This is a genomic window from Citrobacter sp. Cb041, assembly GCF_030336655.1.
GTDB lineage: Bacteria > Pseudomonadota > Gammaproteobacteria > Enterobacterales > Enterobacteriaceae > Citrobacter > Citrobacter braakii.
Window position 1 is genome coordinate 217,459 of record NZ_JAOWDD010000042.1, and the last position, 57,671, is coordinate 275,129.

The 57,671-nt window shown below is 50.9% G+C and carries 54 protein-coding genes and 4 pseudogenes (1 of these 58 running past the window's edge); 18 read left to right on the forward strand and 40 right to left on the reverse strand.

What is annotated here, in order from left to right; genetic code table 11:
* Positions 1–248: 248 nt before the first annotated feature.
* The 7 genes from OGV52_RS19835 to OGV52_RS19865 form a co-directional block, all read right to left on the reverse strand.
* Complete coding sequence (locus OGV52_RS19835; RefSeq protein WP_047416683.1) at positions 249–1,313, reverse strand: alpha/beta hydrolase; 1,065 nt, start codon at positions 1,311–1,313, stop codon at positions 249–251.
* Between the two features lie 135 nt (positions 1,314–1,448).
* Positions 1,449–2,210, reverse strand: a complete 762-nt coding sequence (locus OGV52_RS19840) for a carboxymuconolactone decarboxylase family protein (RefSeq protein WP_286454666.1) — start codon at positions 2,208–2,210, stop codon at positions 1,449–1,451.
* On the reverse strand, positions 2,188–2,667 hold the full coding sequence (locus OGV52_RS19845; protein ID WP_047497910.1) for a (R)-mandelonitrile lyase: 480 nt from the start codon (positions 2,665–2,667) through the stop codon (positions 2,188–2,190). Before OGV52_RS19845 ends, OGV52_RS19840 begins: the two co-directional genes overlap by 23 nt.
* A 107-nt stretch (positions 2,668–2,774) precedes the next feature.
* On the reverse strand, positions 2,775–3,422 hold the full coding sequence (locus tag OGV52_RS19850; protein ID WP_286454665.1) for a DUF4405 domain-containing protein: 648 nt from the start codon (positions 3,420–3,422) through the stop codon (positions 2,775–2,777).
* A 51-nt stretch (positions 3,423–3,473) separates the two neighbouring features.
* Positions 3,474–4,124 (reverse strand): flavodoxin, encoded by a 651-nt coding sequence (locus OGV52_RS19855; protein WP_286454664.1) that lies wholly within the window; start codon positions 4,122–4,124, stop codon positions 3,474–3,476.
* A 70-nt stretch (positions 4,125–4,194) separates the two neighbouring features.
* Positions 4,195–5,664: a heavy metal sensor histidine kinase gene (locus OGV52_RS19860; protein ID WP_141875256.1), complete on the reverse strand. Its 1,470-nt coding sequence runs from the start codon at positions 5,662–5,664 to the stop codon at positions 4,195–4,197.
* A 15-nt stretch (positions 5,665–5,679) separates the two neighbouring features.
* Positions 5,680–6,360 carry a heavy metal response regulator transcription factor gene (locus OGV52_RS19865; protein ID WP_287109020.1) on the reverse strand — a complete coding sequence of 227 codons (681 nt, stop codon included), beginning with the start codon at positions 6,358–6,360 and terminating at the stop codon, positions 5,680–5,682.
* A 219-nt stretch (positions 6,361–6,579) separates the two neighbouring features.
* Between OGV52_RS19865 and OGV52_RS19870 the strand changes: the two genes are divergently transcribed.
* The 8 genes and pseudogenes from OGV52_RS19870 to OGV52_RS19905 all read left to right on the forward strand — a co-directional run bounded on the left by OGV52_RS19870 (position 6,580) and on the right by OGV52_RS19905 (position 15,022).
* Positions 6,580–7,629 (forward strand): alpha/beta hydrolase, encoded by a 1,050-nt coding sequence (locus OGV52_RS19870; protein ID WP_016153322.1) that lies wholly within the window; start codon positions 6,580–6,582, stop codon positions 7,627–7,629.
* 669 nt (positions 7,630–8,298) lie between these two features.
* On the forward strand, positions 8,299–8,694 hold the full coding sequence (locus OGV52_RS19875) for a VOC family protein (RefSeq protein WP_046275293.1): 396 nt from the start codon (positions 8,299–8,301) through the stop codon (positions 8,692–8,694).
* A gap of 465 nt (positions 8,695–9,159) precedes the next feature.
* Positions 9,160–9,305, forward strand: a pseudogene (locus OGV52_RS19880) (IS3 family transposase); the annotation flags it as partial.
* A 194-nt stretch (positions 9,306–9,499) separates the two neighbouring features.
* Complete coding sequence (locus tag OGV52_RS19885; RefSeq protein ID WP_047389874.1) at positions 9,500–10,453, forward strand: LysR family transcriptional regulator; 954 nt, start codon at positions 9,500–9,502, stop codon at positions 10,451–10,453.
* A gap of 282 nt (positions 10,454–10,735) precedes the next feature.
* Positions 10,736–11,206 (forward strand): CYTH domain-containing protein, encoded by a 471-nt coding sequence (locus OGV52_RS19890; protein WP_287109023.1) that lies wholly within the window; start codon positions 10,736–10,738, stop codon positions 11,204–11,206.
* A gap of 37 nt (positions 11,207–11,243) precedes the next feature.
* Positions 11,244–11,879, forward strand: coding sequence for a hypothetical protein (locus OGV52_RS19895; protein WP_047389878.1), 636 nt, complete (start codon positions 11,244–11,246; stop codon positions 11,877–11,879).
* A 57-nt stretch (positions 11,880–11,936) separates the two neighbouring features.
* Entirely contained in the window at positions 11,937–13,508 is a 1,572-nt protein-coding gene (locus OGV52_RS19900) for an SLC13 family permease (RefSeq protein WP_016153315.1), read from the forward strand.
* 53 nt (positions 13,509–13,561) lie between these two features.
* Positions 13,562–15,022 carry a hypothetical protein gene (locus OGV52_RS19905; protein WP_016153314.1) on the forward strand — a complete coding sequence of 487 codons (1,461 nt, stop codon included), beginning with the start codon at positions 13,562–13,564 and terminating at the stop codon, positions 15,020–15,022.
* Positions 15,023–15,134: 112 nt separating this feature from the next.
* Here the strand turns inward: OGV52_RS19905 and OGV52_RS19910 are convergent, their stop codons facing one another.
* Positions 15,135–15,644: a hypothetical protein gene (locus tag OGV52_RS19910; RefSeq protein ID WP_287109026.1), complete on the reverse strand. Its 510-nt coding sequence runs from the start codon at positions 15,642–15,644 to the stop codon at positions 15,135–15,137.
* 337 nt (positions 15,645–15,981) lie between these two features.
* On the opposite strand from OGV52_RS19910, the pseudogene OGV52_RS19915 reads away from it, so the two are divergent.
* Positions 15,982–16,092: pseudogene (locus tag OGV52_RS19915) on the forward strand (Arm DNA-binding domain-containing protein); the annotation flags it as partial.
* A 135-nt stretch (positions 16,093–16,227) separates the two neighbouring features.
* On the opposite strand, the gene OGV52_RS19920 reads toward OGV52_RS19915, so the two are convergent.
* The 7 genes from OGV52_RS19920 to OGV52_RS19950 all read right to left on the reverse strand — a co-directional run bounded on the left by OGV52_RS19920 (position 16,228) and on the right by OGV52_RS19950 (position 22,682).
* Entirely contained in the window at positions 16,228–16,992 is a 765-nt protein-coding gene (locus OGV52_RS19920; RefSeq protein WP_047389881.1) for an IclR family transcriptional regulator, read from the reverse strand.
* A 155-nt stretch (positions 16,993–17,147) separates the two neighbouring features.
* Positions 17,148–18,659 (reverse strand): tripartite tricarboxylate transporter permease, encoded by a 1,512-nt coding sequence (locus OGV52_RS19925; protein ID WP_016153311.1) that lies wholly within the window; start codon positions 18,657–18,659, stop codon positions 17,148–17,150.
* Positions 18,660–18,661: 2 nt separating this feature from the next.
* Positions 18,662–19,201: a tripartite tricarboxylate transporter TctB family protein gene (locus OGV52_RS19930; protein WP_049282236.1), complete on the reverse strand. Its 540-nt coding sequence runs from the start codon at positions 19,199–19,201 to the stop codon at positions 18,662–18,664.
* Positions 19,202–19,254: 53 nt separating this feature from the next.
* Positions 19,255–20,229, reverse strand: coding sequence for a Bug family tripartite tricarboxylate transporter substrate binding protein (locus OGV52_RS19935; protein WP_016153309.1), 975 nt, complete (start codon positions 20,227–20,229; stop codon positions 19,255–19,257).
* 22 nt (positions 20,230–20,251) lie between these two features.
* Positions 20,252–20,887: a 2-dehydro-3-deoxy-6-phosphogalactonate aldolase gene (locus OGV52_RS19940; protein WP_047497939.1), complete on the reverse strand. Its 636-nt coding sequence runs from the start codon at positions 20,885–20,887 to the stop codon at positions 20,252–20,254.
* 42 nt (positions 20,888–20,929) lie between these two features.
* Positions 20,930–21,880, reverse strand: coding sequence for a 2-dehydro-3-deoxygalactonokinase (locus OGV52_RS19945; protein WP_131346136.1), 951 nt, complete (start codon positions 21,878–21,880; stop codon positions 20,930–20,932).
* A gap of 1 nt (position 21,881) precedes the next feature.
* Entirely contained in the window at positions 21,882–22,682 is an 801-nt protein-coding gene (locus OGV52_RS19950; RefSeq protein ID WP_016153306.1) for an IclR family transcriptional regulator, read from the reverse strand.
* Between the two features lie 291 nt (positions 22,683–22,973).
* Here OGV52_RS19950 and OGV52_RS19955 point away from each other — a divergent pair, with 291 nt between their 5' ends.
* Both OGV52_RS19955 and OGV52_RS19960 read left to right on the forward strand, forming a co-directional pair.
* Positions 22,974–24,128, forward strand: coding sequence for an iron-containing alcohol dehydrogenase (locus OGV52_RS19955; protein WP_047499097.1), 1,155 nt, complete (start codon positions 22,974–22,976; stop codon positions 24,126–24,128).
* A 29-nt stretch (positions 24,129–24,157) separates the two neighbouring features.
* Positions 24,158–25,153, forward strand: a complete 996-nt coding sequence (locus OGV52_RS19960; RefSeq protein WP_200012611.1) for a 2-dehydro-3-deoxygalactonokinase — start codon at positions 24,158–24,160, stop codon at positions 25,151–25,153.
* Between the two features lie 731 nt (positions 25,154–25,884).
* Here OGV52_RS19960 and OGV52_RS19965 read toward each other — a convergent pair.
* Together OGV52_RS19965 and OGV52_RS19970 are read right to left on the reverse strand one after the other, a co-directional pair.
* Positions 25,885–26,331 carry a hypothetical protein gene (locus tag OGV52_RS19965; RefSeq protein ID WP_047497950.1) on the reverse strand — a complete coding sequence of 149 codons (447 nt, stop codon included), beginning with the start codon at positions 26,329–26,331 and terminating at the stop codon, positions 25,885–25,887.
* A gap of 462 nt (positions 26,332–26,793) precedes the next feature.
* Positions 26,794–27,938: pseudogene (locus OGV52_RS19970) on the reverse strand (IS3 family transposase).
* A 675-nt stretch (positions 27,939–28,613) separates the two neighbouring features.
* Here OGV52_RS19970 and mtnK point away from each other — a divergent pair.
* The 4 genes from mtnK (at position 28,614) to OGV52_RS19990 (ending at position 32,761) form a co-directional block, all read left to right on the forward strand.
* A complete protein-coding gene (gene mtnK, locus OGV52_RS19975) occupies positions 28,614–29,873 on the forward strand; it encodes an S-methyl-5-thioribose kinase (RefSeq protein ID WP_049282230.1) in 1,260 nt (419 codons plus the stop codon).
* A gap of 9 nt (positions 29,874–29,882) precedes the next feature.
* Positions 29,883–30,983 (forward strand): S-methyl-5-thioribose-1-phosphate isomerase, encoded by a 1,101-nt coding sequence (gene mtnA / locus OGV52_RS19980; RefSeq protein WP_141875247.1) that lies wholly within the window; start codon positions 29,883–29,885, stop codon positions 30,981–30,983.
* Positions 30,984–31,011: 28 nt separating this feature from the next.
* Positions 31,012–31,653 carry an L-fuculose-phosphate aldolase gene (locus OGV52_RS19985; protein WP_287109032.1) on the forward strand — a complete coding sequence of 214 codons (642 nt, stop codon included), beginning with the start codon at positions 31,012–31,014 and terminating at the stop codon, positions 31,651–31,653.
* Positions 31,654–31,756: 103 nt separating this feature from the next.
* Positions 31,757–32,761 carry a GRP family sugar transporter gene (locus OGV52_RS19990; protein WP_141875245.1) on the forward strand — a complete coding sequence of 335 codons (1,005 nt, stop codon included), beginning with the start codon at positions 31,757–31,759 and terminating at the stop codon, positions 32,759–32,761.
* Positions 32,762–32,801: 40 nt separating this feature from the next.
* Here the strand turns inward: OGV52_RS19990 and OGV52_RS19995 are convergent, their stop codons facing one another.
* From OGV52_RS19995 to lsrA, 19 genes are all read right to left on the reverse strand, one after another.
* Entirely contained in the window at positions 32,802–33,788 is a 987-nt protein-coding gene (locus tag OGV52_RS19995; RefSeq protein ID WP_047497966.1) for a sugar-binding transcriptional regulator, read from the reverse strand.
* Positions 33,789–34,134: 346 nt separating this feature from the next.
* Complete coding sequence (locus tag OGV52_RS20000) at positions 34,135–35,484, reverse strand: GntP family permease (protein ID WP_001128363.1); 1,350 nt, start codon at positions 35,482–35,484, stop codon at positions 34,135–34,137.
* A 106-nt stretch (positions 35,485–35,590) separates the two neighbouring features.
* Entirely contained in the window at positions 35,591–37,558 is a 1,968-nt protein-coding gene (yjhG, locus tag OGV52_RS20005) for a xylonate dehydratase YjhG (protein ID WP_141875244.1), read from the reverse strand.
* Between the two features lie 10 nt (positions 37,559–37,568).
* A complete protein-coding gene (locus OGV52_RS20010; RefSeq protein ID WP_047499100.1) occupies positions 37,569–38,474 on the reverse strand; it encodes a dihydrodipicolinate synthase family protein in 906 nt (301 codons plus the stop codon).
* A gap of 4 nt (positions 38,475–38,478) precedes the next feature.
* Positions 38,479–39,267 (reverse strand): IclR family transcriptional regulator, encoded by a 789-nt coding sequence (locus tag OGV52_RS20015; RefSeq protein ID WP_047497972.1) that lies wholly within the window; start codon positions 39,265–39,267, stop codon positions 38,479–38,481.
* A gap of 302 nt (positions 39,268–39,569) precedes the next feature.
* Positions 39,570–40,352 carry a DeoR/GlpR family DNA-binding transcription regulator gene (locus OGV52_RS20020; protein ID WP_047497975.1) on the reverse strand — a complete coding sequence of 261 codons (783 nt, stop codon included), beginning with the start codon at positions 40,350–40,352 and terminating at the stop codon, positions 39,570–39,572.
* Between the two features lie 16 nt (positions 40,353–40,368).
* Positions 40,369–41,001: a ribulose-phosphate 3 epimerase family protein gene (locus OGV52_RS20025; protein ID WP_287109040.1), complete on the reverse strand. Its 633-nt coding sequence runs from the start codon at positions 40,999–41,001 to the stop codon at positions 40,369–40,371.
* 11 nt (positions 41,002–41,012) lie between these two features.
* The gene (gene sgcA / locus OGV52_RS20030; RefSeq protein WP_047497980.1) at positions 41,013–41,444 is read right to left on the reverse strand and encodes an SgcA family PTS sugar transporter subunit IIA; all 432 of its coding nucleotides are present in this window, start codon (positions 41,442–41,444) and stop codon (positions 41,013–41,015) included.
* 130 nt (positions 41,445–41,574) lie between these two features.
* Positions 41,575–42,381: a BtpA family protein SgcQ gene (sgcQ, locus tag OGV52_RS20035; RefSeq protein ID WP_287109041.1), complete on the reverse strand. Its 807-nt coding sequence runs from the start codon at positions 42,379–42,381 to the stop codon at positions 41,575–41,577.
* A 12-nt stretch (positions 42,382–42,393) separates the two neighbouring features.
* On the reverse strand, positions 42,394–43,707 hold the full coding sequence (gene sgcC / locus OGV52_RS20040; RefSeq protein WP_141875242.1) for a PTS sugar transporter subunit IIC SgcC: 1,314 nt from the start codon (positions 43,705–43,707) through the stop codon (positions 42,394–42,396).
* Between the two features lie 11 nt (positions 43,708–43,718).
* A complete protein-coding gene (gene sgcB, locus OGV52_RS20045; RefSeq protein ID WP_047497989.1) occupies positions 43,719–43,997 on the reverse strand; it encodes a PTS sugar transporter subunit IIB SgcB in 279 nt (92 codons plus the stop codon).
* Positions 43,994–45,115: a M42 family metallopeptidase gene (locus OGV52_RS20050; RefSeq protein WP_049282219.1), complete on the reverse strand. Its 1,122-nt coding sequence runs from the start codon at positions 45,113–45,115 to the stop codon at positions 43,994–43,996. The genes sgcB and OGV52_RS20050 overlap by 4 nt, the downstream gene beginning before the upstream one ends.
* Before the next feature lie 359 nt (positions 45,116–45,474).
* Positions 45,475–46,218 carry a beta/alpha barrel domain-containing protein gene (locus OGV52_RS20055; protein ID WP_047497992.1) on the reverse strand — a complete coding sequence of 248 codons (744 nt, stop codon included), beginning with the start codon at positions 46,216–46,218 and terminating at the stop codon, positions 45,475–45,477.
* A gap of 10 nt (positions 46,219–46,228) precedes the next feature.
* Positions 46,229–46,519, reverse strand: coding sequence for a (4S)-4-hydroxy-5-phosphonooxypentane-2,3-dione isomerase (gene lsrG / locus OGV52_RS20060; RefSeq protein ID WP_200080005.1), 291 nt, complete (start codon positions 46,517–46,519; stop codon positions 46,229–46,231).
* A 50-nt stretch (positions 46,520–46,569) separates the two neighbouring features.
* A complete protein-coding gene (lsrF, locus tag OGV52_RS20065; protein WP_047497997.1) occupies positions 46,570–47,445 on the reverse strand; it encodes a 3-hydroxy-5-phosphonooxypentane-2,4-dione thiolase in 876 nt (291 codons plus the stop codon).
* 28 nt (positions 47,446–47,473) lie between these two features.
* Positions 47,474–48,496: an autoinducer 2 ABC transporter substrate-binding protein LsrB gene (gene lsrB / locus OGV52_RS20070; protein ID WP_103768551.1), complete on the reverse strand. Its 1,023-nt coding sequence runs from the start codon at positions 48,494–48,496 to the stop codon at positions 47,474–47,476.
* 26 nt (positions 48,497–48,522) lie between these two features.
* The gene (gene lsrD / locus OGV52_RS20075; protein WP_047498004.1) at positions 48,523–49,521 is read right to left on the reverse strand and encodes an autoinducer 2 ABC transporter permease LsrD; all 999 of its coding nucleotides are present in this window, start codon (positions 49,519–49,521) and stop codon (positions 48,523–48,525) included.
* Entirely contained in the window at positions 49,521–50,570 is a 1,050-nt protein-coding gene (lsrC, locus tag OGV52_RS20080; RefSeq protein ID WP_047498007.1) for an autoinducer 2 ABC transporter permease LsrC, read from the reverse strand. The genes lsrD and lsrC overlap by 1 nt, the downstream gene beginning before the upstream one ends.
* Positions 50,564–52,111, reverse strand: coding sequence for an autoinducer 2 ABC transporter ATP-binding protein LsrA (gene lsrA, locus OGV52_RS20085; protein ID WP_153690302.1), 1,548 nt, complete (start codon positions 52,109–52,111; stop codon positions 50,564–50,566). Before lsrA ends, lsrC begins: the two co-directional genes overlap by 7 nt.
* Before the next feature lie 255 nt (positions 52,112–52,366).
* Here lsrA and lsrR point away from each other — a divergent pair, with 255 nt between their 5' ends.
* From lsrR to OGV52_RS20100, 3 genes are all read left to right on the forward strand, one after another.
* Positions 52,367–53,323, forward strand: a complete 957-nt coding sequence (gene lsrR / locus OGV52_RS20090; RefSeq protein ID WP_047499102.1) for a transcriptional regulator LsrR — start codon at positions 52,367–52,369, stop codon at positions 53,321–53,323.
* A 108-nt stretch (positions 53,324–53,431) separates the two neighbouring features.
* Positions 53,432–55,024 carry an autoinducer-2 kinase gene (lsrK, locus tag OGV52_RS20095; protein ID WP_259689291.1) on the forward strand — a complete coding sequence of 531 codons (1,593 nt, stop codon included), beginning with the start codon at positions 53,432–53,434 and terminating at the stop codon, positions 55,022–55,024.
* A gap of 12 nt (positions 55,025–55,036) precedes the next feature.
* Entirely contained in the window at positions 55,037–55,387 is a 351-nt protein-coding gene (locus OGV52_RS20100) for a cupin domain-containing protein (RefSeq protein ID WP_047498015.1), read from the forward strand.
* Between the two features lie 408 nt (positions 55,388–55,795).
* Here the strand turns inward: OGV52_RS20100 and OGV52_RS20105 are convergent, their stop codons facing one another.
* The 4 genes and pseudogenes from OGV52_RS20105 to OGV52_RS20115 all read right to left on the reverse strand — a co-directional run.
* A complete protein-coding gene (locus tag OGV52_RS20105; RefSeq protein ID WP_265183136.1) occupies positions 55,796–55,924 on the reverse strand; it encodes a hypothetical protein in 129 nt (42 codons plus the stop codon).
* Positions 55,925–56,000: 76 nt separating this feature from the next.
* Positions 56,001–56,153 (reverse strand): putative zinc ribbon protein, encoded by a 153-nt coding sequence (locus OGV52_RS23595; RefSeq protein WP_438939350.1) that lies wholly within the window; start codon positions 56,151–56,153, stop codon positions 56,001–56,003.
* Positions 56,143–56,547, reverse strand: a pseudogene (locus tag OGV52_RS20110) (tyrosine-type recombinase/integrase); the annotation flags it as partial. The gene OGV52_RS23595 and the pseudogene OGV52_RS20110, both read right to left, overlap by 11 nt.
* A gap of 425 nt (positions 56,548–56,972) precedes the next feature.
* On the reverse strand, positions 56,973–57,671 hold the 3' portion of the coding sequence (locus OGV52_RS20115; RefSeq protein ID WP_287109048.1) for an AbrB family transcriptional regulator. It continues 357 nt past the right edge of the window; only the last 699 of its 1,056 coding nucleotides appear in the window; its start codon lies off the right edge, out of view; its stop codon occupies positions 56,973–56,975.

A 57,671-nucleotide genomic window follows, 5' to 3' on the forward strand; every position in this document is an offset into this window, starting at 1 on the left:
GTGGTCGCGCTGGGCATCGTTAGAAAATGGACAGACGTGCCGACGAATCTGTATCAGTTGCTTTTCTATAGCGCCCTGGCCGTGGGAATAATGAGCTTGTTTGTAAAATCCTGAATGAACAGCCGCGAGTTCGGAAGTTGTCTTTTCATTTTTGCGCAAAACAGACCGTCACGCCCCCATTTTATTTTTTTGATATAACTGATGATTGTATTGAGCCCTCAATAATGAAGGCTCAATATTATCTCTTTCTATTGCAGGTCTTTCTCCTTCAGGAATTTACTCACCATATCAGCAATCTGCACGTTATTCAGATCCGAGAACGGGAAGTGGGTATTCCCTTTGATTCCTTCCTCAGGCAGATGCGTCACAGTGACATCCCCGCCATGCTTGTTCACCACGTCACGCCACTCGCGAGCCATTGCCAGACGCACGCGCCAGCTGTCCTGCGCGGGCATGGCGACAGGTTTATCCGGGATGTTATCGCCGTAAATAATCAGAATCGGAATTTTAGTCAGTGCCATAAACTGCTCCATCGGCACCGGTTCACCCTTCAGCGTGTCGAACGCGCTTGGCATTGGGGCAGGGAGCTCTTTCTCCGGGAAGACAAAGCTGCTACCAGGCTCGAAGGCGACAATCGCTTTGACCTTGTCGTTTTTCATCGCCGTGTACCAGCCTGGTCCGCCACCCTGAGAGTGGGTGAAAAGGATAGCCGGGCCGGATTTATCCACGACGGCGGACATCGCATCAGAGATAACATTGATATCAAACGGCCCGGTATTCGGGGTCATCTGACGGAAATACTGATTTAGCGCTTCTTTATCGTGAGAAAACTGAACGCCCTGAAAATACTCCGGCCACACGCCAACGCGGAACTGGTTAAACCACATCTGTTCATCCGGTTTAGGCGTAACCGTACCTTCTACCGTCGTGCGCCCGGCGCTGCCCCGGCGGGGCTGATCGACAAGATAAGTTGAGAATCCACGACGCAGGAATATGTTCTGGAACCCTTCGCGACCATCCGGCGTGGTTTCCCAGGTGCGGGAGAACTGACCTGCGCCGTGCAGCATGACGATAGGGTATTTATGCGGATTTTCCGGAATTTGGTAGAACACAGACGCATGATCGCCATGCCAGGTTTGACCCGCAGAGTCCAGCGGCGTTTTCGCGTCAAATTTCCCTGGTGCGGTGATGATAGTGCCACCAGCAGAAAAGCTTCCTTGTTCCTGAATGACCAGCGGCTCGGCGTATACCGACTGAGCCACCATGCCACCCGCCATCGCGCAGATGGCCAGCGTTTTTAAGACAGTTTTCAAGATTACATCCTCTGTTATGTTTGCCGTTCAATCATATCTGAGTTGTCAGCGTGAATTATTTAGCACCTTTGATTGCCCTTATTTGGCAGACTCATGAATGCGGAGGATTAGCACCGTATCGTCTCAAACCAACGCCTAACTGTTTGTTAACGCCCGTTGCAGCGCCTGTTCCGCCCGCGTAGCCGCATCTTCTTCGCCATTTTCACGAAGAACTTGTGCCAGTTGGCGCAGTTGCGCTGCCGTCAGGCCGACTCGCATGCTGGCTCGCGTATGCGATAACAGCTGAGCTTCAACGCCCGGCGTGGCGGCTAATGCGCCAACCGTTGCCAGCTCGCGGCTTTGCCAGTCGAGGTTATCGCGGGCGAAAATGTCGCCGAACAGATGCGTTTGTAGGAATTGATTAATGACCGGGGCAAAATCAAACAGAGGTCCCTGGACGGGGGCGCCGGAGATTTTAGTCTGGTTTGCGGTACCGACACGGCGAAGCTCATCTCCGACAGGGATGGCGGCGACCGGCTCTTTACCTTCAACGTCTTCAACGCCTCGTTGTTTACGTGCTTCGACGACTTTCATCAGTTCATTCAGCGCGTTCAGGCTACGGGGAAATCCCGTATAGGCATAAAGCTGGACGAGAATCTCTTTGGTCTCGTTTATCGTGAGTCCTGCATCAAGCCCCTGATTCAGTGCCGCATTCAGCTTATCCATCTGACTGCTGGCCATTGATGCCGCAATCAACGGGATGGCTTGCTGGCGAGCTGACAGCGTATCTGAAACCGTTTGTTCGTGGTTCATTTCTGAGGCTCCTTTATTGACGGGCGCAGCATGTGCCGTGAGACCTAAACCAAAGGTCAGCAGTACCGCTGCCGTTAATGCCTTAATGGGCGTGGTATTGTTCATCTGTCACTTTCTCCATCCAGTTAACGCTTTTGCCATCCACAATCCCGGTTATCGCCAGGTGCGTCATTGCGCTGCCGGGGGCTGCCCCGTGCCAGTGTTTGACGCCCGCCGGGCAAGAGACAACGTCGCCAGCGCGGATGACCTGCACCGGCTGGCCTTCTTGTTGGGTAAGCCCAACTCCCGAGGTCACAATCAGCCGCTGGCCTGCCGGATGCGTATGCCAGGCGGAACGAGCACCTGGCTCAAAGGTGACATAAGCCCCGGAAACGCTAATTTCGTTATCTGGTTTGAAGAGAGGATCAACCCGGACGCGACCGGTAAAGTTCTCTGCTGGCCCGTACACCGCATTCTGGCTTCCGGCGGTGGCGATATGGACAGCGGGATTTTGCTCCGCCGCCCAGGATGAAAACGTAAAGAGGGGCAGTAACAGCCCGAGGTAACGTAAATGTCTGATCATGCAAAGCGTCCTTATCTACAATGATGGAGAGGGTCTGCAATGATTCTAATCAGGGGGAGATGTCGTCAGACTGACGCCAGCCTGACAATTCTGTCAGTTAACCCTTATTATGGTGACGCTGCTTTGTCTTTTCTAAAAATAAGGCACCAAAGCGAAAACCGTGTCATTAATGAAAATAAAACAATAATGGCCAGGTAGCGTAGATAAAAAAGAAGGGCAGATTCATCGTAATCGAAAAAGGAGAAATCGACCTTTATCAACAAATAATCGAGATAGTCCTGGTTCAGTAATTCGTACAATCCCAGTAGAGCTATTAGCGAAAAAACTCCCGGCATCATGACATTTGCAAAGAATGAATTGCTGGAGATGTTCAGGACCCGGCAGAAAAAGGTCGCCAGCATTTTCCAGTGCAACCCGATATGCAGCGCCAGAATGAGCATTCCCCAGTGGACCGACGTCATGTGTACTTTCCTGACCCAGCTCGCCGGGTTGTGGAACGCCTGGTCCAGAAGGATATGTCGGGACAGCATCATGCCCGAGACAATCGCGGTCAGAATGACAACGAATGTCACTGCATTAATGATTCTGTTAACTACCAGCATGGTTAACGGAATATTGGGCGACAGTGACCACAAGCGATGCCGGTTAAGATATAAATGCAGCATGATGAGCAGCATAAAAATAATACCCGCCCATTCATGCACGATTTCACCGTGAAGGTGAAATCCCATCAATACCAGCAGAAGTAAGGTCATCAGCGCATCCTGCATGACCTGGAAAATATAAATTTTCTTCATGTCGAGGGATTAACGCTGTGGCTGGACTTGTTTTACCCATTGCTCAACCTGCGCGGGTACGTCAGGAGCTGAAATATCGTTGCGCGAGATCGCGAGCGCACGAGTGATTAATTTGGCCTGTGGCTGCATGCGAGCAATTTCTCGCAGGGAGTCGGCTAACCTGCTGCCACCATGGGTGGTAAAGGGAACGACCGTTTTGCCTGCAAAGTCATTTTGCTCAAAGAGGCTGTATATCACCATTGGCATGGTATACCACCAGATGGGGTAGCCGACGTAAATGGTGTCGTAATCGCTCAGGTCAGGGAGCGGCGTTTTTAGCGAGGGTCTGGCTTTCGTTTGCTGTTCCTTTTCGGCAACGCGCAAAAGTGCATCATGCTGGCGAGGGTAGGGAGTGGCGGTTTCAATGCGAAACAGGTCGCCGTGAGTCTGCTTCTGAATCAGTTGCGCAATAAACTGCGTGCTGCCGGTCTCCGGCGTATTTTTTTGTAATACGCTGGCCCCGGAAAAACCATCCACGGCACCAGGTTTCATCTCCTCTGGCTGTGAAAAGTAGATAATCAGCGTGCGGGCGTGTGCGGATAAATCCTCTGATGCGAACGCGGGCTGCCCCAGAAGCCCCATGACCATCATCGCCAGAAACCCGCTAAATACCTTTTTCATTCTCACTGTTTCATTCCTTCAATCAGCCGTGGTGAGTATCAGCAGTGATTCTGGCGCAGATAGCCTGACATCAGACTGACGACTCTCTGACAATTTTGTCAGAAGTCTTTGCGCGCGGAGATCCCGATTTTGTCTCTGAAATCAGTCTCCCGGTTCGGATAGCGTCAGGCTGTTTAGCAAACGTCAGGCCAAAGGTATTGATACCGTTCTCGCTACGGGCAAAGACATCTCCCCGGTGCATAATGGCGACGGCACGGACGATCGACAGGCCCAGCCCATGATGGGTATCACTCCTGGCTCGGGAGGTGTCAACACGATAGAACCGTTCGAAAAGCCGGTGTAAGTGCTCTGGCGCTATCGGATCGCCAGGGTTAGAAACGTCTACACAAGCTTGATTGCCTTTTTCGCTTAAGCGCACCGTAACCGTGCTATTGGAGGGGGAATGCCTGGCGCTATTTTCCAGCAAATTAGCCAGTGAACGGTGAAACAGCCGCCTGTCGATATGCGCCGTGACGTCGCCCTCAACCTCCAGCGAAAGCTGTTTTTCAGCAAAAGAGGGTTCAACATATTCCGCTGTTTTCAGGGTTTCTTCTCGCAGGGAGACTTGCGTAAGCTGGGAAGCATGTTCACCCGCGTGCGCATGAGACAGGAACAGCATGTCGTTAACTATCGACGTCATGCGTTCAAGCTCCTCCAGGTTTGAACCCAATAACTCTTCCAGTTCATCATGTGAACGTCGCCGTGATAGCCCGAGTTGCGTCTGGCCGATCAGGTTAGTCAGCGGGGTACGAAGTTCATGCGCAACATCGGCATTAAAGCTCTCGAGCTGTCGCCAGGCGATTTCCTGACGCTCTAACACACCGTTAAATGATGATGCCAGTTGCTGCAGTTCTTCGGGCAACGCGCGGGTATTCAGGCGCTGGCCATGGTCACCTGGTGCAAGGTGTTGTGCCTGCTGACTGAGCATGCCCACCGGACGCAGGCCAATCCGTGAAACAACGTATCCCAGTAAGGCGACAATCAGTACGCCCAGCGCGGCAATAATCAGCAGCGTCCGTGTGAACGCATCAAGTGTGCCCATATACGGCGTAGAGTCGATGGCAACCACATAGTGCAGCTCAGGCCTTTCACCGTTGGCGGGGATGGTTTTCACTAACAGGAACAGTGAGCATGCACCTTCCGATGCGCCGGGCACTTTATTAAATCCCTCCTGCAAAGAAGACCACTGAACGCCCACCGGTGGTATTCCCCCCATGCTAAAGCGCGGGTTATCGCTCACTATCCAGTAACGAACGCGCTCACCTTCAGAATTGGTTAGCAGAGTAAATTTATTAGCCAACGTCGACCAGCCGTCAGCCGAGGTTCGTGCGGCGATCCACGGACTCATTAATGATTCCCGGAACAACAGTTCGTTGTGCATCTGCTTTTGCAAAGAGTCATGCAAAGAGCTTCTCAGCAGGATACCGATAACGGACACAATCAGCAGCGCGGATAAGGCAAACATCAGCGCCAGGTGAACGGAGATGGAACGTTTAGGCATGCTGAGCCTCTTCATTTATTCCGACCGGACTTCGAGGACATACCCCATGCCACGAACGGTATGTAACAGTTTGACGTCGAACGGGGTATCCACTTTGGCTCGCAGACGTTTAATGGCGACTTCAACCACATTGGCATCGCTGTCAAAATTCATGTCCCATATCTGCTCAGCAATCATCATTTTTGACAGGATCTCCCCCTGATGCCGGGCCAGAAGACTCAACAGGGAAAACTCTTTCGCGGTCAACTCCAGTCGCGTTCCGGCGCGAAATACGCGGCGCGCCAGCAGGTCGAGATGCAGATCGTGAATTTGCAGCTGGGTGATGTCTGCGCCATCCGTGGAGCGGCGACGCACCAGAGCCTGAATTCGCGCCACCAGTTCAATCAGCGAAAAGGGCTTGGGGAGATAATCATCCGCGCCAAGCCGAAGCCCTTTGACGCGCTCGTCGACCGAACCGCGGGCCGAGAGCATTAGTACCGGCGTCTGTTTGACGGCTCGCACCCCCTCAAGTACCCGGTAGCCATCCATCCCCGGCAGCATCACATCAAGGATTATCGCGTCGTAGTCAAGCTCCAGCGCGTAATGAAGACCTTCAGCGCCATCTGCAGAGACATCTACCGTAAATCCGGATTCACTCAACGCACGGGTGAGATAGGTTGACGTTTTTTCTTCATCTTCGACTAGCAACAGGCGCATAACGGGATTTCCTCTTAACTGTTCAATCGGGCTTATTCTGCCTCTTGATTGCCAACATAAAGCTGACGCTTACCTGACAGCATTGTCAGAAACATGAAGCCATCTCAGCCTGCTTGCTGACAAAAATGTTATTTACCTGTCACGATGCTGACAGGCCTCTCTCTTTAACCTGAGTCTGCACATTTAAATCCGCAAGCCTGAAACTCATCGGGAGAGACCATGAAATTCAATCTGTTAACTGCAATACTGCTCACGGCAATAACCGGGGCCACCTCAGTCAATGCGGCTGATTACAAAAAAAATCCATTCACCCTGGCCTATGACGGTGCCATCACTGAGAACGTCAAAGGCAAGGTCAACATTCATCCGGTGAAGTACGATCTGCATGGCATTCAGATAGCTGCGAATGTCTATACCCCTGCTAACTACGATCCCGCCAAAAAATACCCTGCCGTGGTGGTTGCACATCCGAATGGCGGCGTAAAAGAGCAGGTCGCAGGATTGTATGCCCAGCGTCTCGCCGAACAGGGCTACATCACGATTACTGCCGACGCGGCTTATCAGGGCGCGAGCGGTGGGATGCCTCGCAGCGTGGATAAACCCGCTAATCGCATCGAGGATATCCACGGCATGGCTGACTACATCAGCCAGTATCCGGGAGTGGATACTTCCCGCCTCGGACTGCTGGGTATTTGCGGAGGCGGCGGTTATTCACTTGTTGCGGCCGAAACGGATCAACGGTTTAAATCGATCGCAACCATCAGCATGTTTAATTCAGGCCTGGTGCGCCGCAACGGTTTTCAGGACTCACAGCTGGATACTATTCAGCAGCGTCTTCAGCAGGCTTCTGACGCACGTGCTCAGGAAGCTTCCGGAGGCGAAGTCCTGTACTCCGGTGATGCCAATCTGACTGATGAACAGATCGCTAAGTTACCTTTTGCCTTATATCGACAGGGCTATGAGTACTACTGGAAAACTCACGCGCACCCGAACTCTACGTTTAAATACACGACAAGTAGCCTGTTAGATTTGATGAGTTTTGACGTTACGGACCATATCAATCTCATCAATAAACCGCTGCTGATGATTGCTGGTACAAAAGCCGACACGCTCTATATGACGGAAGATGCGTTTGCGAAAGCCACCGGTACAAAAGACAAAGAACTCTTCTTGATCGATGGCGCTACCCATATCGAGACGTATTGGGTTCCTGAGTACGTCGACAAGGCTTTGCAAAAGCTGGACGTCTTCTTCGATAAGAGTATTTAACCCCCTATCAGACGATACCTTTGGCCAGCCACTCAGGCTGGTCATATCAGGACATAATGAGTGTGTCCGCATGTGACCAAGACTAACGAAGTCGGGAGGAAAGATAATTACGCACATTAAATAGCCGCTATGAATGAAATTCATAAAACGGCAGGGACATCTGAGGATTATTATTTGCCTGTAAGGTTTTACTTCGTGGTCCAGGCCAACTTTAGGTTTAGCATTACGGCATTGAGTGCATCCTTATCCAGCATGGCTTCGGCATGCAGCTTCTTGAGGCGGGCGTTCTCCTCTTCAGGCGACTTGTTCGTCGGAAAAAACTTTAAAATAATACTTAAGGCGTTAAGTGCTAATACCCGACGCCTTTCAGGTTACTTGCAGGACGGTCACTGCGGGAAAATGCAAACACGGTTGTGCTATTAGTCAGATACACACCTTTTAACTTGCTAAGAAAAGCTATAATCTGATGTCGTCAACGCAAACAATAAGCTCAATGAGAGAATATACAGGAACAGAACTGGAATAATCACACTTTCAGGAATACAAAGGAGCACCAGGATGATATATCTGAATTTTGACAGAGCTTATCTCTGATAAGCCAAATTAATAGTCACGCTCAGATGCTCAAACTTGCGTTTTGTGGTTTATGTAATATATAAGGGAAAATATATGAAATTCAACAATGTAAGACTGTTAGTCAAAGATTACCGCAAATGTTTCAATTTCTACACCCAGAAGCTTGGTTTGGAAGCTGTCTGGGATATTGAAGATTGCTATGCCAGCTTCAAAGTCGCCGAAGGTATAGAAGGTCTTGCTATCTTTACTTCTGATCTGATGGCCCCAATTATTGGAAATGCTGACAGAGAAAAATCGATAATATATCGCGAAAAATCAATGGTTTGTTTCGAGGTTGATAATGTAGATGAAAGCTTTGAGGCCTATTCGTTAAAAGGGATTAAATTCATTAACGAGCCAATGGATATGCCAGAATGGGGTGTGAGAGTGGTTCATCTGTACGATCCGGAGGAAAACTTGATTGAGTTATTTACGCCGCTTGGAGGCTAACAGGTGTGTCATTACTTGAGGCATAACACCCGACTGTTGATACACGGTTATCCGGACTAACACTAAGCTCGTTGGGGACTGCAGACGTTTTGGCTATCGCCATATATGACACCTCTGTATAGCTGAGGTCAGCATGTCTGCAACTGTTCCGTCATGCGCCCCCTAATTTCTCGTTCGTGCTTCCTATTTCAAGCAGATTCCCCCTGGATCGGAAATATAAAAATTTCGAATGCCAAAAGAAAGCGTCATTGGTCTACCTGCAGAAAATTGCAATTTCGACTTTAACTCTTTACTTGCAAATAATGGTTATTATCACCTGATAATATAACTGAGCTAATTCACTTATTACTTAACCACCTTTAGCTAAATTCGCAAAATCCCTTTTATTTCTACTGTAGTGGTTTATTGAATTTGGCCACCTGAGCAGAGGTGATATGCTCATCTCAGAACAATACAGGTGTCCCAATGAAAAAAAGGTATTTCAGCGCAGAGTTTAAACGCGAATCCGCTCAAACTGGTCCTTGGCCAGAACTACACCGTTGCAGCTGCGGGATGAACGACAGTGTAAAATGCCAAAAGCCTCCCCTATAACCCCGGAACAGGTACGTATAACAATGGTAACGCCCTGTTTGCGTGGATGCGCTTCGGCTTTTAGAGACAGCGAGGCATTATCACCTTTTCTCATGCGGTTTCCGGAATACGTCATCCAGTAAAACGAACGGATGCTCCCCTGCTTTTTCTGTGTTAATTCGGTATATTCATATTCAGAATCGTTAAACGCACCTCTAACCGCTGGTACCTAAATATGGATATTGACCATTTTAAGACGTTCAACCAGGTTGTTATCAGCGGCAGTTTTACTAAGGCCGCACAGGCACTCTTTTTATCTCAGCCCGCCATCAGCATGCAGATCCAGGCACTGGAAAGCTATCTGAAGGTGTCATTATTCGATCGTTCCCGTCGGCAAATTAGTTTAACCAAAGAAGGCGAAGTCCTGTTTGAATACACACAGCGTATTTTTCATCTTTTTGATGAAGTACAGAGCGTGTTTCAGGACATCAGTAAACTACAGGTAGGCCGTCTGACCATCGGGGCGACGGGCGTGATGGGCACTTACTATCTCACGCGTTTTATTCAGCGTTTCCACGAACGCTTTCCGGGAATTGAACTGGAAATTCTGACCGGTAACTCGCACCACATTGCGGAACTGGTCGCCAGCGGCGAGGTTGAGATCGGTTTTGCCGGACGTTCCGTAATTCGCTCTCCGTTACAACAGGTATTTCTGCATCGGGAAAACTACAAAGTAGTGGTGGGCAAGCACTCCCCCCTGGCGACATGTGCCGGGCGGGATATGAGTCCGGATGAATTACTACAATCACCTTTCATTATGCGTGAGAAAGGAACGCGGATAAGAGCCAAAATAAATTCGTGGTTTAAACGTCACTCAGCGAACACCGCTCCGCAAAACCGTGTGACGCTCTCTAATCTGGAGGCGACTAAACGGCTTATCGGCAGCGGTTATGGCGTAACCGTGATTCCTCATCTGGCGATATCCGATGAGCTGAACAGCGGTGAGCTGGTTGAACTTCATGTCAAAGGTTTTAATCTCGCGGTAGATTACTACCTTGTTTACCAGGGGGAGCACTCACTGTCCCGCGCCGCCCTCGGCTTTATTTCACTGCTTTATGATGATACTCCAGATAATGAGTGGGGGAGTTTTCCTGAGCTGCTGGAAAATATATTCCATAATCATCGCTAAGTGGCATTGTTCATTATCCTTGATAAAACAAGGACTCATACGCTTATGTTTGAAAAAAAACAGCCTATAAGCCGAACACATTGTTTACGCCCCTATCAAATTTAACTCTCTAAAATTAATGAGAAAATAATAAATGTGATCGACATCAATCTATAAACTGAGCTTATAGGTCTGATACTGATTTACAATTTTTAATCCTGCCAGAAGCCTGCCTAATATGGAGTCAATTAAGAGAGATAGTGAATAACTATCGACAGATGTTCCGACAATGAGAGGCTTAAGATGGCTAAAGAAATTGAAAGGAAATTCCTGGTGTGCTCAGAGCAGTGGCGCGCACTTGCAGAGGGAACCGTTTATCGTCAGGGATATCTCAGCAGTATAAAAGAGAGAACTGTTCGTATCCGGACGATAAACGATAAGGCGTTCCTGACCATCAAGGGAGTTACCGTTTCTGCAACGCGAACTGAATATGAATACGAAATTCCGTATGCCGATTGCTGTGCCATGCTGGATGAGCTGGCAGAGCGTCCCATTATCGAAAAGAAACGCTACAAAATCCCGGTGGGTGATGTGGTGTGGGAAATCGACGAATTTATGGGGGTTAACGCCGGACTGATCGTCGCAGAAGTGGAATTGAAAAGTGAAGAGCAGCAGTTCGATAAACCCGAGTGGATTTGTGAAGAGGTGAGCGGCGATCCGCGCTACTTCAACTCCAATCTGGTCGCCCATCCTTTTACCGAATGGGATAAATAGCGGCATTCACCATTCTTAATGGAACAGGAGAATTACAATGGCTACGCATATGGATAAGAATACCGCCACGTCGTCGAGCGACGCTGAAAAAATCATTCCTCGCGCGGAGTTCCGCGTATTCGGCCACGGCATTATCGAACGGGTAAAAGAAAAAATGTGGGATGCCAAAGCCACATTATTTAAGGCTCGTAAGATGCCGGAAGAGACCTACTTTCTGTCGCTACATACCGATACGGTTAACGTTAAAGTCCGCGACGGTCTGCTGGATATCAAAACGAAAACCGGCGAAACCCCTGAAGGCTATGAGATCTTCCAGCCGCGCGGCAAGTTTCAATTCCCGGTGCAGCGCGAGGAGTTAGCCACCATTTTGCAGCACCTCCAGGTCAACATGGCGCTGGATAAAGAGAGCTATACCCTGGAAGAATTTACCAATATGGCGCGGGCCAGTAGCGATTTAGTACCGGTTAAGGTAGAGAAAATGCGCTACGGTTTTTCCGTTAACGGCATCATCAGCGAATACGCGCAGGTATGGTTTAACGGTGCGATGGTCGAAACCGCCTGTTGCGAAAGTGAAGATTATGCCGGAATTAAGGCAGCGGTTGCGGCGCTGGGGCTCGACGAACTGCCTAACACGAATTATCTGAAAGCCGCCAGACAGGTTGTTGGCATGTGAAATTCACGCCTCCATGGGTAGCTTGCTGCCCATGGAGGCGCATAAGGAGACATGGCCATGTCAGACAAAGGCGCTAAGAAAGTTTTCGATCCGCTGGATATGAGCAATTATTCTCTGGAGAAATTCAAGGAGATTAAAGCCGGTATCTGGATGGAGCGGATCAAATTCATCGGTATGCCGCTGGCTATCCTGCTGTTCCTGTTCTTTCATTTACAGTGGGTCGGGCCTATCGAAATGTTCGATACCCAAACCAAAGTTCCTCCGGCCAACTGTTACAGCGCAACGGGAATTTTTCTTGCCTCGCTGGTGCTGTGGTTGACGGAGGCGATTCCGAACTATCTCACCTCGCTTATCGTGGTCGTCACGGTGATCCTGACCGGCACAATGAAGATGCGTCCTGCGTTTGCCATGCTGGGTGAGCCAGTAATGATCCTGAACATTGCCAGCTTCATCATGGCCAGCGCTCTGGTGGTGACAGGGTTGGCGAAACGTATGTCGCTCTGGCTGTTGGTACGCATGGGGAATAATATCTCGTTGCTGTTCTGGTGCTTTATATTACTCAACCTGATTCTCGGGGCGTTCATCAGTGCGACCTCAGCGAAAACGGCGCTGTTGTTACCGCTGTTTATGGTTATCGCCGCCATCTACGGTGCGACCGGCGGGGAAAAACGCAATAACGTCGGGCGCAACATGGTGCTGCTGAACCTGCTGGCGAATAACGTGTCGGCCAGCGCCTTTATTACCGGTTCCGCAGCTAACCTGCTGGCGGTCGCGATGATGGAGCAGGCGGGATTCAAAGTCTATTACGGCGACTGGTTCATTGCCCTGTGTCCACTGGCGCTGATTCAGTGTGCCATTGCCTGGTACACCGGAACTCGCTGGATTTTCCCCATTAAGAAAGAAGATGCTAAGCCGAAAATTGAAGGCGGCATGGATCGCCTGAAAGGGGAACTGGCGCAGCTCGGTAAGATTAGCGCGGGTGAAGTTCGCGCGGCGCTGACCTTTATTATCGTCCTGTTGCTGTGGGCGACCGACCGGGTGCACGGTATGCGTGCCGAGGTTATCGCCGTGGCGGGTGCCTGCGTTGTGCTGATGCCTTCGGTGTGCAAACTTCCGGCGCTGGGCGTAATGAAGTGGAACGACGCGGACATTCCCTGGCATATGCTGATGTTCAGCTTTGGTGCTTACGTCCTTGGCGGAATGGTCGATCAGACGGATATCGTCGGCCTCTATATTCACAGCCTGTTTGATAAATGGCAGATCGACCCTTCAGGTGGCGGCAAACTGTTGGTCTTTGCCGTACTGAGCGGCGTGTTCGCCATCACCACGCTGGTGAGCGAAAGTAAAACGGCACGTACCATCATTATGTTCCCGATCATTATCAGTATCGCTAAAAAGTTCGGCTGGGACGTGGTGGGATTCTGTCTGCCGATGGCATTCCTGATTAACCAGGTTTACGTGCTCTACTTTAACTCTAAACCCGCAAACATCAGTTACCTGCTCGATCACTACTCGACCGGTGAGTCTTTCAAATATGGTATTATCCAGATGGCTATTATTTGGGTGTTACTGATTTTATGGACTCAATATGTCATGCCGCTGATGGGGTTCAATAGCGCCCTCTGGTAGCATTGATGTGAAGGCGGTAATTCAAATTACCGCCTGATTTGCAGGAGGCAAAGATGCCAGGCGATACGATAAAAGCATCAGGAAAACGCTGTATCGAAATTAAGCAGCGGATTTTTTTCCCGCAGAAAGTCGGCACCAAACCTCTACGAAGCGAAAACTACCATATTGAAACCTGGCTATTCTTTCCTTCCAGTTTGCAGATCAATCGTTGGACATTTCCGCCGCAGGCCTTTCAGCAAAACCTGAAGAACTATATTCGCCTGCGTCCTCCCACCCTGTCGCTGCGTAAATTGTCCGTCAGCGTGCCGAAGACGCTAGGGACAATTGAACGGTTAATTACCGAACAGAGCAAAGATACCTCTGCGCAGGGTTTTGAATACCGACTCAAAATGTTTTGCCTGACCTTCAAACGGGCGCTTCACGTAGAGGTACGTTATATCGGCAAGTTGAGTGAAGACAAACAGGAGCAGGCGCTGCTGAGCTTCGCCGCCACCGCAGAGGATATTCTCAATAACTATCGTCGGATGCGGATAAAAATGTCAAAGGTGGCTGAGGTCAATGCGTTACGCATCATTGACTATGGTGACGAATTCCTCTCACTGATGCTGACGCACTATGGGCGTAAATTGCTCAATGATCTTTCGCCTTCACCGGGATACGATACTCTGCGTATTTTCTGGCGCGAGCAGATGCTGTATCGCAAAGCCAATCATCCGGGGACTTTCCCGTCACCTAATTCGGATAACGAACTGGTGATTTATCACGTTAATACCCTGAAAAAATATATCAGCAGTCCAATGTATCTGGATATCCGGCGTAAAAAAGGCGAGACCTTTCTGGCGCATACCATTGCCGGAATCGCCGCGGCAATTGCGATGATTTTCGCGACGGCGGTGGCGTTTATTTGGCAGGGGAAATACGGAGCGCTGAGCTTTCAACTATTTCTCGCAATGGTGATTGGCTATATCTTTAAAGACAGAATGAAAGAGGGATTTCGGGCGCGATTGTTTTCGACATTTCGCCGTTGGTTACCTGACCGACAGCAGATAATTTATAAAAACCTGCGCTCTCCGGTCGGTAAGTGCAACGAATCTTTCGTCTTTGTGGGGGAGCGTCAGCTACCCGATGACGTCAGGACGATGCGCCGTAAGGTGCACATTCTGGATATTCAAAACTATTATCTGAGCGAAGACATTTTGCACTACTCCAAACACGTTCATCTGCGCGGCGGGGACCAGATGTTTTCCGCCGTGAATCGTTCTGTGATGGATATTACGCGCCTGGATATCACCCCTTTTTTGAAATACACCGATGAGTTGCTGAATGAATTACCGACTCTGGATGATGAGCAGGTGCTGTACGGGGAAAAGGTCTATCACATCAACCTTATTCATCGGGTGACGGATGGCAAAGAGAGTTTTCTGGAGCGGGCACGCATCATTATTAACAGCGCGGGTATCAAGCGCATTGAACCAGTTTTTACTGCCGGGGAATCAGAAAGCGAAGAGGGCTGACGACAGAGATAAAATGCCTGATGGCGCAGCGCTATCAGGCCTGCGGGTTCCACATCTGTAGGCCTGATAAGGTGTTTACGCCGACATCCGGCAATAAAAGCTGAGCAACCGTTCAGCCTGTTTTACGCACAGGGCGATAGTGGGTGGATTCGTCAAGAAAACGGCGGATGTGGATTTCTTTTTCCAGCCGCTGTTGAAGCTGACGTTCGAGCGCTTCAGGAGAGTGCAGATCGGCCAGCCGCTCGTTGATTCTGCTCACGGCTTCGCTGCGCAGCTGTATATGTTCCTGGATATTCTTCTGTGCCCGTGCTGTCCGGGTATCGCCGAAGAGCATAAAGGTCATTAATTCACGCTGCTGCTCAGAGTTAAGGGCGTTCAGATATTTGGTGCACAATGTTTGGTAGGTGATGATGCGACGATCGAGTTCGTCAACCCAGGCGGTCAGCTCGTCACGCTGCGCGGGTGAAAGCTCAGCCATTTCCTGCTGACCGAAAAGTGTTGTTCTCAGCGCCTGAAGCCCGGTGAGATACTGCTGCTCCAGAGGAATCACCCGCTGAGCAAAGCATTCATCCAGGGAGGTTTTAGTTTCCTGCGCGATATTCTGATAAACAGGTTGACTCATTTTTTCCTCCCGCACGCGTGGTGCTATTAGATAAGACCAGAATTGCAGCCAGGATGAGTACGATCCCGCGTCTTAATTTAAGCTAACATAATAAATTATAAACAAAAAATCTATTCTGCTTATCTGAATGATAACCTGCTCTGATAGTTCACCTTAGTTTCTTTGCGTCAAAAATAGATTGACCGCCAGGCCTTGTAGGCTGCTACACACACCGTTTTCCACGTTGCCGCTGTGTCTGGTCCTTCTTTTTCGATTAGTTTTCCACGTCCGACGATAAAGCATTTGCTTGTTCATAATCGATTCTGTCGATCGTGCCGATCGGTATTATTCATTATTCCTGTCCGCTATTGGCGTTTACCCCGATGTTTCTCTGGCTGAAGCCAGAAGTCAGCGTCAGGAGGCTAAAAGGACATTCGCGGCTGGCAACGATCCTTCTCTTGCACGAAAAAGAGTGTGTTTTCGAACCTGCATGTTGGAGAACCCGGCAGTGGGGCACTCTACTCGCGGGACAGCAACAGACGACATAGCTGCAATCGATATGTCGCCCGTTAACATTCAAGGATGTTGACATTAAGCGGTGGGATTACGGGGTAAAAGAAGGGGCGCGCCAGCCCAGTTCCAGCGATATTTTTTTAGCGCACTCTTTGACGTGAGGGACGAGTTCTTGCATGCGCGCGTCCGGCATATAGATGACCGTGCTGGCGACGGAGATGGCCGCGACCACATGGTTTCCGGCATCGTAAACCGGAGCCGCCACGCAGCGAATCGTCGGCTCATTTTCTTCAAGATCGAACGCGAAGCCTGCGTCGGCGTAGCCGCGCATCCGGGCGAGGAAGTCCGGGAGATGACATAATTCGCCATGGGCTAAAAAAAGCTGACGCCATTCGGATTCATCCGCGTCGAGTAACAGCGCTTTGCCAATGCCGGTCAGCACCAGCGGCATGCGATGCCCGATACGCGAGCGCATTTCCAGTCCCTGCTGGCCTGGAATTTTATCGATATACAGGACTTCCGCGCCTTCCCGTTGCCCCAGATGAACCGTGTCGCGGGTAAAATCCGCCAGCTGTTGCAGGAAGGGGCGCGCCAGAGGATAAAGCGGTGTATTTTCCAGTGAACGGGTGCCCAGCTCAATTAAGCGTGGGCCAAGCGCATAGCCATCGTGGTGAGTGAAGCGAAGAAAACGCTGTTGTACCAGCGCGCTGAGCAGCCGATGGGTCGTGCTTTTACTGGTTCCGGTAAACTCGCCGACGCTGCGTAAATCCCGACATCCTGACGCGACGGCATCAATAACAGCAAGACCGCGCAGTAGGGTTTGTACTCCCGTAATTTCGGTAGGTTGAGCATCCATAATTCACCCTGATACAGTGGTCATATTCATGTTTAAGATCAGTACGATAACAATAACCGATTCTGTGCGATAAAAATGTAACCGCGCCGTGATTTCGCCACCGTGGGCAGAAATTCCGTGTAACAGTGACGGATTTTCTGCCCGTTTCTGCTCATTCAGGAGAGCAACTGATTTTTACGTGCGCGTCTTGCGGCTATGGCCTTGCGTACCATTGGGCCAAACAGAGTCAGCATCGCCAATAGCAGGAGCGTGGCGGTGATGGGACGGGTATAAATGAAATCAAAACTCCCGTTGGACAGCGACATCGCGCGACGGAAGTTACTTTCCGCCATCGGCCCCATGATGAGTGCCAGCACGACAGGAGATGCCGGGAAACCGCCTTTTTGCATGAAATAGCCGATCACGCCCGCGACCAACATAATGCCGACGTCAAACATGCTGTTGTTCAGAGCATAGGTGCCGACGATACACAGTGCGAGGATCAGCGGAGTCAGGACGCTCTTGGGAATGTTGATCATTTTGGCGATGAAACGAACGGAAACCAGGCCAAGAATAAGCAGCATCAGATAGCAAAACAGCATTCCGACAAACAGCATATACACCGTGTCGCTGTGTTCGGTAAATAGTCGAGGCCCAGGCTGCATTCCCTGTAGCGTCAGCGCGCCCAGCATTACCGCCGTCGTGGCGTCACCAGGAATCCCCAGCGTCAGCATAGGCAACAGCGCGCCGCCCGTGCAGCCATTAGCGCCTGCTTCACAGGCCGAAACCGCTTTGAGTTCACCCTTGCCAAACTGATCTTCCGGCCTGGCAAAGCGCTTCGCTTCATTGTAAGAAACGAAAGCGGCAATATCCGCCCCCGCGCCGGGAATCATGCCAATAAACACCCCCAGACCGGAGGAGCGCAGCAGTGTGACAATAAGACGTTTGAACGTAGACCACGGCGGAATGATTCGACCAATAGCGTACTGCACCGTCTTGCTCACTACCTCGTCTTTTTCCAGCGACTTAAGCACTTCTGCAGTGGCGAACAGGCCAATCATCACCGGGATAAAAGGCACATTCATCAGCTCGACAAAACCGCCGGTGAAACGCGGAAATCCGCCCATCGGATCGAGGCCAATGGTCGCGACCAGCAAACCACCAACGCCAGCGATCAGCCCCTTAATCAGCGATTCACCGGAAATACTGGCAATAATACTTAAGCCGAAAACGGCCAGCGCAAACGTCTCTGCGGCGCTGAATTTTAGCGCCACCTCGGCCAGAATCGGCGAGAGGAACATCAGCACGATTATGCTGAGGGTGCCGCCGAAAAAAGAGGAGAAAGTCGCCGTGCCCAGCGCCACACCGGCCTGACCTTTTTTCGTCAGTTCATAGCCGTCAATCGCCGTTGCCGCGGCGGCTGGCGTGCCGGGGATCCGGAGCAGAATGGCAATAATCGAACCACCATAAACGCCACCAAAAAAGACGCCGGAGATAATCAGTAAGCCAGAAATCGGATCCATGCCGTAGGTAAAAGGCAGCATTACGGCAACGCTCATGGTGACAGTCAGGCCCGGTAACGCGCCCACCAGGATGCCAAGCCAGACGCCAATCATTGAAAATAAAATGGCTTCCGGGTGGGCCAGCAAGCTATTTACGCCGCCGAGAATAAGATCAAATTGGGACATAATTACTCCAGAGTCAGCGATTCCAGGAGGCTGCTTTCCGGCAGCGGAACGTTAAGCGCCAGCGAAAAGAGGATATACAGCGTAATGGAGAGCACGATGGCCAGCAGCCCATTAACCCACCAGCGTTGGATACCGGAGATTTTCATAATCAGCATCATAAAAAGTACCGTTGCGGCCAGGTAGCCAAAAAGCTGCATGGCGTAGAGGTATGCCACGCAGGTGACGACGGTACAAAACGGCCCCGTCCAGCGTCCAAACCCCTGAGTGGGGCGAGTGGGTAGAACCATCAGCTGGCGTAGCGTGGTACCAGAGAACTGACCAGCAATTAAGATCAACGAGAGAATAATCAGCAACCAGCTATAAACCGAAGGAAATGCGCCCGCCCCGATATCCGTAGAAATGGACGTTGCAGGAAAGCTTTTGGCAATCGCCAGCACCACTACGGCGATCAGACACAGCAGCAGAGCGACCAAAATGTAGCATTGTCGTTCTGCCGTAGACGCTGGTGGCGGCGTTGTCGGAGTTAACGGATTTTCAACCATAAACGACTCCCATGAGGACTATCCGGCCAGAAGGGGCTGGCCGGACGTCACCGTTATTTTTGACCGAGGCCCAGTTTTTCGATGGTGACGGAGAAATCGCGCTGCTGCTCTTCAAGCAATGCCTGGAATTCAGCACGATCGAGCCAGACATAGTTGAGGCGCATTTTGGCTAACGCTTCCTTGAAAGAGGGTTCATCGGCAGTGGCGGCGATAGCGGTGGTCAGAAAATCGATCACGTTTTGCGGGGTTTTGCTGGAGATAACCAGCCCACGCCATGCGCCGATCGACAGATCGATGTTTTTTTCCTGAAGCGTGGGGACGTCAGGCATGTTGGCGTCACGTTGAGTGCTCATTACGGCCAGTGTTTTCAGCTTGCCATCCTCAACCTGGTTGAGGACCTCCGCAGTGCTCACCGTAACGGCTTCAATGTGCCCGCCTAAAAGCGCGGTGACGGCGGGCGTCGCGCCATCGAAAGGAACGTGGTTGAAGGTTACGCCGGTTTTATCTTCCAGCGACGCGGCTGCCAGATGCCAGATTGCGCCCGTTCCTGAGTTGCCTACCCTGACCTGGCCCGGATTCTCTTTCGCCCAGGCGAGGAACTCTTCCAGCGTATTCCATGGTGCGTCGATTTTAACGGTCACGGCGCTGGGTTCCATATTAAACAGACCCAGTGGAGTAAAGTCCTCCGTTTTGAACTTCACCATTCCCAGAGAGGGCAGGATAGTCAGTTCGGCGGTGCCCATCGCCAGCTTGTAGCCGTTAGGGCGCGATGCGGCAAGCTCGCTAAAACCAATTGCGCCGCCTCCGCCAGGCTTATTAATGACGCCAACGCCGACCGGAAAGTGCGGTTTAGAGGCTTCAGCAAATGCGCGCGCCACCAGATCGGTGCCGCCGCCAGCGGCGAAGGGGACGATCAGCTCTATCTGGCGCGTAGGATAATCCGCCGCCTGAGTCGGGCTTGCCAGCAGTAATGAACTGGCGGCTAACAGCGAGGTTAATAATCCAGAGGTAAATTTTTGAATTTTCATAGTCAACTCCGTTTGGTTCTTTTTATGTATTAAGGGGCGAGGACGTTCTCCAGGCGGTCACGAAGTCAGCGGCGCGACTGGCCACTTGCTCTGCTGTCATACCTGGTTGGTAAAGCGCGCCGCCAAGGCCGAATCCACTGGCTCCGGCGGCGCGATAGTCGGATATTGCCTGCGGCGTGATTCCACCAACGGGCAGCAGCGGGATCGTCGCGGGGATCACGGCGCGCCACGCTTTCACCACGACGGGAGGGATCGCTTCAGCGGGAAACTGTTTCACCGCATCCGCTCCCTTCGCCAGCGCGCTGAAAGCCTCGCCTGGCGTCGCCGCCCCGGGGAGGCTTATCAATCCCGCGCGCTTTGTCTCTTCAATTAATACCGGATCGGTATGGGGAGAGATAATCAGCTGGCCGCCACTTTGCGCCACGTCATGCAGCTGAGTCACGGTCATCACCGTTCCAGCGCCCACCCAACAGTCCGAAGGTAAAATACGACGCAGACGTGAAATACTCAGCAAGGGTTCAGGCGAATTAAGCGGGACTTCGATGATGCGGAATCCCTGTTCATACAGGGCGGCTCCGACGGCTTCAACCTGTTCGGGCGGTATACCGCGCAGAATGGCAATCAGACCGGTTTGACGTAGCGTGGTGATAAAATCCATAGTCAGTTCCTGGTGTTGGTCGAGAAAAAGGTCAACGGGAAATCAGGCCACAAGACTGGCGTAACGCGCTACCTGCCACATTCCCTGTTCCGCCGCACCGGGAGCGATATACACCGGATTGCGGCATTCAAAAATCGCCATGGCGCGCTGGTAGCGCTGACACAACGGCTGCGAACCAATTAAGGTGATGTCGGTATCGGCGGAGATCCCATCCAGCGCGATGGCAAGCTCATTGCCCAGCAGGAGACCCGAGAGATAGTCCGGCTGTTGTTGCGGCGATAGCTGCTGACAAAGGAGCCGGGTGCGTACCGAAAAGAGAGAGCCGAGCAAATTGCCTGGCTGCTGGCGGGCGACGCGGATGCCTTCAGCAAAAGCCTGCCAGTCAGGAGCTTCAGGGGGCTGCATCGTCAGCCCCAGTATCGAATGGTGGCGCAGCACATCGTAAAGTTCCCCCGACATAAACGTACGCAGGCGGTCAATTTTCTCCTGCGTGACGCTCACCCATTTTGAATGTGTACCGGGCAGGGCAATCAGCGATTCTCTGCCGCTGGCCTGAACATCACGCAGGCGTTCATCACCCGCGATTGCGCCGAACACCTGGGTTTCTTCTCCACGCATCACTTCCGGCAAAAGGTTCGTTTGCTGAACGCCTGGAATGATATAGAAGCAGCGCTGGTCATCGACATCGACGCGGGTTAACTGCTCCGCCAACTGACGAGCATCGCAGGGCGCAGGCAAATAGGGCGCGGGCTGCCAGCCCTGGGCGCTGCCAATCATGCCGCTGGCAATAACCGGACAGGCGGGATCGGCTGCCAGCCAGTCTGCGCAGGCCAGGTCGAAGGCCAGACGAAAGCTCATCAGCCGATTGGGCGCGTCGGGTAATTTCATGATGCCGTGGGGAAGTTCCCGCCGTGCAGTCACGGTACCGTTTGCGGCTAAGCGGTAGGCGCGTAGCGCGCTGGTTCCCCAATCCAGGGCGATCAATGCAGTCATATCAGGATCCTTTTGCATGCGTAGAGACGAAGGGATAAATCAGAGAGGTTCGATGTGCCACCCAGCCCAGCTCTGCGGAAATGTCCTCAGCGTAACGTTTTACGATGCCGCTGAGCTCCTGCATGCGTTCATCCGGCATGTAGGGGGCGATGCTGGCGACGGAAATAGCGGCGACAACATGATTTCCGGCATCCCGAATCGGTGCCGCCACGCAGCGGATGGCGAGCTCGTTCTCTTCCAGATCCAGGGTGTAACCGCGCTCAGCGTAATGGTGCATGCTGCGAATAAAGGAACCGGCGTCCGCGCCGGGATTATGCAGTCGATAAAAGTGCTGCCATTCCGCCATCGTCGCGCCGAGCATCAGCGCTTTGCCAATGCCAGTCGAAAACAGCGGCATACGGTGCCCAACGCGCGAGCGCATCTCCAGCCCGCGGGTACCGGGAATTTTATCGATATACAACACGTCGCCTTGCTCGCGAATACCGAGATGGACGGTGTCCTGAGTGAGCTGAGCCAGCGCTTCGAGCAGTGGGCGGGCAGCGATGCGTAGCGGATAACCAGCAAGCGATGCGCCGCCCAGCTCAATCAGTCTTGGCCCGAGAAAATAGCCCCGGCTGGAAATTTGTCGCAAATATCGTTGAGCGACCAGGGCGCTGATCAGACGATGCGTTGTACTGCGCGGTGCGGAAATGTGCTGACTGATTGCGCGTAAATCATGATGTCCTGCGGCAACCGCTTCGATGGCAGCCAGTCCGCGCAGTAACGTTTGTACACCGTTCACAGTCGAAGGAGAGGAGGTCATGATAATTTCCGCCAGGTCGCTTATTTGATGGCGGTATATTTCCATAGTCAATTAACTGGAAATATGAATTCGCTCACACAATACCACATTATAAACTCGTGTTTCATATATAGGGATTATTAGGCTGAATAAAGCGATAGTAATCACAATTGAGGTTCAGGGTGAAATATATATTTTGGACTGTCGGTGATGCGTATTGAGTAGCTTCTCGTTCAGGCGAATGGCTGATTATTAATGGGCATCGCGCGCCGCATTAACTTCATCGTGAATTCACACCATAAGGGAAAAATTATGTCAGGATTTAATTTCGTTAATCCGGTTAATTTCTATTTTGGCCAGGGGAAACTGGCACAGGCGGGAACAATTACCGCGCAATACGGCAAAAAGGCGCTGATCATTGCTTCAGATAGTGCGAAGCCTACGGGGCAGCTGGCGGCGTTGGTTGATGTATTGACGCAGGCGGGCGTGACGTCCGTCTGTTTTGACCGTTTCATGCAGAACCCGCTTTCAACCCTTGTCGATGAAGGGGCTGCGTTCGCCCGTGAACAGCAATGCGATGTGATTGTCGGCATTGGCGGGGGAAGCGCGATGGATATGGCAAAAGGCATTGCCTTTATGGCCTGTAATAGCGGAGGAATTTGGGACTATGTATTTGGACAAACTCCGGCTGATTCGGCGCTACCGGTAGTGTTAATTCCGACTACCGCAGGCACGGGCAGCGAAGCGAATAAAACGGCGGTATTTACGAATCCACAAACCAATGACAAAAAAGGGCTGGTGAATCCGCTGATTTATCCGAAGGCGGCAATTATTGATCCTTTATTAATGCTGACGTTACCCCGGCGCGTTATTGCCGGTCCGGGAGCAGATGTCCTGTTTCATTCGTTGGAGTCATTTATTTCGAAAAATGCCCATCCGATGAGTGAAATGCTTTCATTACAGGCGCTTGAGCTGATTGGCAAATATTTACCGCAGGTTTATGACGATGCCACCAATATTGAGGCGTGGGAAAAAGTCACTTTTGCCAGTTCGCTGGCGGGTATGGCGATTGATTGTGCCGGGACGACATTGCCCCATGCGTTGCAGCACCCGATGGGCGGGTTGCTTGATGTCGTACATGCTGAAGGCATTGCCGCCATTTACATGGCCTTTATGGAATTCACCTGGCAAAGCGCGCCGCAAAAATTCGCCGCTATCGCCAAAGCGCTTGGCGTGAATACCCTCAATATGACCGAAGAAGAAGCGGCGAGAAGCAGTATTGATGCGGTGCGTTCGCTGCTGGGCTACGTCAATATGCTGCCGTCGCTCAGCTCTCTGGGCGTTAAAGAGGAACATTTCGACTGGTTTATTGGCAATGCCACTACCACGATGCGTGTCGTGCTTGCGAATAATCCCCGCGTGCCTGACGCCGATGAGATTCGCGCCATTTATCAGCAAAGCCTCTAAACCCACGTCACCGCCTCAGGAGCAAGCTTATGATTATTATCATCGACAGCGGTTCAACCCAGACCCGGCTCTATTTGTTACGCGATGAGGAGATCGTTGCTGAACATCTCCTCGCTGTTGGCGTTAACTCCGGGAAGGCCCGTTCTCAGGGGGATTTCAGAGACGCCATTGCCGCAGGGATAAGTGAACTGCTGCACGCTAACCAATTGACGACTGGTGATGTGCGTTTTGCGATTGCCTCGGGAATGATCACCTCTAACCTCGGGCTGCTGGAGATACCGCATATCACCGCTCCGGTGAGCCTTGAGCAGCTTGTCTCCCGGGTGGTGAAGGTTAAAGATCCCGCAATACTGCCTCTGGATTTGGAGATCCGTTTTGTCCCTGGTATCAAAAATGCGCAGGCGGATCGTAGCTGGTCCAGCCTGCGGGATATCGACCTGATGCGCGGGGAAGAGACTCAGGCCGTAGGGCTGATGACGTCGATTTACAGGAACCTGCCGCTGACGATGATCGAACTGGGTTCAACAACCAAGCTTATCCACATTGACGCGCAGGGAAGAATCGCCGGCAGTATTACCAGTCTGAGCGGGCAGGTTTATGCGGCGGTGAAAAAAGAGACGTTTATTGGCGCCAGTATGCTGGAAGAAGAGGATGACGATTTTTTCTCGGCGGACATCCTGCAATATGCCTGTGATAGCGTGCATCATGCGGGCCTTCTGCGTACGCTGCTGTTTACGCGTTTTATCGAGTTCTCGTTGCCGTGCACCGCAGTCGAAAGAACATTTTTTTGTCAGGCGGCGCTGGCGGCGGATGACATGAAACTTTTTGATGAGGCCGAGCGTTTAGGCTTTTCTCTGCAAGGCGACATTGTGCTGACAGGCAAGCGGCAGCGCTGCGAAATGTATCGTTCTTTGTGGCGCAGCCGATATGGACTTGAGAACCCGGTCCATTTTATCTGTGATAAAGACGAGATCGCCCAACTGGCGATCAAAGGGGCAGGGTATATTGCCCGTCAGATGACGTAACGCACCAGATAACAAAGCCTCGCAGGCTACGCGGGGCTTTGTGGTTTTTCACTGTTTCGCATACAGCACATAAGGACCGGATGTGTAAGAGATAACAATGATTTTATTGGGCAATTTCCTCAAGCCTGCAGGCACATCCAGGTCATCCTCAGGCCGCAGGCCATTCAGGCGCTTCGCGAAGTATGTCGCGGCCTTCTGGAGGATGGTCAGTTCATCAGCCTGCTCAGCGAGTTGAAGTCAGACGTTAAACCGTGATTTTGGTATTATGTCATTGATATATATTGCTTTGTTTGTTGGATTGTCTTAAATGTACTCATTGTTGTACTCATTGTTGTACTCATTGTTGTACTCATTGTTGTACTCATTGTTGTACTCATTTTGGAGTTGGCTTGCTTTCGTAATGTGAAGGTCGTATGTTCGACTCCATTATCGGTACCATTTCAAACTCTTGCCAAGTCTGAACGGCGGGGTAATGTCTGGGATTCACACGGCCTGCATTGATCAAATCACGCCCGTATCAGGCATGAAGAATACCCGGCAACCCTCATGTGCCGGGAAATGGATTGCAAGAATTCATTCCGGCAATAAAAGTTATCGCTATATCCTGAAATGAAATATAAGGTTATTGGCCGTGATTTCTCATGGTAGTAATTGCAGTAAAATAATCATTGTATACATTGTAAAAGCAGGATGGAATTTTAAAAAACCACTGTTGATGACAACTTCATTTTTTATTCGGTAGACACTTTTTTACACATGTTAATTTCATCAGCAATGCCTTGAATGCTGTGCCCTTGGTTAAAAAGTTCCAGATTTCTCATATTTCGACTGTTGATGACAGGATGGCTTATTTCGGTTGCATTTTGCAGGCTCTTGATAATGTAACCGGATGGGTCTTTTTTAGATAAAAAACTGTGGTTCATCTTAAGAAAACGGAGCGGTAAATCAAATATATAGATAAAGTGACATTTTTTATTGATGTCATGATGCAGAAATGTAGTATCTGAAAAACTGTCAACATCGATAATAATAACATCACCTTTATTAATAAAAACAGTCTTTATAATATCTGTAATGCTTTTAAATAACACGGGGTAAACACACAATCCCCCCTCGCGTAAAACGGTAGTGAGTCCGAATGAAAAAAAATGGTCTCGGGAGATTATCATTACGCTCATAATATTTCCTTTTTTCTTTCATGCCTTTGTCATTATTTTAGCGATAGGCATAAATATGCTGAGACAAATCCGCATTAAAAACGTTTACTGTAACGATATGGGGGAAGGGCTGAATCTTACTTTTTAATTGTAGTTTTTGCTTAAAATTATGCTCGCTATTTTTTAAAGGAATAGCTACAAGTAATAATACCAACCCCACTTAGCAATGAGAAAAATAATAATGTTGGCCATCGATTATCCTGTGGACTCTTTTCTTTATTTAATTTTGAAACACGATAGTTGCCGTTGCGATCGACAAATATTTCATACGTCCGTGCATATCGGGTACCACGCTTTTTGATGGCGCTGGCCTGAAGAGGGGTTATCTGATCTTCTTTCTCATACTTTTTATCTGCGGACCTGAATTTAGCATAGTAGCGGTTTACTTTTTTATAGGAGCGTCGGTGAATCGCCACGGATAATCTAGACACTTCCGAGCTGTTGATAATACTGCTTTTCGTATTCTGTCGGTAACATCTGATCGCTTGAACTATGCCGACGCTTACTGTTATAAAACATTTCGATGTAATCAAAAATATCGCTACGGGCTTCTTCACGCGTTCCGTAGATCTATTTCTTTATCCGTTCGCGTTTCAGTAGCTGGAAAAAGCTCTCTGCAACCGCGTTATCATGACAGTTACCGCGACGGCTCATGCTACCTTCCAGCCCGTGTGACTTCAGGAACGACTGCCACTCATGACTTGTGTATTGACTGCCCTGGTCTGAGTGAACCAGCACCTGTTTTTGGGGATTACGTCGCCATACAGCCATCAGCAGTGCGTTCAGAACAATATCTTTTGTCATCCGGGGTCGCATTGACCAGCCGATAACTTTGCGCGAGAACAGGTCAACAACTACGGCCAGATACAGCCAGCCTTCGTGGGTTCGGATGTAAGTTATGTCCATTACCCAACGTTCATCCGGTGCTTCCGGGTTGAACTGCCGCTGGAGTCTGTTGGGTGTCACGATACTGGCTTCACCTTTACGCGCTCATGGGGGTCGATACCCGACCTGAGCCTTTATCCCGGCACGCTTCATCAGTCGCCAGACTCTGTTCACTCCGCACTGTTGCCCGCTGTCCCGCAGGTCCAGATGGATCTTGCGATAGCCATAAACACAACCGGACTCCAGCCAGAACTGTTTGATCTGTCCCGTCAGTCTCAGATCTGCCTGGTGGCGCTGAGAATGCGGCTGCTGAAGTCAGGCGTAAAAACCACTGGAATGAACATCCAGCACCCTACAGAGCAGACGAATAGGCCAGCAACAGGAGCTGTCACGGATAAAGGCGTACCTCAGTCGGACAGCTTTGCGAAGTACGCGGCTTTTTTAAATATGTCCCGTTCGTCAGTAACCCGCTTCAGCTCCTTCTGGAGTCGGCGGATCTCGGCCTGAGCATCTGACTGCTCTTTGTTGGTGGATGAGTCCGGCCCCTACTTCTTTATCCAGGCATAAAGACTGTGGGTAGTGATATCGAGACGTGTTGCAACACTGGAAACAGAATAGCCACGATCAACAACCTGTTTAACTGCTTCAATTTTAAACTCTTCAGGATAACGCTTACTGCTCATGTGCACCTCTCTTTAAGCCATTTCAAATGACTCCGAGGTGTCTGTTAAACCTGTGGTGATTCAGACCTCTTGATTTGGGGTACATGGAAAATGGGCGTAGCAAGCCTCAGCTAGATAACTAACCGTAATAAAGGGCTTTTCTGCGTGCAATGTAAGGCAAGGGTAACCAGGCAGGTTGCAAGAAAGATAATCGTTTTGATAGATCAGTTTCTCGATATTGATCGTTAGTGCCGATCGGTAAGAAGTGCGGGAACGTTAGACTCACCTCTGTTGCTCCATCATGATGATGGGGCTGTTGGCCCTAGAATCTATCTGTCTATTAGCATCGGCATGACAAATACCATGTGTTGTCAAAACAAAAGACAACAGAAAAATACATATGTATAAAAACAAGTATGGTTTTATTCTGTCACTTCAATACTTCCTTTCGCCTAAGATTGCCCGTAATAATTCCCCATGCAGTACTATTACTGCGATATAACAACATGAATTATATCGTAATGATGGATGCTTGCCTCTACTGGTTCCTGTAAGGATCATGACTCCATACAACATCATTTTTAATTTTCTCCAGTTCAAAAAATCTACATACGTCACAAATAAATTTACATTTGATAATGTATAGTTGTCATATGACAAGTTGATTATCATTCTGTGTAGACAAGGAGAACTGTTATGACGGATTCAATTCCATCAGGTTACAAGCCGCTGACATGTGACACGCTGCCGGGTTATCTCTCATCCAGACTGACCCCTTCATGCGAACCGGGAGGGTTACCTGAAGAGTGGAAAGTTTCAGAAGTGGGGGACGGAAACCTGAACATGGTGTTTATCGTTGAAGGGACGCATAAAACCATCATTGTAAAACAAGCTTTGCCTTGGCTTCGTGCAGGAGGCGAAGGATGGCCTTTATCTCTGAGCCGAGCAGGCTTTGAGTACAACGTTTTATGTCAAGAAGCAAAATACGCGGGTCACTCACTGATTCCGCAGGTCTATTTTTACGACCCGGAAATGGCACTGTTTGCCATGGAGTATCTGACGCCTCACGTAATTCTGCGTAAGGAACTGATTAACGGTAAAAAATTCCCTAAGCTAGCAGAAGATATCGGCAGTTTTTTAGCTCAGACTCTCTTTAATACGTCTGACATTGGCATGTCAGCAGAACAGAAAAAAGCGCTTACTGCCGAGTTCGCGTTGAATCATGAGCTGTGCAAAATTACGGAAGATCTGATCTTCACAGAGCCCTATTACAACGCTGAACGGAATAACTGGACTTCTCCTGAACTGGACGATGCCGTCCATAAGGCCTGGGCTGATGTAGAGATGATCCAGGTTGCCATGCGTTATAAGTACAAATTTATGACAGAAGCGCAGGCATTGTTACATGGTGACCTTCATTCAGGGTCAATCATGGTGACCGACACGGATACCAAAGTGATAGATCCAGAATTCGGTTTCATGGGTCCAATGGCGTTTGATATCGGCAATTATATTGGCAACATTCTGCTGGCGTTCTTCTCACGCCCTGGGTGGGATGCGAATGAGCAACGTCGCGCTGACTATCAGGAATGGCTGCTTCAGCAGATTGTCCAAACCTGGTCCGTTTTCACCCGGGAGTTCCGTCAACTTTGGGACAACAAAACACAGGGCGACGCGTGGCCGACAGAAATGTATCAACAGAACAGGGCCGCTCTTGAGGACGCACAGGATCAGTTTTTTGCCACCCTACTTGAAGATTCCCTGGTGAATGCCGGCATGGAAATGAATCGCCGGATCATTGGTTTTGCTGGCGTTGCCGAGCTGAAACAGATTGAAAATACAGAGCTTCGCGCAGAATGTGAACGACGCGCTTTGACCATGGCGCGCGATCTTATCGTCAATGCCCGCCAGTTTAAAAATATGGACTCCGTCATCCAGTCTGCGAAGGTTAAGTAAGAGGTCATTATGAATATTAAAGGTAAACACTACCGTACGGTCTGGGTTTCCGGGGATGGAAAAGCGGTAGAAATCATCGATCAGACTAAGTTGCCTTTTAAGTTCGAGGTGGTGGCGCTTACCTCTGCGGAAATGGCCGCTACGGCTATTCAGGAGATGTGGGTTCGTGGCGCTCCGCTTATTGGTGTCGTTGCAGCCTATGGTATCGCGCTGGGAATGAATCACGATGCCAGTGACATGGGTCTGCAGCGTTACTATGACCTTCTTATCAAAACCCGACCAACGGCAATTAACCTCAAATGGGCTCTCGACAGGATGATAGCCACACTGAAGAATCTCTGTATATCAGAGCGCAAGGATGTGGCCTGGGCGCTGGCGGCAGAAATTGCCGAGGAAGATGTCGCGTTGTGTGAACAAATTGGATTACATGGCGCAGAACTCATTCGCGAAATAGCCCAGAAAAAACCGGCAGGCAGTGTGGTAAATATCCTGACGCACTGCAACGCAGGATGGCTGGCGACCGTAGATTGGGGCACGGCACTTTCCCCCATCTATAAAGCGCATGAAAACGGAATTTCCGTTCATGTCTGGGTGGATGAAACGCGGCCACGCAATCAGGGAGGGCTCACGGCATTTGAACTGGGATCACATGGCATTCCTCACACCCTGATTGCCGACAATGCGGGAGGTCACCTGATGCAGCACGGCGACGTTGATCTTTGTATTGTCGGGACCGATCGAACAACGGCCAAAGGAGATGTCTGTAATAAAATAGGCACCTATCTTAAAGCGCTGGCCGCCCATGATAACCATGTGCCCTTTTACGTCGCTTTACCTTCACCCACCATTGACTGGACTATTGAAGACGGAAAAACCATTCCGATTGAACAACGTGACGGAAAGGAACAGTCCCATGTCTACGGGATAAACCCTCATGGAGAGTTGAGCTGGGTGAATATTGCCCCTGAAGGAACACGTTGCGGAAACTATGCTTTCGACGTCACGCCTGCCAAATATATCACCGGCCTCATTACTGAACGGGGAGTCTGTGCCGCCAGTGAGTCAGCGCTGTCGGGGATGTTTGCTGACCTTAAGAGTAACTCACTCTAGCGACGGCCAGTGCTGTTAAGGAGCAAGAATGGAAAGGATCAAATTAGCAGAAAATATCATTTCCACTTGTCGGGAAATGAATGCGTCAGGTCTTAATCAAGGAACATCAGGTAATGTGAGTGCCAGATATACCGGTGGCATGTTGATTACGCCGAGTGGGATCGCTTATTCAAAGATGACGCCGGACATGATTGTCTTTGTAGACGATAAGGGAGTACCTGACGCGGGTAAAATACCATCAAGTGAATGGTTATTTCATCTGTCGTGTTATAAAGCCAGACCAGAATTGAATGCTGTCATACATACGCATGCGGTGAATTCCACGGCGGTGGCAATACATAATCATTCAATTCCGGCCATTCATTATATGGTGGCGGTATCGGGGACGGATCATATTCCCTGTATTCCCTATTATACCTTTGGCAGCCCTGAACTGGCCGACGGTGTATCTAAAGGGATCAGAGAAAGTAAGTCCTTGCTGATGCAGCACCACGGTATGCTGGCCATGGACGTCACGCTGGAAAAGACGTTGTGGTTGGCGGGTGAAACCGAGACGCTGGCTGATTTATACATCAAATGTGGCGGATTACATCACGATGTTCCCGTTCTGTCTGAAGCCGAAATGACCATCGTTCTTGAAAAATTCAAAACGTATGGTTTGAAAGCGTAATTACAGCTTTATTTTAATTAATAACATATAGCAGCCATTCGCGGAATGGCTGCTATCCCCTCTGTCCACAACGATTGATTATAACTACCACAAGGAGTTATTTATGTTTATCGTGGAATCGTATGCTGTCGCCATAATAATGTGTTTTATTACCATGATTTGCTGGGGTTCATGGGCGAATACAACCAAACTTGTCAGCAATAAAAAATGGGAGTTTCCTCTATTCTATTGGGATTACTCAATTGGATTATTGCTGTGTTCTTTGTTATTTGCCTTCTCGCTGGGTTCTATGGGCGAAGCCGGTCGTAGCTTTATACCTGATATTCAGCAGGCGAGCAGTAGTAGTCTGATGTCGGCAATACTGGCAGGGATTATTTTCAATATTTCCAATATCCTTCTGGTAGCTTCTATTAATCTTGCCGGTATGGCGGTAGCTTTTCCTGTGGGTGTGGGGCTGGCACTGGCTCTGGGTGTAATCACTACCTATATCGGCAACCCGCAGGGCGATCCGCTCATTCTGTTCCTCGGTGTCGCCTGTGTTGTGATCGCCATTATTTTTACCGCGATAGCCTATGGTCGTGTCACGCAGGAGGCGGATAAATCCCGTCGTAATAAAGGTCTCATCACTGCCATTCTGGCGGGTATCATCATGGGATGGTTTTTCCGCTTCCTGGCTGACTCCATGTCTGACAATTTCAGTCAGCCTGCCAGCGGTCTGATGACGCCGTACTCAGCACTTGTCCTGTTTGCCGTGGGGCTGTTTTTGTCGAACTTTGTCCTTAACACGCTGGTCATGAAAAAGCCTATTTCAGGAGAACCGGTCAACGGGAAAATGTATTTTTCCGGGAGTTTACGGGATCATGTTTGCGGCTGGCTGGGCGGTATGATTTGGTGTGTCGGTCTTGCATTCAGTCTGATTGCGTCTGGTCAGGCGGGTTATGCCATTTCCTACGGTCTGGGACAGGGTGCCACGATGATTGCCGTGATCTGGGGGGTCTTCATCTGGAGAGAATTTGCCAGTGCGCCAGCCGGAACCAATAAACTGCTGCTGACCATGTTTATTTCATACATTGTGGGTATTGTTCTTATTATCGCCGCTAATCAATAAAATCCTGCCCCATATCCACATGGGGCAGTTGTTCATTCTTTTAGTGTGGTAATTCACACGCCAGCAAAAACTCTGCCGTTCCTTCATCAACAATCAGGTCCGTGACATATCCTCCCAGCAGGGCACCCAACGTTGCGTCATAGCCTCTTTCCCCACCAGCAAGAAAGATCTTCCGTTCAATCTGCCTTAACTGAGCCAGACTGATTCCCAGAATACGCTGGTCAACATCAGCCACGACGGGCATCCCTTCCTTGTCATAGAAGCGGCCACAAATGACACCTACTGCGCCTAAATCCCGATACGTCTGCATTTCCTTCTTATTCAGCACGCCCACCCGAATCAGGGGATTTTCATCAAGCGCGTTACCCACGACAAAAAAGGCTTTCGTACAGCGAGTCAGAACGTCAAAATTCGATCGAATAATAGGCTCTGCCTGTAATTCCATGGCCAGTCTGGCACTTGATACCACGGCAGGAACATGAAGCGAAGCGACGCGGCCTGAAAGCTTGTAAGCGATTTGCGATGAGGATTCAATAATCGTCAGGTCTGGTTGAGAGGGCATGGAACCGAGCATCTGAATAACGGTGACATTTTTACATGACTTCGGCGTCATGGTTTTGCTCATCTGATGGATTGTTCTTCCCCAGGCAACCCCCAGCACATCACCATTCTCAATTACCTGATTCAGATACATGCCACCGGCACGTGAAAGACGAGTACGCATCAGCTTTGTATCATCACGTTTTCCGGCATGTTCGCCATCAGGCACGATGATCACTCTCTGGAGATTGAATTTATCGCGAATTTGCAAAGCTGCGTCGATAGATCCAAAGACATTCACATCCAGGTTGATATGAACCAGTCCATTTTCCCTGGCTGTTTGCAGGTATTTGACAACCGTGACGCGGGACACCCCCATGATAGATGCAACTTCAGTCTGGCTTTTGCCTTCCTGATAGTACAGCCATGTTGCATGAAGTACGGGATCATCATTGAACAGGCTGCTGTTTGTTTGATCTCTATCCACTTTTGTATACCTGTATTAAACCGGGGAAATGCTTATCTTAACCCTGTTTACCCGGAGAGTTGATGCAGATTGCCAGTGGCATGATTTTATACAGATATTTTATTCTTTTACATGAAATAAACCAGCATACCATTTGAGCGATCGCCCTCTGTTCCCCCATACTGTAAAGCCGGAGACATGCTCCGGCTTTACAGTATTACTGAGAGTACACCCTTCCAGCATAATCAACGGTTCAATATCGCTCCTTTTAGATCGCCAGCGATTCGTCACCGTGTAGACAGTTGCCGTCACTCACTAAATTATGGGGGACAGTGAACGACAGGTTGGCTCACTGGTCAGAACCCGATTATAAAACTAAGCTGGCGAGCAGAATAAAAATCAGCCCACTGATGGATAAGAGTGTGGACATCAGCGTCCAGGATAACAGCGTTTCTTTGGTGGTCAGGCCAAAAAAGTCTTTAATCATCCAGAAACTGGCATCGTTAACGTGAGAACAAATACAGGATCCGGCGCCGGTAGCCAGCGTAATCAAGGCCAGGTTGGTATTGGGATGTACTGCCAACAATGGGATGACCAGACCGGCGGTAGAGATCGCCGCGACGGTGGCTGAACCCAGACAAATACGCAGGAATGCGGCCACGCCCCAGGCCATCAGGATCGGGTTAATATCCATACCCGAAACCAGGGTAGAAATATACTGACCAACGCCAGAGTCGATGAGAACTTGCTTGAATGCACCACCACCACCGATAATCAGCAGCAGACCGGCAATACCCGCGATAGCTTTTCCGCAAGAATCCATCAGGTCAGGGATTGTTTTCCCGCGCCCCAGGCCCATGGTATAGATCGCGAACAGCAGTGAAATCAGCATGGCGATCGTCGAATTACCTAAGAACAGTATCACGTTGTAGAATAAGCCTGAATCTGCGGCACTTTTGGCATGAGTCATCTGGATTATGGTGACAACCGCCATCAGGATCACCGGCAGCATTGCCGTGAGAAAACTGATTCCAAAGCCAGGCATTTCGCTTTCGCTGAATCGGCGGGTCGCGCCGAGAGAGGCTATATTCCCCTCTTTTTTAAAGGCGTCCGGAATAATGCGCTGGCAGAATTTATTCAATACCGGGCCGCAAAGAATAAAGGTTGGAATGCCGACTATGATACCGTATATCAGTACCAATCCTACATCAGCACCATATTCTCTGGCGATAACTGTCGGGCCGGGGTGCGGCGGCAAAAAACCGTGTGCGACCAGCAAACCGGAAAGCATCGGCACACACATAAACATCGGCGATATTTTTGCTTCACGGGCAATAGCGAATAAAATAGGTACCAGAAGAATTAAACCGACTTCGAAAAAAAGTGCGATACCGACAATAAACGCCGAACAGACCACTGCCCAGTCAAGTTTATTTTTCCCGAAGTAATTCAGCATGGTCAGCGCTATTCGCTGCGCACCACCCGCATCGGCCAGCAAGCGACCGAGCATAACACCGAAGCCAAATATCAAACCAATATGGCCCAGCGTACCGCCAAGTCCGGATTCGACTGAGGTGACAACTTTACTCAAATCCATACCACTGGCGATGGCGACAGCAATCGAGACAATAATTAACGAAACAAACGTATTAAGCTTAATTTTTATGGTTAAAAGCAGGAGTAAAGCAATCCCTGCCACAACGATAATTAGTGGCATAACGTCCTCTCATAACAGGGTAGCGACCCATCATTATCCGACTGAGCAAATAACGAATGATGCATAGCCGGATAATTCAGGTGTCTGGATGTTTTTATTTATGCTTTCAGTTTTTATTCATAAAATCGCGCAAAGCCGCGCCAATTTTGTTTACATCATAAATACAACCGGTCCATGTCCCGCCACTCACGGCCTGAAGCATTGCCCATAGCCGGGTATCATCTGGCAATTCAGGATCGGGAAGTAAATCCTGATGGCTGGGTCTGGCATTTAATATTGCAGTTGCCTCCTCCTGTGAAGGTAATTGTTCATCGCTACGGGTTCCGAGGAAATTGACTTCGCCGTGAAGCTCGCGACAATCAATTTTAATTTCAATGATATCCCCGGTGCGTAATTTACCGATGGGGCCTCCGGCCAGCGCTTCTGGCCCCACATGGCCGATGCACGCGCCAGTAGAAACGCCCGAGAAACGTGCATCGGTGATTAACGAAACATGCTTACCGTATGACAGATGCTTCAGGGCACTGGTAACCTGGTAGGTTTCTTCCATCCCGGTACCGGAAGGTCCTACGCCGATAATGACCAGAATATCGCCCGCCTTGATCTTGTCATGCTTGATATCGTAAATCGCACTTTTCTCGGACAGATAAACCTTCGCCACACCTTTATGGTAATAGATACCTTGATCATCAATCATCGAGGGGTCAATGGCGGTGGATTTGATCACCGAACCTTCTGGCGCAATATTGCCCACCGGGAAGGTGATAGTTGAGGTTAATCCGCGCGCTTTTGCTTGCTGCGGAGACATGATCACTTCGTCAGCGTTGATTTGTTCCTGATCGAGCAGGAGTTGTTTGAACTGCTGACGCCGTTCGGAGTGCTCCCACCAGTCGAGGTTTTCTTTCAGCGTGCTGCCGGTAACCGTCATAACGTCTTCATGCAACAATCCGAGGCTGCGCAGATGTAACATTACTTCCGGCACACCTCCTGCCATAAAGGCATTGACCGTTGGATGATAAACCGGGCCATTAGGCAGTACGCTCACCAGTCGAGGCACGCGCTTGTTGATGCGGATCCAGTCATCAACGGTCGGGATATGGCAACCTGCCTGGTGAGCAATTGCCGGGATGTGTAACAGCAGGTTTGTTGAACCACCGAACGCGGCATGGACCGTCATCGCATTCTCTATCGCTTTATCGGTGAGAATTTCCCGGGTGGTGATGCCTTTTTGACACAGGTTCAGCGCAGCTCGCGCGGAAGCTCTGGCGATCTCCTGCCACACAGGCTCGCCGGAAGGGGCCAGGGCTGAATGCGGGATTGCCAGCCCCAATCCTTCGGCCACCACCTGAGATGTCCCGGCAGTGCCCAAAAATTGACAGCCGCCGCCGGAAGAGGCACAGGCTTTACAGCCCGCACGGCGTGCGTCCTGTAGAGATAATTCGCCATTGGCGAAGCGTGCGCCAATGGTTTGCACCTTGCCGTTGTCTTCTCCATCCTTTGCGGGCAGCGTCGCGCCACCGGGGACCAGCACGGTTGCGATGTTGTGCTGCGCGGCGAGTGCCATCATGGTGGCCGGAAGCCCCTTGTCGCAACTCGCCACACCAATAACTGCTTTCGCGTCGGGCAGAGAGCGAATAAGGCGGCGCATCACCATCGAGGCGTCATTTCGGTATGGTAGTGAATCAAACATCCCCGTTGTACCCTGAGTACGCCCGTCACAAGGATCGGAGACATACACGGCATAGGGCAGGGCATGGTTTGCTTTAATAACCTCGGCCGCCGCTTTCATCTGGATATCCAGTTCGTAATGCCCTTGGTGCAGCGCTAGCGCAACGGGTTTACCGTCTGCACCGCGTAAGCCACCGAGTGTACTGAGCAGTAAAATACCGTCCCGATCCAGCTCGTCCGGAGACCAGCCCATTCCGGCATTCATGGTCATACCGAACAGATCCCCGCTCGGGCGGTTGATAAGCATCTCTGCGGTTAATGGCAGTTCGCCATCCGGGCCATCGGCGTGCGTTCTGACGGTGTAGATATCGTGGCTCTCGTCAGCAAAAATATTGCGAACAGACATGAGTTTCTCCTCAGACTGGTAAAATGCCCTGCGCGGTAAGTAGCGCGTGGACTTTATCTTTTGCTTCTTCTGATGCTTCAAGAATCGGTGGTAAGCAATACGTCTCTACAGGCAGCCCGACACACTGCATGCTGTATTTGATCAGTGAGACAAACGGTGTTTCCAGGGCGTAAATAGCGGGCAGTTGTAGTAGTTTTTTATTCAGCGTCGCGGCGGTAGTCAGATCGCCTTCACGCCAGGCGCGGTAGATGCCGACGGAGAGTTCCGGAGCAAAGTTAGCGCTGGCGGTTATCGCACCGTCGCCGCCCAGCAGCATTGTATTCAGCAAATGGTCATCATAACCGCAGAATACCGAAAACGACGGGCGTACCGACTTAACTGTGTTGATCATCGTACGCAAGTGACCAACGCTGTCGATGGTGTCTTTGATGCCAACGATATTCTCGTTTTGCAGAGCCAGCCGCGTCACGGTCTCCGGGGTTAAGTCCTGACCCGTCAGATCAGGAAAGTTGTACAGGATCACCGGCAGGGTGACACTACGGGCGATCTGCTGGTAATAGTCGTCAAGATTGCGTGGTGCGACTTTCCAGTAGTAGGGGTTGATAGCGACGATACCATCAGCACCGCAGGCTTGTGCATGCTGCGCAAGTTTGACCGCTTCGTCAGTGGAGGGCGAACCGACGCCAATCAATACCGGCACTCGCCCACCCACAACTGCCACGGCTTCTTCGGCGAGCGCCATGCGCTGGGCTGTATTCATCTGGCTAAATTCACCACCGGTACCCAGGTAAAACAGTCCGTCGACCCCTTTATTAATCAGGAAGTCGGCAACTTCGCGCATTGCCTTTTTATCAAGGGTTCCGTCACGATGAAACGTGCTGGATACCGGTGGAATAATGCCGCGGAATTTTTTCATTACCTCAGTTTCCTTTTCGTAAATGCTCATTTTCGTTTCTGTATCCCAGCCCATATGATATTTGCCCGGCGCATTTCCGGAGCAATTCCAGATAGCTGTCTATCTTATTTCCTGAATAAACTACTGGATCGCCAGAAAGTGAGATTGCATAGTTAACCCTGTTATACATATTGAATACCGGCATACTTAAACATACCGCACCATAGGTTGATTCTTCGTTGTCTATGGCCCACCCCCGAAGCCGTGTTTTTTGTAATTCTTCCAGAAACAACTTTTTATCGGTAAATGTATTGCACGTATGCGGGGTTAACGTGAGTGCCTCTAAAAAATAATCCAGTTCTTCTCGTGTCTTCCAGGCTAATAACGCCTTACCTAATGCAGTAATATGCAATTCAAGTTTTTTGCCAATCCAGCTTTTGCTCGTCGGTACCGAGTCCGGACTTTCGATCTTGTCGAGATAGATAGCCGAAATGCTCTCCATCGCCCCTAGATGACAAACCAGTCCACTTTTCAGCGACAACTCCTGCATTGGCCGCTTAGTCACCTCAAATATATTTTGACGGTGTAACGCCTGACAACCCAATTCGTAGTTTTTTATTCCCAGTGAATAGTAGCCGTTTTTGTTTTTAATTAAGAAACCACACTCCACCATTACATTCAATAAATTAAGCAGGCTGCTTTTGGGGTACTGGAATTTATTTAATAACTCCATATAACTTGCCATGCCAACCCATGCAATGTGGGTTAATATTTTTTCAGCACGGACTAATGAATTACACCCTTTGCGAACCATAATGGCTCCTCCTTGCTCATGGAATAAATGGTATCGGCATTACATAGTGGAAAATATGCTTTGTTCAGCATGCTGAACCGTAATGAAGTGATTAAATGTGATCTTGTCCGCAGTTTGAATAATGAATCTAGAACAGCCACATTTAGTGAATGAGAATAAAAAGTAGATGGAGTGTTGTTGCAACATCGTAGCGCGTGGATTGCGCATAGGGCTTCTTTATTCGTTCGAGCGCATCGCCAATATTTTCTATCGGGTACCATTGATTGTTTTTACTTGAAATCCCTCTCGAACGAACTTGCTTATCACTTTATTGAATGAGGTAAAAACAACTGACATCCGGCTCGCTGATAACGCAGTGCAATAGTCTCTGATAACCCGCTGTCACTAATGATCGTTTTAATACATGATAGTGTTGCTACAGCATGAGGCTCAACGGCATCAAATTTTGAGTGATCGGCCATGAGAATAACTTCACGCGAGCGTTGAATAATCCGTGTTTTCACCCCGACCTCAAACATGGTGGCATTGGTGATCCCCGTTTCCAACGATAGCGCATCGCAGGAGATATACGCGCGTTCTACGGAAAACGCATTGATCATCTCCAGCGCCAGACTCTCTCCTACCGAAAAATAACCCGGGCGAATCAGTCCTCCGATGATGTAACTTTCCACATGGGGAAAACAGCCCAGCTCATTGGCGATTTTAATGTCGTTGCAGATGACCTTTACCCGCGCATCGGCCAGGCATTTCGCCAGTTCGAGGCAGGTTGACCCGGAGTCGAGAAAAAAGCAGTCGCCATCTTTGATCATTGTTCGGGCAAGGGCGGCTATTTCTCTCTTCGCCACAGATTGCAATGTGCGTTTCACGTCGAAGACGTACTCTTTGTCGTCTGTACTGTCGTCGAAGTCGAGACAACCGTGACCGCGGATCATGCCTGGATACTGGTTGGCGATATACTGGAAATCACGACGAACAGTCGCTTCCGCATAGCCAAAAAGCTCCATGGCCTGCTGTGTGGAGAGATGGCGATGTTGCCACAGGTAGTGCAGCATCTGTTTGATACGGTCAGGTCTCTGTTGGCTCATCAGAAACAATCTCCTCTTACAGGGTGGCGAATTGGGCTAAGGTCGCGCGATAGTCAGATGAAGAGAACAGGGTGCGTCCAATCACCATATGCTGCGCTCCAGCTGCAGCCAGTTGCTGTGCTTCCGCCAGCGTAATTCCACCGTCGGCCCAGCACTCGGTCTGAGGAAAAACCGTGCGTACTTTTTGGATTTTCTCGCACATGGAGGGAATAAACCGCTGTCCTTGCCCATCGGGCTCACTGGTCATCACCATCACCCCGTCCAGCTCAGACGTCAGATATCGCCAGGCGTCGATCGGGGTTGCCGGATTAAATGCCAGCCCGGCTCGTGCGCCGGTATGGTGGATCTCTGCTAATGTTTCCGAGGGATAGTCAAGCGTTTCTGCATGAACGAAGATCCACGCGGGTCTAATTTCAGCCAGCGCGTTAAACCAGAGCTGTGGCCGGGCAACCATGAAATGAAAGGAAAGTGGATGAGGCGTCTGTCTGGCAACAGCCTGCACCGTTTTCATCCCAAACGTAATGTTGTTAATGAAGCTGCTGTCCTCAATATCCAGATGCAGGGACCCAAAATCCAGGTTGTCTAATGCCGTCAACTCACGACCATAATGCAGAGGATTTGCGCTGGCGAGAGAAGGGTGCAGGATCATGAGCGCCTCCGTTAACCTGATACCAGCGCAAAAAGTGCATCGTCGGTGCTGGCATTTCGCACTGCCGCTAACCGTTGTGGCGAATCAATAAACTGGCTGATGCGCTGAATGGTCAAAATATGTGCGTTGGCATCCGTGGCGCTGACGCAGAGAAGTAGCCAGACGGGGTCGCACTCCTCGTTACCAAAGGCGACCGGGGTGCGTAACGTGGTAATGCTGACCTGATTATAGTTTGCGCCTTGCTCTGGTCGGGCGTGAGGCAACGCGACACCCGGGGCTATCAAATAATAAGGCCCCCAGTTAAGGGTATTTTCGATGATCCCATCAACGTAGGCGGGTTGCGCGGCACCATAGGTTACCAGCGGGCGGGTGGCGATTTCCACGGCCTGACGCCAGTCTGTGGCTTCACGTTGTGCCTGTACCCATTTAATATCGTTAATCATCCGTCGTTGACTCCATGCCGATTCTGGTTAATCTGGTAGCGATCCCCGTCGATACTTTTGACGAAGGCGGCAGGGATCGCAGAAGGGTTATTGCTCTCTGCCGGGGATAAGCGCTCTGCTTATCCCCATCTTATCGGCGTATATGATGCACTTTCTCCATAAACTGACTGACTCGCGCCTGGTCAACGAAATTGGCAAAAACGCCGTCCTTTTTAAAGGTGGTTGCGGTCACACAGCCATCGGCGATACTGAGTTGTTCCTCCACGTTTTCCAGGCAGACGCCCGTGTTGGCCAACACGACGGTGTCAGGCACCGTTTCTTTAACCCGTTTTAATAGCGCACTGTCGGTACGCGTCCCGGCGGTCAGGCCAGAAACACAGAGCGCATCAGGATGGTTGTTAAATACCGTCGATTTAGCAATAGAACAGATATCGCGATTGCCCAGATACACGGCGGCCTCAGGGACGATATTGAACAAGGTTTTCACTTCGCCTGCACCAATCCGGTGTTGATGACGGATGGTCTCACCGACGTTAGTGTCCCAGACGCCAAAGTCGCTGGCATAGGCTCCGGTAAATATCTCGCGGATAAACTTAGCGCCGGTAGCCATCGCCAGGTCGAATGAGGCGACCGGATCCCACAGTACATTCACGCCAAACGGGATGCGGATATCGTTCATCAATTGCCCGATGACTCGCGCCATTGCCGCAGTCGTTTCCGGACGCACCTTCGTGAGATAGGGAAGGCTAAACTCGTTGGAGAACATGACTGCATCTACTCCACCATTTTGGAGCGCCATCAGATCGTCCCAGGCTTTGTCGATAACCCAGTTCATCCCCAGTTGCGCATCAAAACTCGGGTCGCCGGGCAATGCACGTAGATGGCACATGGCGATGACCGCTTTTTCCGTCCCAATAACCTCTTTCAGCCAACTCATTGAAAGTACTCCTTATTCCGATAGTTCACGTTTACGTAAGAACAGCACGACGCTGGCGACAATACCGACCGCCACGACAACGCCAATAATGCCAAGCGACATCAGTTCAGAAATCGACCAACCGAACATATTGCCCACGGACAACGCCGAGATTTGCGCACTTTCACTGGCAAAGCTGAAACCGCCTTTTAGCGCCATTTCAGTGAAGTAAGGCGCGAACTGGGTAGCGATCAGAAGGACGGTAATCATCACGATGACCCCGCTTATCAACGTCCTGATCAGGTCTCCGCGGTGGATAACCGTAGCCATACATATAAAGAACGGCGCTACCGGCAGGTCTGCGAGGGGTAACACTTTGTTGCCCGGTAAAATGCTGGCCAGAATCAACATAATGGGTATCAGTAGCAGACCGACAGCAATGGTGGTTGGATGCCCCAGCGTCACAGCGGTATCCAGACCGATATACACTTCACGTCCTTTGAAATACTTTTGGAAGAACCTTCTTGCGCCGTCGGAGATGGGCATTAACCCCTCAACAATCAGGCGGATCATGCGCGGGAACAGCACCATGATTGCCGCAACGGTTATCATCAGACTGGCGCAACCTTTAAAGCCTTCGCCAGCTGCGAGGCCAAAAATCAGACCGAGCACTACGCCGATGATCACCGGATCGCCGACCATGCCATAGCGTTTCTGGATCTCCTGAGCATCGATATTGCGTCCCTTCATGAAAGGGATTTTTTCATAGATAGCATCAAGTAGAACGAAAAGCGGTACTGAACTGGAACCGTAGCCTTGCGGTATCGAAATACCTTCCAGCCCGACGATGTTCTGTACCCGTTTCGCCGTCCAGTCGGCCATTTTTAACGATAGCGCCGCATGGCAGATTGCCCCCAACACACCATAAATCAGGCTGCCGGTCATAAGCTGGACCACCGTACCCGTAATGGCGTAGTGCCAGTAATTGTAAATATCGACGTTCATCGTTTTGGTCAGACGGGTGACCAGCATGGCGACATTGAGAAGAAAAATAACCGGGATAATCATGGCGCCAATGGCTGTCGCATAACCAACGCCGGAGGCGGGGCCTGCGCCAACGTCAAAGACATGAAGAGTCAGGCCGAAGCGTTCAATCATCACTTTGATAGGAGGGCTGAGGCTGTCGATCGCCATGACGATCACCAATCCCATACCGACAAAACCGATCCCGACCGTTACCCCTGCCTTAATCGCCTGCAGCCAGGGGATGCGGAAGATAAGGCCAATCACGATCATGATGATAGGGACGAAAACGGTACCGCCGAGAGACAGGATGTAATCAAACATAATGCCTCCTTTTATTGGGTTAACAGAGCCTTGATTTGTTGTTTTAATGCGTCGTCGTTGATCCCTGTGAGCAGGGCGGCACCATTAAGCGTAGGGATGCCGTAGTCACTGTTGGTTCGCATGGAGGTTACAATAAGGTCCATGCCGTTACAGTTAAGTGGGATCTCATTCAGACAGCACTGGGCGGTGGTGGCTGCAATACCCTGTTCAGTCAGGTACTCTTGCAGCTTGTGTGCAATCATGGTTGAAGTCGACATGCCGGTACCGCATGCCACAAGGATCTTTTTCATAATGGATGTGCCTCTTGTGTAGCGCCTGAATCAGGCTCAACGGGGAAATGTGCTGCTGGCATGCCTGCCAGAGCGGTCAATAGGCGGATGCAGTCAGCCAAATCACGCAGACTGGCAACTTCCGCCGGAGAATGGGTATAGCGACAAGGAATAGAGAGACTGGCGCAGGGAATACCATCCTGCTCAACCTGGATATAACCGGTTTCTGTTATCACGCCGGGAGCCACTTCTCGCTGCACCGGAATGTTGTGTTCAAGAGCCGTCTGTTCCAACATCCGTATCAGGCGTGGAGGCGTGATTAATCCTGCCAGCGTTCCCCGGCCATGGTAGTTCAGGCAGGTGATCCCAACGCCCTGATTAATCCTGACCTCGGAATAATCGTGTAAATCAGGGGTGTCACACGATGGCGTGATATCAATACCAATCGCCAGGTCAGGTTTTACACGGCGTAATACGGGAACAATGCCGCGGATATTAAATTCTTCCTGTACGGAAGCCACCAGATAAACGGCGATATCAAGTTCTGCAGCACTGATAGCATCCGCTACACCGAGCAGGGCAGTACAGCCCAGACGATCGTCTAGTGCTTTACTGCACACCAGATCGTTTGCCAGGAGTTGGGGCGGGTTATACAGAGTGACAGGCGTACCGACCTGAATGCCCATCCGTATGGCGTCATCTTTGTCTTTGGCACCAATATCAATCCACAGTTTGTCTACGGAAGGTGACTGCGTACGCTCGTCGCCTTTGGCAAAGTGGTATGACTTAATACCGATACATCCCATCACCGGGCCTTTGTCCCCGGCGAGGGTGACGACGGAACCAGCCATAGTGACTTGCGCAGGACCGCCTACGCGTTCAAAGCGTAAAAATCCAGACGGCTCTATTTTGCGCACCATAAAACCGACCTCATCCATATGCGCAAAAATCATCAGTCGCAGCGCATCGGGTTTATCACTACCGTAGCGTGCGACGATATTCCCAAGCCTGTCTTGCCAGACCTCTTTTGCATGACGCCTGAATTCGCGCAGCATGACGTCAGCGACTGCGTTTTCGTGTCCTGAAATCGCATTATGCTGCAAAAGCGAGAACAGGGTTTCCTGCACAGAAAATGACATAGCTATCTCCGTAGAACGTAAAACAATCACTCGTTGAGCGTTTTATAGGCGCTCACTGGTCGAATAATTGTGAGAGCGCTCACGTGAAAGCGCGCAAATCTGCACAAATAAAAAATAATGTGAGCCGGGTGGAATAAAAACGCTCAACGTTTGTGAAAGTTACGGGCTGGAGAGACCAGTATTTATGGTTGAAATAATGGGGATGAATAAAACGCGGTAACTGTTATCGCACCACTTTGTTGTAGGATGCTCCCTCTTTATGCCTGTCTATATCCAGGTTTTCTACCAAGGGAGCGTAGAACTTAATGGCATGTGGTAAATCGTTAGTATCCTGGTGATAAAAGAAAACATAGCAGTACTTATTGCGCTGAATGAATTGTAGTGAGCCAGCGAGAGATGTTATCCGCCAGAGCATCGTTCCTGAAGAGTGCGCTGCCGGATACTACACGATCCACACCGCTGGCGATGATCTCTGGAAGTTCTTCCAGGTTTAGCGAACCATCAACTGCCAGCAGAATGGCGTCTCGCTTGCCGGCTGCATTGAGTAATGCGACAACCTGCGCGATGCGTCTCAGTAAAGCTGACTTGCTGAGTTTGCTACCGTAGCCAGGATTTACCGCCAGAATTTGTATTATTTCAACGTCTTCAATGACCGGTAGAATATATTCCAGTGGTGTGGCAGGGCACAGGCTAATCCCTCGCAAAAGCGGCATAGTGCCACCGGAAACTTCAGCATTTTGCTCACCAAGCCAATGAAGCATATGGTGTAGATGCGGCGTGTTTTCCACCTGCAACGTGACACAGTGTGCTCCTGCCTTTACGCTTGCCTGCACAACGGGCCAGGGATTATCCACCATTAGGTGGACATCCTTAATCATCTGCTGTGGCAACTGTGCGATAGCCCAGGGGCCAACGGTGAACTGAGGGCAAAAATGTCCGTCCATCAGATCCAGGTGAATAACGGGTTGTTCAAGCGCGCGAAGATTTTGCTGATACTCCCCGAGTCTGAGCCACTGACCGGCAAGAATGCCGATGCTTAACGGGTAGTGCTTCATTAACGATACGCACTCTGTGCGATTCAAACCGGAAAAGGGACGGTTCATTTTTAGATCCTTATGGCATCAATCCATTGAAGACGCGTTTTTTTCGTGGGCAGCTCATCAGTGATTCCAGTTTTTCCACACAGGTAAGGTAGTGGGGCGTAGTTTTATGGAACGCAACGGCGGCTTCATCCTTATAGGCTTCATAAATATAAAAGCGGCTCTCAACTTCCGGATCCTGCAACACATCGAAGCGGAGATTCCCCTCTTCACGCACCGACCCAAAATGATTGAGGCGAAATACCTCGATAAACTCGTCGACTTTATCTTCGTGGACGTTAATTTCCACCAGAGTGACATGCATACTTTTCTCCTTAAAACGCATGGGCCCACCAGGGCAGGCCCATACCCTTTTTAGTTTTTTTCGCTCAGATAGAGTTCGTACGCGCGTTCAGCGGTTTCATTACGATGCACCACCGCGTGGACGGCCTTCATCATGGCGACAGGATGATCGGACTGGAAGATGTTGCGCCCCATATCGACACCGGATGCGCCCTGATCGATGGCCTGCCAGCACATCTCAAGCGCTTCACGTTCAGGTAATTTTTTACCACCCGCGATAACAATCGGGACCGGACAACCCGCGGCAATGCGCTCAAAACCTTTATCGACATAGTAGGTCTTGATGATCTGCGCCCCCATCTCGGCGGCGATACGGGTGGCGAGTGAGAAGTAGCGCTGATCGCGAACCATGTCTTTTCCCACGCCGGTCACCGCCATTGTTGGCATGCCGACTTTGATACCGGCATCGATCAACTGAATGATATTTTTGATCGACTGGTGCTCGTTCTCACTGCCGATATACACCTGTGCCGCCACGGCGCAACTGTTGAGACGAACGGCATCATCCATGGAGAGCGCGACCGCTTCATTGCTTAACTCGGTGAGAATAGAGTTAGCGCCCGAGGCGCGCAGGACTACCGGTTTGTTGGTGGCGGGTGGTACCACACTGCGCAGGATGCCGCGTGTGCACATCAGTACATCAGCGAGCGAGAACAGGGGAGCGATATTGATATCGATACGCTCCAGTCCTGTTGTTGGCCCCTGAAAATAGCCATGGTCAAACGCGAGCATGACCGTTCTTCCGGTCTCAGGATTAAAAATGCGCGACAGTCGGGACTGCATCCCCCAGTCAAGTGCGCCGCATCCCTTTAGTGTGAACGGGGTATTGCGTTGCGGCGTGTCGGTATGGAAATCCTTACCATCTTTGATGTCATCTAAATCAGCCATTTTTTACTCCACGGTTACGGAATGAAATTCAGAAATCGTATTTGTCGATGTTCTCTTTAGTGAACACCACGCGTTCAGGCAGAAGCACAATGCCATTTCCCTTCGCCTCGTAGCTGTAGCCCTGTACGCTGTTCGGCGAAACTTCAACTTGCCCTACACCTGGAATGTCCAGTTTGTCACCAATATTCATGTCGCCTTTTTTCAGCAACGCATCAGCCACGTAAACGGAAATCTTGCCCTGCTGGACCACATCCCAGAGGCCAAATTCTTTCACCGTGCCGCGTTCAACATAAGGACGCATCACGTTTGGTGTACTGAAACCGACAATCGCCACGCTGGTATTCTTCAGGTTTTCAGCGGCCTGAGCGGCAGCAGGAAAGGCGTTGGCGTCCGGCGCAATGATGGCGTCGAGATCGGCATAAGCTTTAATAATGCCTTCTGCGGTTTGCAGTGATTTGGTGGCGTCGTTATAGCCAAACTGGGTGGTGACAACTTCCCAGCCCGGATGATCTTTGGTGATCTTGTCTTTGGCCTCTTTCACCCATTGGTTCTGATCGGTCACGGTCGGACTGGAGTAGAAGAAGGCCACTTTGGCTTTCTCTTTTTTGACCTGGTTTGCGGCCATATCAACCAGCATGCCGCCTAATTGGGCTGGTGTGCCCTGGTTGATGTAGTACGAGCGACATTCCGGTTTGGTGTCAGAATCCCAGGTCAGGACTTTCACACCGCGTTGCATGGCGCGCTTTAACGCCGGACATAACCCATCAGGTGAAACGGCGGAAACCACAATGGCGTTATACCCCTGGTTAACAAAGTTATTGATGAGCTGAACCTGACCAGACACGCTGGGCTCCGTCGGACCGTCATAGGTAACATCGACGCCAAGCTCTTTGCCGGCCTCCAGGGCACCGTTACCACCACTGGTAAAGAATCCCACCCCAACCAGTTTCGGGATAAATGCGATTCGCTCTGCGGCATAAGCGTTGAGGGTGAACGCCGCCAGGCTAAGGGTACTGATTACGGCAATTTTTTTAATGCTCTGAATAGTCATGTACTTTTCCTTTAGGGCAATGGATTTCAGGCCTGCCGAATGGCGCGACGACGTGCCATCCAGTCTTTAATTTGCTGACGATGCAGGCTGACGGAACGACCTACGACAACGACAATAAGTAATGCGCCAGAGAGGGCACTGGATATCTGGTTAGGCACGCCAGCCATCTGCAACCCCTGCTGCAGATAGCCCACTAGCAGCGCGGCGATGGCTGTGCCGAGAATTGACCCGGAGCCGCCATAGATGTTGGCGCCACCCAGGACGACCGCCGTAATGGCTGGCATCAGGAAGGAAGCCCCCAGATCGGAGCGCGCAGAGCCAAAGTAAGAAACCAGCAGTATCGCCGCGACCGCCGAGGCAAAGCCGGTCATCGCGTACAGCGCGTACAGCGTCCGATTCACAGGGATAGCGCTATACAGCGCCACGCGAGGGCTTTGCCCAATCAGGAAGACATTTCGTCCGGCGTGGGTTCGGTGCATCAGCAGCCAGAAAAAGAGCACGCTGACGAGAAAGAAGATCAGTGGTACGGGCAGGCCCAGCACATCGAGATTGGCAAAATCGGTAAAGCCCTGCGGGAAGCCGCCAATACCTTCATAACCGGTCGCTCCTGCCATCCCCGAAAGCAGCAATGCGCTGCCGCCAAACAGGTACAACGTTCCCAGGGTGATGACCAGAGGATTCACGCCCGTGTAGATAATCAGCCCGGCGTTGATCAGTCCGCACAGCGCGCCCAGCGCGAGCGTCAGGATAATGGCCAGCGGCAATGGTACGCCCCCCTGGAACATCACACCCAGCGCGATAGCGCACAGCCCCATCGTGGAACCGAAGGAGATATCGATCCCGCCGCTGACGATCACCATGGTTAAGGGGAGAGCGACAATGCCAATGCAGATAAAGTCGCTGGTGCTGAACAGCAGTACGTTCAGATCCAGCAGGCGCGGGTTCAGCGCGCCGAATCCCAGAATTTCAATCACCAGTAGAGCGGCGAGCGCCAGCTCCCAGCCGTAACGATGTAAACGAGTCATCAGGCAACCTCACGTTTTTTGGCAGTGCGCACAGTATCCGCTGCGCTTTTTGCCGACGGACACGGCTGAGGCTGCGGAGTGAAGCGGGCATATTTTTGTCGGCGGATATTACGTTCCAGCGCGCAGCGCAGTCGGCCATCAAATACCAGCACCGCCAGCAGAACCAGACCGGCAATAAAGTCATTCCACCACGCCGGAATGCGCAGCAGGACCAGTACGCTGTCGATTTGCGTCAGGAAATAGGCACCAAGCACGGCGCCAATGATCGTCCCGGAACCGCCCAGCAGGCTGATTCCACCCAGTACGCAGGCAGCAATGGCTTTCATTTCCAGCCCGGTTCCGGTCTGATTAGGGATGAAGCCAATCTGAGAAGCAAAGACGATCCCAGCCAGCGCCGCCATGCAGCCGTTGAGCGAGAAGGCCAGAATACGGATGGCTTCGGTACGCACACCTAGTTGCCGTGCGCCCTGCAAATTATCCCCGGTGGCATAAAAACAGCGACCAAAGGCGGTTTTTGCCAGTAGCCAGGCCATCAGCAGCATCAGGAGTAGGGTCAGCCAGCCGATGGCGGAGATCCCGAGGAAAACCGGGGCGGAGAGTTGCTTCAGCTGTGCAGGCAGTCCTTCAATCCATTTACCGCCCGTCCAGAGCAGCATGACGCCGCGATACAGACCCAGCGTTCCTAACGTGGCAACAATTGCCGGGATTTTCAGCCAGGCGACCAGTACGCCATTAATAACCCCCGCCAGCAGTCCCAGTAGCAGCGTCGCTACGCAGGCCACAGGCAAGGGATATCCCGCGTTCAGCAGCAGTCCCAGTAGCACGGCGCACATCCCAGTTATCGAGCCTACCGATACGTCGATGTTGCGGGTCAGCATCACCAGCGTCGCCCCCATAGCCAGCAGCATGAGAATTTGGGCGCTGCTGAAGATCATCGTCAGCGTCTGAACACTGAGGTACTGGCTGTCAAGCATTCCCGGCAGAACGAACAGCAACAGCACTGCCAACAGTGCGGTTGCCTCACGATTATTCTGGATAAATTTCAGCATGGCGCCTCCCCGGTATATGGCGTCGTCCCTGACGGGCGGTCGCCAAACGCAACGTGCATGATGGTGTCGACGTTAATCTCGTCGCCCTGCAGGGCATCGTTGCCTGTTTCCCCTTGGTGCATGACGTAAACGCGATCGGCCATCTGTTCGATCTCCTCCAGATCGGACGAGATGAACAGCACCGCGACATTCTGAGCCGCAATACTGCGGAGCAACTGGTAGATGTCGTTACGGGCAGAGACGTCCACTCCGCGCGTCGGCTCATCCACAATCAGCACTTGCGGCGAGGCTTCGAGGCATTTGGCGATCAAAATTTTTTGCTGATTACCACCGGAGAGCGTACGGGCAGGTTGTTCGGGATCGTTCAGCTTGATATTGAGCGCGCGGCGATAACGTTCGAGCGTGGCGCTGTCTTTTGCCGGATTTGCCCAGAAACCGCTGTGGTTATGGGTTAATGCACAAACATTCCACGCCAGCGAGGCATCCAGATTCAGTCCTGATGATTGCCGATCCTCCGGTAGATATACCAGACCATGCTGCAGACGCTCGCGTGTGGAAAGCGTGGATATATCCTTGTCGCCGAGTACGACGCGTCCGGCCCTCAGAGGTCGTAGCCCGTAAAGCGTTTCTGCAAGTTCGGTGCGCCCGGCGCCGACCAGGCCAGCCAGACCTAAAATTTCCCCGGCACGAACCTCGAAACTGACGTTCATGAATCCTTCTCCGGTTACATTTTCGAGGCTCAATACCGGTGTGCCTGTATCGTGCTGCGGACAGTTGCCAGGCAATTCCAGCCACAGTTTCTGGGTCGCGCTCAGCGTGTTAGTGCGTGATGCTGGCGTAATGGCCTGGATAATTTCGTCTGTGCTCAGGTCCGCCGTTTTACCGGAGAGCGCAATGGTTCCGTCCCGCATCACGCTAATGTAATCCGCAATCTGGCGTATCTCAGGCAGCTTGTGGGAGATGAAAACGATCCCCACGCCGGAACTCAGCAACTCACGCAGACGACTGAACAACCGATCTGTTTCTGCAGGAGTGAGTGAGGCTGTGGGTTCATCAAGGATCAAAATTCGCGAATCGCGCATCAGCCCGCGCAGGATTTCGACCATTTGCCGGTCGGCGACATCCAGTGAACCGGCCTGGCTGTTGATATCAAACTGGCAGCCCAGCGCGGCGAGCATCGCGCTCATTTTTTGCGCCGAGCTTTGGTGTTTGGGCAGGCCAAACAGGACATTCTCTTTTACCGTCAGGCTGGGGAAGAGTAGCGGCTCCTGTGGCACAAGGTAGATTCCCAACTGATGCGCCAGGATCGGCGTCAGTTTCGTACATCGGGAACCTTCAATCTCAATGCTTCCGCTATCCGGCGGGGTAATACCGGCGATGATTTTCATCAGCGTAGATTTCCCAGCGCCATTTCCTCCCAGGAGCGCATGGACTTCGCCTTTTTGCAAAATAAAGTTAATACCTTTCAGTACCTTGACGCCGGAGTACTGCTTACAGACAGACTGTGTGCTGAGTAGCGGAGCGATTTTTTCGTGACTCATTTACGTGCCACCTCCGTTCGGCCTGGGTAGAATCAGGTTGAACAAATGTATTGTGCGATTCGAATTGTTCATAACCTTATGACCTAACTGCTCACAAAACCGACGAATAGATCACGTTTTATGCTAAAATGATCTGTAAAATTAAATTTGTTCAAATAAAAGCCATTGAAATGTGTGTTTAATCACAGTTATTAGCAACCAATGAATGAACAATTGTGTTCAGAAATTCGATATGTTCAAAGTGAAGACAGAATGATGACTATTAATGACCCGATGATTTCCGAACAAGGGATGTGTGAAGAAGAGCTGGTGGCGCGTATTGCGTGGTTCTATTACCACGATGGTATGACACAGAGCGACATCAGCAACAGGCTGGGGCTGACGCGGCTTAAGGTGTCGCGGCTGCTGGAGAAGGGGCATCAGTCCGGGATTATTCGCGTACAGATTAATTCTCGCTTTGAAGGCTGTCTGGAATATGAAACTGAATTACGTCGTCGTTTTGACCTGAACAATGTACGGGTCATCCCAGGACTTCCCGGAGCGGATGCCTGCGTTCGCCTGGGGATTGGCGCCGCGCATATGCTGATGGAGTCACTCCAGCCGCAGCAGATTTTGGCGGCGGGCTTCGGCGAAGCGACCATGAATACCTTAAAACGGCTGAGTGGATTTATCTCTGCTCAACAAATTCGGCTGGTAACGCTCTCGGGGGGCGTGGGGCCATACATGACCGGGATTGGGCAACTCAACGCAGCCTGTCCGGTTAGTATTATTCCGGCTCCGCTGCGCGCCTCCTCAGCAGAGATTGCTCGGACGTTAAAAAATGAAAACAGCGTCCAGGATGTTCTGCTGGCCGCCCAGGCTGCCGATGCGGCAATCGTCGGTATTGGCGCAATCAACCAGAAAGATGAGGCCACCATTATTCGATCAGGCTATATCACTAAGGGTGAGCAGCTGATGATTGGCCGCAAAGGAGCCGTGGGTGACATTCTGGGCTACTTCTTCGATGCCGAAGGGCAGGTGATTCCGGATATGAAAATCCACGATGAACTTATCGGGTTAACCCTCAATACCCTGAAGACGATCCCGACTGTTATCGGCGTTGCCGGGGGCGTGAATAAAGCGGAAGCGATCGCTGCGGCGATGAAAGGGGGTTATATCAACGCATTGGTCACTGACCAGGAAACCGCCGCCGCCATTGTCAGCGGGCAGTAATGCGTATCTGCCGTGCAGCCGCGTGGCAGAGGAGTAACAGAATTTCCGTTTGTACCGTGGAGAAAGCATTGACGACCTGACAAATAAAATAAGCCGAGGACAAAAACGATGGCCCGACTCTGTACCCCCTCTGAATCAACACATTACCTGATGGCTCTGGACGCCGGTACCGGAAGCGTTCGCGCCGTGATTTTCGACCTGGAAGGCAAACAAATCGCGGTGGGACAAGCGGAATGGCGGCACCTTGCCGTACCGGATGTTCCCGGTTCGATGGAGTTTGATCTGGGAAAAAACTGGCAACTGGCCTGTGAATGCATCCGTCAGGCATTGCATATCGCCGGGATTGCACCGGAAGCGATTATAGCCGTCTCAGCCTGTTCGATGCGCGAAGGCATTGTAGTCTATGACGCAGAGGGGACGCCTGTCTGGGCTTGTGCAAACGTGGATGCCAGAGCGGCACGGGAAGTCAGCGAACTTAAGGAGATCCACGACTACACCTTCGAAAGTGAGGTCTATCGTAGCACTGGTCAGACGCTGGCGCTGAGTGCCATCCCACGTCTGCTCTGGCTTGCGCACCATCGTGCGGATATTTATCGTCGTGCCTCGACGGTGACGATGATCAGTGACTGGATGGCCTACATGCTCAGCGGTGAGCTGGCGGTGGATCCTTCCAATGCCGGAACAACGGGACTGTTGGACCTCAAAACACGAGACTGGAAGCCGTCATTGCTGCAGATGGCTGGATTGCGATCGGATATTCTCTCACCGGTTAAAGAGACCGGGACGATGCTGGGGAGGGTGACCGCCCAGGCAGCTGCAATGTGCGGGTTGAAAGTAGGCACGCCGGTGGTAGTGGGTGGTGGAGATGTTCAGTTGGGGTGTCTCGGTCTTGGAGTTGTACGCCCGGCGCAAACTGCTGTACTTGGAGGAACATTCTGGCAGCAGGTGGTGAATTTACCCGCGCCGATTGTTGATCCTGAAATGAACGTGCGTGTGAATCCGCACGTCATTCCGGGGATGGTACAGACCGAATCCATCAGCTTTTTTACCGGTCTGACGATGCGCTGGTTCCGCGACGCTTTCTGTGCAGAAGAAAAGCTGATCGCTGAGCGTCTGGGCGTAGACACCTACACACTTCTGGAAGATATGGCATCCCGAGTACCGGCTGGCGCATGGGGCATAATGCCGATTTTCTCCGATCGGATGCGCTTCAAGAGCTGGTATCACGCAGCTCCTTCGTTCATCAACCTGTCCATCGATCCGGAAAAATGCAATAAAGCCACGCTGTTTCGTGCTCTGGAAGAGAATGCGGCCATTGTGTCGACCTGTAATTTGCATCAAATCGCCGATTTTACCGGGATCCATCCTACTTCACTTGTTTTTGCTGGTGGCGGCTCGAAGGGAAAACTCTGGAGTCAGATTCTGGCGGATGTTTCAGGGCTGACGGTCAACGTGCCGGTCGTCAAAGAGGCAACGGCGCTGGGCTGCGCCATCGCGGCCGGCGTCGGGGCAGGGATCTGGTCATCCATGGCCGAGACCGGTGAACGACTGGTGCGCTGGGAACGGGAGCATGTGCCGGATAAAGAAAAGCATGAGCTTTATCGGGAATCACGTGAGAAATGGCAGGCGGTATATCAGGAGCAGTTAGGTCTGGTCGATCACGGGTTGACGACCTCTTTGTGGAAAGCGCCGGGTTTATAACAGGAGATCGTAATGATTAAATCGAATGAAGCGCATCATGAATACCGTTTTGGTGATAGTGGCCCGAAATACCTCATTCGCGGTCCGGAATGTGACATGGGCGTCGTCATGCTTCAGCCCGGTCAGTCTTTTCCCAACCATCGTCATATCGAAGCCTGCGAGATTTTTTATACCCTGGCAGGCGAAGTGACGTTATATCTGAACGGTGAGCCCTACACGTTAGGCTCGGGGGATGTTTTGCACTGCGATCCCGGTGAAGCACATTTTCTGGTGAACAGAGGCGAGGTGCCGTGGAAAGGCGTCTTTGTTAAATCTCCGCATATTCCGGGAGACAGTCATCCGGTTGAGCCGACGACGTATTAGTCACCGGTATTTTTAAGAAAACGAATCCATTAGATGAAAGCTGGAGCGGGCGATGTTACTCGCCTTGCTCCATTTCCTATATGTAGACGTGGTCAGACCCTACCAACTCGCCGGGCCTCTGGCATATTGCTACTGCGCTATTGTATATACCCAATCGCAACAATGGGGGCATTTCTTGCCGCCGTAGTAGGAGCGTTCACACCGGGTACAGCGCCAGTTTCCGGTTTGGGTGTTCAGTGGCCCCCTGAAACCCGCGTAGCCTGACGGAGCATTATTGCGACCGCGACGTATTATAGCTGTCGGGGATTGTCTGGATGAGCGTAAGGCATACCCGCAGTTCTGGTTTTTTATCTGCTCACTCCGGCGACGACGGGCATGAACAAATATCTCGTTCCCTAAAGCATCTTTCTAGATAAACACTTCTGTATGGCAGAAATCACACAGCAGCCGTCCGTGGTAGTGGTGCGGAACATCCTGTACGGTCACCCACTCACCATCTCCGGTAATGGCATGTTCAACCGGGCTGAACTGTATCATTGCCGCACTCCTGTCCTGTGAAGCTGACGCGCTGGAGCGGTGTCCCGTATCTTGTAGGTATAAAAACCGTTCATTATCATTCACCCTCACTGCTGATAATTTCTGTACTGTGGTCACCGGTCTGGCAACTTCGGCAGTACCGTTCACCGTGATACTCGTTGTCGCATCCACAACAATGCCAGTCCGCCCTGTGTAATATAGGCAGTACATCCGGGACGTACCCACTCATGAAAAATTCGGTTGTATTGCCGGGTTGATATGTGCTGATTAGTTCCGACCCGAGACCGAAACAAGAAGTCTTTACTATGCAAATTGCCAAGCTTTATCAATACAGCAACAGCTTCTCTTGTCCCTTTGGTTATCTCAAATTGCACAGGACAACCGGTTTTCTGTTGAAACACCGTTGCTCTGCTTGAAACAGAACTACCATATGCAACATCAGATACTTTGAGTCTGACCAGATCACAGCCTCGTAGCTTACTGTCCAGGGCAATATTGAACAGAGCTAAATCACGCGTTTTACCTTCCAGTTCAAGCCGGATTCGTATCCCCCAGATATGAGATATCTGAAGCGGCCTTTTTTGGCCGATGATACGGCCCTTGTTCCACGGTGACGTGTTCATACTCAAATCTCCTGCAATGTGGGAGATTTGAGTATGGTTGTCCCTTATGAGCGAACAGCGGACATTGGACCTTCCAAACTTACAAGGTAATCTAATTTGCAAGGTTATGGCGGGATAAATGGACAGAATTGGCAGATTTTGCAGAAGTTATGCATCAAGGAATAATTTTCATGTGCCGTAGGCAATACCGCGCTTTGAGCCGGTTTTGAAATTCAGTTGTACTCTCGACCTTCAGTAAGTATTTCCGCTTCTAAGCCAAATGGAGACTTTAATTTATCTTGATAAACCCCGCCAGTTAGTTTGCCAAAAGCAATGGCACTTGCGTTCTCCAGCGGAATGATCTCCCTGTCCACCTACGGGCTGTTCATGATGAGCTGTATAAAATTCGCAACGAACGTTATGCTCATAACGGAGGTCATAACCCCCTACAGCGGCCTCGTCGGCTTACTGGTTTTAGCGCTATTACCTTCTATAACCTCTCTTTTGCGGTAGATAACTATTGCAGGGATCGTTTGGATGAGCAACATGCGTATAATATGGCTTGCCATCACAAAACTCGCATTCGCGTTAAGCGCCAGTGCCGCAAAGGACATTGATTCCACGCTCCCGGGAACCCAGGAGAGCATCAATACATAAAATGGATAATCCAGAAGATGCGCCGCTGTAAATGCCATCATGACCGTCACACCCAGTCCAATAGCAATGAGCTGTATTGAAGACCAAAGATGACGCAAAAATGCAGTCAACGTAAACGCAATAAAATGATGCCCCAGTAATATGCCCATCAGGATCATACTGAACTGATTGAAAATATCGGGAAAAAACACAGTCTGAGATGACAAAGGGTGCAGGAGTGCTGCACAAATCAACGACGTGATCATAAAGGGCGCAGGAAAGTGGAAGCGTTCAAGGCATTTGCCCAACACATAGCCCGCAAAGACAATACCCAATAGCCAGAGCACATTAGTCGTTGCAAACAATACAGGCGGCATGGCCATATGGGTTTGCGCACCGCCGGTAATATATCCGGCAAATAAGGTCAATGTGATGAGCCGTAGCGAGTGCGAAATGATAATTTTTTGCGGCGGCGTTTTAACATGGGACGCTAGCGCTAATACCGCTGC

Excerpts from the sequence above, each read along its gene's own strand:
- OGV52_RS19840 (WP_286454666.1), bottom strand. The coding sequence starts at position 2,210 with ATGAACAATACCACGCCCATTAAGGCATTAACGGCAGCGGTACTGCTG.
- OGV52_RS19845 (WP_047497910.1), bottom strand. The coding sequence starts at position 2,667 with ATGATCAGACATTTACGTTACCTCGGGCTGTTACTGCCCCTCTTTACG.
- OGV52_RS19850 (WP_286454665.1), bottom strand. The coding sequence starts at position 3,422 with ATGACCTTACTTCTGCTGGTATTGATGGGATTTCACCTTCACGGTGAA.
- OGV52_RS19855 (WP_286454664.1), bottom strand. The coding sequence starts at position 4,124 with ATGAAAAAGGTATTTAGCGGGTTTCTGGCGATGATGGTCATGGGGCTT.
- OGV52_RS19860 (WP_141875256.1), bottom strand. The coding sequence starts at position 5,664 with ATGCCTAAACGTTCCATCTCCGTTCACCTGGCGCTGATGTTTGCCTTA.
- OGV52_RS19865 (WP_287109020.1), bottom strand. The coding sequence starts at position 6,360 with ATGCGCCTGTTGCTAGTCGAAGATGAAGAAAAAACGTCAACCTATCTC.
- OGV52_RS19870 (WP_016153322.1), top strand. The coding sequence starts at position 6,580 with ATGAAATTCAATCTGTTAACTGCAATACTGCTCACGGCAATAACCGGG.
- OGV52_RS19875 (WP_046275293.1), top strand. The coding sequence starts at position 8,299 with ATGAAATTCAACAATGTAAGACTGTTAGTCAAAGATTACCGCAAATGT.
- OGV52_RS19885 (WP_047389874.1), top strand. The coding sequence starts at position 9,500 with ATGGATATTGACCATTTTAAGACGTTCAACCAGGTTGTTATCAGCGGC.
- OGV52_RS19890 (WP_287109023.1), top strand. The coding sequence starts at position 10,736 with ATGGCTAAAGAAATTGAAAGGAAATTCCTGGTGTGCTCAGAGCAGTGG.
- OGV52_RS19895 (WP_047389878.1), top strand. The coding sequence starts at position 11,244 with ATGGCTACGCATATGGATAAGAATACCGCCACGTCGTCGAGCGACGCT.
- OGV52_RS19900 (WP_016153315.1), top strand. The coding sequence starts at position 11,937 with ATGTCAGACAAAGGCGCTAAGAAAGTTTTCGATCCGCTGGATATGAGC.
- OGV52_RS19905 (WP_016153314.1), top strand. The coding sequence starts at position 13,562 with ATGCCAGGCGATACGATAAAAGCATCAGGAAAACGCTGTATCGAAATT.
- OGV52_RS19910 (WP_287109026.1), bottom strand. The coding sequence starts at position 15,644 with ATGAGTCAACCTGTTTATCAGAATATCGCGCAGGAAACTAAAACCTCC.
- OGV52_RS19920 (WP_047389881.1), bottom strand. The coding sequence starts at position 16,992 with ATGGATGCTCAACCTACCGAAATTACGGGAGTACAAACCCTACTGCGC.
- OGV52_RS19925 (WP_016153311.1), bottom strand. The coding sequence starts at position 18,659 with ATGTCCCAATTTGATCTTATTCTCGGCGGCGTAAATAGCTTGCTGGCC.
- OGV52_RS19930 (WP_049282236.1), bottom strand. The coding sequence starts at position 19,201 with ATGGTTGAAAATCCGTTAACTCCGACAACGCCGCCACCAGCGTCTACG.
- OGV52_RS19935 (WP_016153309.1), bottom strand. The coding sequence starts at position 20,229 with ATGAAAATTCAAAAATTTACCTCTGGATTATTAACCTCGCTGTTAGCC.
- OGV52_RS19940 (WP_047497939.1), bottom strand. The coding sequence starts at position 20,887 with ATGGATTTTATCACCACGCTACGTCAAACCGGTCTGATTGCCATTCTG.
- OGV52_RS19945 (WP_131346136.1), bottom strand. The coding sequence starts at position 21,880 with ATGACTGCATTGATCGCCCTGGATTGGGGAACCAGCGCGCTACGCGCC.
- OGV52_RS19950 (WP_016153306.1), bottom strand. The coding sequence starts at position 22,682 with ATGACCTCCTCTCCTTCGACTGTGAACGGTGTACAAACGTTACTGCGC.
- OGV52_RS19955 (WP_047499097.1), top strand. The coding sequence starts at position 22,974 with ATGTCAGGATTTAATTTCGTTAATCCGGTTAATTTCTATTTTGGCCAG.
- OGV52_RS19960 (WP_200012611.1), top strand. The coding sequence starts at position 24,158 with ATGATTATTATCATCGACAGCGGTTCAACCCAGACCCGGCTCTATTTG.
- OGV52_RS19965 (WP_047497950.1), bottom strand. The coding sequence starts at position 26,331 with ATGAGCGTAATGATAATCTCCCGAGACCATTTTTTTTCATTCGGACTC.
- mtnK (WP_049282230.1), top strand. The coding sequence starts at position 28,614 with ATGACGGATTCAATTCCATCAGGTTACAAGCCGCTGACATGTGACACG.
- mtnA (WP_141875247.1), top strand. The coding sequence starts at position 29,883 with ATGAATATTAAAGGTAAACACTACCGTACGGTCTGGGTTTCCGGGGAT.
- OGV52_RS19985 (WP_287109032.1), top strand. The coding sequence starts at position 31,012 with ATGGAAAGGATCAAATTAGCAGAAAATATCATTTCCACTTGTCGGGAA.
- OGV52_RS19990 (WP_141875245.1), top strand. The coding sequence starts at position 31,757 with ATGTTTATCGTGGAATCGTATGCTGTCGCCATAATAATGTGTTTTATT.
- OGV52_RS20000 (WP_001128363.1), bottom strand. The coding sequence starts at position 35,484 with ATGCCACTAATTATCGTTGTGGCAGGGATTGCTTTACTCCTGCTTTTA.
- yjhG (WP_141875244.1), bottom strand. The coding sequence starts at position 37,558 with ATGTCTGTTCGCAATATTTTTGCTGACGAGAGCCACGATATCTACACC.
- OGV52_RS20010 (WP_047499100.1), bottom strand. The coding sequence starts at position 38,474 with ATGAAAAAATTCCGCGGCATTATTCCACCGGTATCCAGCACGTTTCAT.
- OGV52_RS20015 (WP_047497972.1), bottom strand. The coding sequence starts at position 39,267 with ATGGTTCGCAAAGGGTGTAATTCATTAGTCCGTGCTGAAAAAATATTA.
- OGV52_RS20020 (WP_047497975.1), bottom strand. The coding sequence starts at position 40,352 with ATGAGCCAACAGAGACCTGACCGTATCAAACAGATGCTGCACTACCTG.
- OGV52_RS20025 (WP_287109040.1), bottom strand. The coding sequence starts at position 41,001 with ATGATCCTGCACCCTTCTCTCGCCAGCGCAAATCCTCTGCATTATGGT.
- sgcA (WP_047497980.1), bottom strand. The coding sequence starts at position 41,444 with ATGATTAACGATATTAAATGGGTACAGGCACAACGTGAAGCCACAGAC.
- sgcQ (WP_287109041.1), bottom strand. The coding sequence starts at position 42,381 with ATGAGTTGGCTGAAAGAGGTTATTGGGACGGAAAAAGCGGTCATCGCC.
- sgcC (WP_141875242.1), bottom strand. The coding sequence starts at position 43,707 with ATGTTTGATTACATCCTGTCTCTCGGCGGTACCGTTTTCGTCCCTATC.
- sgcB (WP_047497989.1), bottom strand. The coding sequence starts at position 43,997 with ATGAAAAAGATCCTTGTGGCATGCGGTACCGGCATGTCGACTTCAACC.
- OGV52_RS20050 (WP_049282219.1), bottom strand. The coding sequence starts at position 45,115 with ATGTCATTTTCTGTGCAGGAAACCCTGTTCTCGCTTTTGCAGCATAAT.
- OGV52_RS20055 (WP_047497992.1), bottom strand. The coding sequence starts at position 46,218 with ATGAACCGTCCCTTTTCCGGTTTGAATCGCACAGAGTGCGTATCGTTA.
- lsrG (WP_200080005.1), bottom strand. The coding sequence starts at position 46,519 with ATGCATGTCACTCTGGTGGAAATTAACGTCCACGAAGATAAAGTCGAC.
- lsrF (WP_047497997.1), bottom strand. The coding sequence starts at position 47,445 with ATGGCTGATTTAGATGACATCAAAGATGGTAAGGATTTCCATACCGAC.
- lsrB (WP_103768551.1), bottom strand. The coding sequence starts at position 48,496 with ATGACTATTCAGAGCATTAAAAAAATTGCCGTAATCAGTACCCTTAGC.
- lsrD (WP_047498004.1), bottom strand. The coding sequence starts at position 49,521 with ATGACTCGTTTACATCGTTACGGCTGGGAGCTGGCGCTCGCCGCTCTA.
- lsrC (WP_047498007.1), bottom strand. The coding sequence starts at position 50,570 with ATGCTGAAATTTATCCAGAATAATCGTGAGGCAACCGCACTGTTGGCA.
- lsrA (WP_153690302.1), bottom strand. The coding sequence starts at position 52,111 with ATGAGTCACGAAAAAATCGCTCCGCTACTCAGCACACAGTCTGTCTGT.
- lsrR (WP_047499102.1), top strand. The coding sequence starts at position 52,367 with ATGACTATTAATGACCCGATGATTTCCGAACAAGGGATGTGTGAAGAA.
- lsrK (WP_259689291.1), top strand. The coding sequence starts at position 53,432 with ATGGCCCGACTCTGTACCCCCTCTGAATCAACACATTACCTGATGGCT.
- OGV52_RS20100 (WP_047498015.1), top strand. The coding sequence starts at position 55,037 with ATGATTAAATCGAATGAAGCGCATCATGAATACCGTTTTGGTGATAGT.
- OGV52_RS20105 (WP_265183136.1), bottom strand. The coding sequence starts at position 55,924 with ATGATACAGTTCAGCCCGGTTGAACATGCCATTACCGGAGATGGTGAG.
- OGV52_RS23595 (WP_438939350.1), bottom strand. The coding sequence starts at position 56,153 with ATGAGTGGGTACGTCCCGGATGTACTGCCTATATTACACAGGGCGGAC.